This is a genomic window from Corynebacterium timonense (assembly GCF_900105305.1).
GTDB classification, from domain to species: domain Bacteria; phylum Actinomycetota; class Actinomycetes; order Mycobacteriales; family Mycobacteriaceae; genus Corynebacterium; species Corynebacterium timonense.
The window spans coordinates 1934748-1990978 of the sequence record NZ_LT629765.1; the positions used below are offsets into that span (position 1 = coordinate 1934748).

General features: G+C 69.2%; 53 protein-coding genes and 3 pseudogenes (2 of these 56 cut by a window edge). 14 read left to right on the forward strand and 42 right to left on the reverse strand.

The window, feature by feature from the left end; genetic code table 11:
• Positions 1 to 549, forward strand: a pseudogene (locus BLT81_RS09170) (methionine ABC transporter permease) (it extends 124 nt beyond the left edge of the window).
• Between the two features lie 354 nt (positions 550 to 903).
• On the opposite strand, the gene BLT81_RS09175 reads toward BLT81_RS09170, so the two are convergent.
• Positions 904 to 2325: a PepSY-associated TM helix domain-containing protein gene (locus tag BLT81_RS09175; protein WP_019193877.1), complete on the reverse strand. Its 1422-nt coding sequence runs from the start codon at positions 2323 to 2325 to the stop codon at positions 904 to 906.
• Positions 2326 to 2470: 145 nt separating this feature from the next.
• On the opposite strand from BLT81_RS09175, the gene menE reads away from it, so the two are divergent.
• Entirely contained in the window at positions 2471 to 3601 is a 1131-nt protein-coding gene (menE, locus tag BLT81_RS09180; RefSeq protein ID WP_040421195.1) for an o-succinylbenzoate--CoA ligase, read from the forward strand.
• Here menE and BLT81_RS09185 read toward each other — a convergent pair.
• Complete coding sequence (locus BLT81_RS09185) at positions 3525 to 4832, reverse strand: phytoene desaturase family protein (protein ID WP_019193875.1); 1308 nt, start codon at positions 4830 to 4832, stop codon at positions 3525 to 3527. The two genes, menE and BLT81_RS09185, sit on opposite strands and share 77 nt — an antisense overlap.
• A complete protein-coding gene (locus BLT81_RS09190; protein ID WP_019193874.1) occupies positions 4825 to 5673 on the reverse strand; it encodes a hypothetical protein in 849 nt (282 codons plus the stop codon). The genes BLT81_RS09185 and BLT81_RS09190 overlap by 8 nt, the downstream gene beginning before the upstream one ends.
• 36 nt (positions 5674 to 5709) lie before the next feature.
• Between BLT81_RS09190 and BLT81_RS09195 the strand changes: the two genes are divergently transcribed.
• Positions 5710 to 6621, forward strand: a complete 912-nt coding sequence (locus BLT81_RS09195) for a 1,4-dihydroxy-2-naphthoate polyprenyltransferase (protein WP_019193873.1) — start codon at positions 5710 to 5712, stop codon at positions 6619 to 6621.
• On the opposite strand, the gene BLT81_RS09200 is transcribed toward BLT81_RS09195, so the two are convergent.
• Positions 6598 to 7725 carry a glutathione S-transferase family protein gene (locus BLT81_RS09200; protein WP_019193872.1) on the reverse strand — a complete coding sequence of 376 codons (1128 nt, stop codon included), beginning with the start codon at positions 7723 to 7725 and terminating at the stop codon, positions 6598 to 6600. The two genes, BLT81_RS09195 and BLT81_RS09200, sit on opposite strands and share 24 nt — an antisense overlap.
• A 35-nt stretch (positions 7726 to 7760) precedes the next feature.
• The gene (locus tag BLT81_RS09205; protein WP_019193871.1) at positions 7761 to 8108 is read right to left on the reverse strand and encodes a DUF4229 domain-containing protein; all 348 of its coding nucleotides are present in this window, start codon (positions 8106 to 8108) and stop codon (positions 7761 to 7763) included.
• A gap of 55 nt (positions 8109 to 8163) precedes the next feature.
• Here BLT81_RS09205 and BLT81_RS09210 point away from each other — a divergent pair, with 55 nt between their 5' ends.
• On the forward strand, positions 8164 to 8454 hold the full coding sequence (locus tag BLT81_RS09210) for a hypothetical protein (protein WP_019193870.1): 291 nt from the start codon (positions 8164 to 8166) through the stop codon (positions 8452 to 8454).
• Positions 8455 to 8457: 3 nt separating this feature from the next.
• On the opposite strand, the gene BLT81_RS09215 is transcribed toward BLT81_RS09210, so the two are convergent.
• The 8 genes and pseudogenes from BLT81_RS09215 to hemL form a co-directional block, all read right to left on the reverse strand.
• Positions 8458 to 8697, reverse strand: coding sequence for a helix-turn-helix domain-containing protein (locus BLT81_RS09215; protein WP_019193869.1), 240 nt, complete (start codon positions 8695 to 8697; stop codon positions 8458 to 8460).
• 89 nt (positions 8698 to 8786) lie between these two features.
• Positions 8787 to 9785 (reverse strand): UDP-glucose 4-epimerase GalE, encoded by a 999-nt coding sequence (galE, locus tag BLT81_RS09220; RefSeq protein WP_019193868.1) that lies wholly within the window; start codon positions 9783 to 9785, stop codon positions 8787 to 8789.
• Positions 9786 to 10826: a c-type cytochrome biogenesis protein CcsB gene (gene ccsB, locus BLT81_RS09225; RefSeq protein ID WP_019193867.1), complete on the reverse strand. Its 1041-nt coding sequence runs from the start codon at positions 10824 to 10826 to the stop codon at positions 9786 to 9788.
• A gap of 78 nt (positions 10827 to 10904) precedes the next feature.
• The gene (locus BLT81_RS09230) at positions 10905 to 12542 is read right to left on the reverse strand and encodes a cytochrome c biogenesis protein ResB (RefSeq protein ID WP_019193866.1); all 1638 of its coding nucleotides are present in this window, start codon (positions 12540 to 12542) and stop codon (positions 10905 to 10907) included.
• A 19-nt stretch (positions 12543 to 12561) separates the two neighbouring features.
• On the reverse strand, positions 12562 to 13344 hold the full coding sequence (locus BLT81_RS09235) for a cytochrome c biogenesis CcdA family protein (protein ID WP_019193865.1): 783 nt from the start codon (positions 13342 to 13344) through the stop codon (positions 12562 to 12564).
• Positions 13345 to 13919 (reverse strand): annotated as a pseudogene (locus tag BLT81_RS09240) (TlpA disulfide reductase family protein).
• Positions 13920 to 14522 (reverse strand): histidine phosphatase family protein, encoded by a 603-nt coding sequence (locus BLT81_RS09245; protein ID WP_040421188.1) that lies wholly within the window; start codon positions 14520 to 14522, stop codon positions 13920 to 13922. It lies immediately after the preceding pseudogene.
• 2 nt (positions 14523 to 14524) lie between these two features.
• Positions 14525 to 15841 (reverse strand): glutamate-1-semialdehyde 2,1-aminomutase, encoded by a 1317-nt coding sequence (hemL, locus tag BLT81_RS09250; RefSeq protein ID WP_019193862.1) that lies wholly within the window; start codon positions 15839 to 15841, stop codon positions 14525 to 14527.
• Positions 15842 to 16003: 162 nt separating this feature from the next.
• Here hemL and galT point away from each other — a divergent pair, with 162 nt between their 5' ends.
• Positions 16004 to 17038 carry a galactose-1-phosphate uridylyltransferase gene (galT, locus tag BLT81_RS09255; RefSeq protein WP_081582901.1) on the forward strand — a complete coding sequence of 345 codons (1035 nt, stop codon included), beginning with the start codon at positions 16004 to 16006 and terminating at the stop codon, positions 17036 to 17038.
• Positions 17039 to 17129: 91 nt separating this feature from the next.
• A complete protein-coding gene (galK, locus tag BLT81_RS09260) occupies positions 17130 to 18248 on the forward strand; it encodes a galactokinase (RefSeq protein ID WP_051011437.1) in 1119 nt (372 codons plus the stop codon).
• A gap of 16 nt (positions 18249 to 18264) precedes the next feature.
• On the opposite strand, the gene BLT81_RS09265 is transcribed toward galK, so the two are convergent.
• From BLT81_RS09265 to BLT81_RS09320, 12 genes are all read right to left on the reverse strand, one after another.
• Positions 18265 to 19371: an HNH endonuclease signature motif containing protein gene (locus tag BLT81_RS09265; RefSeq protein ID WP_019193860.1), complete on the reverse strand. Its 1107-nt coding sequence runs from the start codon at positions 19369 to 19371 to the stop codon at positions 18265 to 18267.
• Between the two features lie 122 nt (positions 19372 to 19493).
• Positions 19494 to 20258: a DedA family protein gene (locus BLT81_RS09270; protein WP_019193859.1), complete on the reverse strand. Its 765-nt coding sequence runs from the start codon at positions 20256 to 20258 to the stop codon at positions 19494 to 19496.
• Positions 20259 to 20264: 6 nt separating this feature from the next.
• The gene (locus tag BLT81_RS09275) at positions 20265 to 21641 is read right to left on the reverse strand and encodes a protoporphyrinogen oxidase (protein ID WP_019193858.1); all 1377 of its coding nucleotides are present in this window, start codon (positions 21639 to 21641) and stop codon (positions 20265 to 20267) included.
• 1 nt (position 21642) lies between these two features.
• On the reverse strand, positions 21643 to 22692 hold the full coding sequence (gene hemE / locus BLT81_RS09280) for a uroporphyrinogen decarboxylase (RefSeq protein ID WP_040421032.1): 1050 nt from the start codon (positions 22690 to 22692) through the stop codon (positions 21643 to 21645).
• A gap of 45 nt (positions 22693 to 22737) precedes the next feature.
• Positions 22738 to 25326 carry a heavy metal translocating P-type ATPase gene (locus BLT81_RS09285; protein ID WP_019193856.1) on the reverse strand — a complete coding sequence of 863 codons (2589 nt, stop codon included), beginning with the start codon at positions 25324 to 25326 and terminating at the stop codon, positions 22738 to 22740.
• The gene (locus tag BLT81_RS09290) at positions 25327 to 25818 is read right to left on the reverse strand and encodes a hypothetical protein (protein ID WP_019193855.1); all 492 of its coding nucleotides are present in this window, start codon (positions 25816 to 25818) and stop codon (positions 25327 to 25329) included.
• Between the two features lie 9 nt (positions 25819 to 25827).
• Positions 25828 to 26427: a hypothetical protein gene (locus BLT81_RS09295; RefSeq protein ID WP_019193854.1), complete on the reverse strand. Its 600-nt coding sequence runs from the start codon at positions 26425 to 26427 to the stop codon at positions 25828 to 25830.
• On the reverse strand, positions 26420 to 27421 hold the full coding sequence (hemB, locus tag BLT81_RS09300; RefSeq protein ID WP_051011436.1) for a porphobilinogen synthase: 1002 nt from the start codon (positions 27419 to 27421) through the stop codon (positions 26420 to 26422). The genes BLT81_RS09295 and hemB overlap by 8 nt, the downstream gene beginning before the upstream one ends.
• A 52-nt stretch (positions 27422 to 27473) precedes the next feature.
• Positions 27474 to 29192, reverse strand: coding sequence for a bifunctional uroporphyrinogen-III C-methyltransferase/uroporphyrinogen-III synthase (locus tag BLT81_RS09305; RefSeq protein WP_040421031.1), 1719 nt, complete (start codon positions 29190 to 29192; stop codon positions 27474 to 27476).
• 209 nt (positions 29193 to 29401) lie between these two features.
• Entirely contained in the window at positions 29402 to 30283 is an 882-nt protein-coding gene (gene hemC, locus BLT81_RS09310; protein ID WP_019193851.1) for a hydroxymethylbilane synthase, read from the reverse strand.
• Entirely contained in the window at positions 30283 to 31608 is a 1326-nt protein-coding gene (locus BLT81_RS09315; protein WP_081582879.1) for a glutamyl-tRNA reductase, read from the reverse strand. The genes hemC and BLT81_RS09315 overlap by 1 nt, the downstream gene beginning before the upstream one ends.
• A gap of 49 nt (positions 31609 to 31657) precedes the next feature.
• The gene (locus BLT81_RS09320) at positions 31658 to 31897 is read right to left on the reverse strand and encodes a glutaredoxin family protein (protein ID WP_019193849.1); all 240 of its coding nucleotides are present in this window, start codon (positions 31895 to 31897) and stop codon (positions 31658 to 31660) included.
• An 86-nt stretch (positions 31898 to 31983) separates the two neighbouring features.
• Here BLT81_RS09320 and BLT81_RS09325 point away from each other — a divergent pair, with 86 nt between their 5' ends.
• The gene (locus BLT81_RS09325; RefSeq protein WP_019193848.1) at positions 31984 to 33027 is read left to right on the forward strand and encodes an HAD-IB family hydrolase; all 1044 of its coding nucleotides are present in this window, start codon (positions 31984 to 31986) and stop codon (positions 33025 to 33027) included.
• A 494-nt stretch (positions 33028 to 33521) separates the two neighbouring features.
• On the opposite strand, the gene BLT81_RS09335 is transcribed toward BLT81_RS09325, so the two are convergent.
• The 5 genes from BLT81_RS09335 to BLT81_RS09355 form a co-directional block, all read right to left on the reverse strand.
• On the reverse strand, positions 33522 to 33623 hold the full coding sequence (locus BLT81_RS09335; protein WP_003855542.1) for a 30S ribosomal protein bS22: 102 nt from the start codon (positions 33621 to 33623) through the stop codon (positions 33522 to 33524).
• Positions 33624 to 33880: 257 nt separating this feature from the next.
• Positions 33881 to 34072, reverse strand: a complete 192-nt coding sequence (locus BLT81_RS09340; RefSeq protein WP_019193846.1) for a helix-turn-helix domain-containing protein — start codon at positions 34070 to 34072, stop codon at positions 33881 to 33883.
• Positions 34073 to 34250: 178 nt separating this feature from the next.
• Positions 34251 to 35057 (reverse strand): pyrroline-5-carboxylate reductase, encoded by an 807-nt coding sequence (gene proC, locus BLT81_RS09345; RefSeq protein ID WP_172812425.1) that lies wholly within the window; start codon positions 35055 to 35057, stop codon positions 34251 to 34253.
• Positions 35058 to 35105: 48 nt separating this feature from the next.
• Positions 35106 to 35906 (reverse strand): hypothetical protein, encoded by an 801-nt coding sequence (locus BLT81_RS09350; RefSeq protein WP_019193844.1) that lies wholly within the window; start codon positions 35904 to 35906, stop codon positions 35106 to 35108.
• Positions 35906 to 36850 (reverse strand): Ppx/GppA family phosphatase, encoded by a 945-nt coding sequence (locus BLT81_RS09355; RefSeq protein ID WP_040421183.1) that lies wholly within the window; start codon positions 36848 to 36850, stop codon positions 35906 to 35908. The genes BLT81_RS09350 and BLT81_RS09355 overlap by 1 nt, the downstream gene beginning before the upstream one ends.
• A 60-nt stretch (positions 36851 to 36910) precedes the next feature.
• Here BLT81_RS09355 and BLT81_RS09360 point away from each other — a divergent pair, with 60 nt between their 5' ends.
• Positions 36911 to 37795: a hypothetical protein gene (locus BLT81_RS09360; RefSeq protein ID WP_019193842.1), complete on the forward strand. Its 885-nt coding sequence runs from the start codon at positions 36911 to 36913 to the stop codon at positions 37793 to 37795.
• Positions 37796 to 37813: 18 nt separating this feature from the next.
• Here BLT81_RS09360 and BLT81_RS09365 read toward each other — a convergent pair whose 3' ends face one another.
• From BLT81_RS09365 to BLT81_RS09385, 5 genes and pseudogenes are all read right to left on the reverse strand, one after another.
• A complete protein-coding gene (locus BLT81_RS09365; RefSeq protein WP_019193841.1) occupies positions 37814 to 38503 on the reverse strand; it encodes a response regulator transcription factor in 690 nt (229 codons plus the stop codon).
• The gene (locus BLT81_RS09370) at positions 38500 to 39753 is read right to left on the reverse strand and encodes a sensor histidine kinase (protein WP_019193840.1); all 1254 of its coding nucleotides are present in this window, start codon (positions 39751 to 39753) and stop codon (positions 38500 to 38502) included. Before BLT81_RS09370 ends, BLT81_RS09365 begins: the two co-directional genes overlap by 4 nt.
• Positions 39754 to 39802: 49 nt before the next feature.
• A complete protein-coding gene (locus tag BLT81_RS09375; RefSeq protein WP_019193839.1) occupies positions 39803 to 40582 on the reverse strand; it encodes a phosphoglyceromutase in 780 nt (259 codons plus the stop codon).
• 69 nt (positions 40583 to 40651) lie between these two features.
• Positions 40652 to 41911 (reverse strand): annotated as a pseudogene (mshA, locus tag BLT81_RS09380) (D-inositol-3-phosphate glycosyltransferase); the annotation flags it as partial.
• Between the two features lie 21 nt (positions 41912 to 41932).
• Complete coding sequence (locus tag BLT81_RS09385) at positions 41933 to 42853, reverse strand: MinD/ParA family ATP-binding protein (RefSeq protein ID WP_331271097.1); 921 nt, start codon at positions 42851 to 42853, stop codon at positions 41933 to 41935.
• A gap of 206 nt (positions 42854 to 43059) precedes the next feature.
• Here BLT81_RS09385 and BLT81_RS09390 point away from each other — a divergent pair, with 206 nt between their 5' ends.
• The 3 genes from BLT81_RS09390 (at position 43060) to BLT81_RS09400 (ending at position 48528) form a co-directional block, all read left to right on the forward strand.
• Complete coding sequence (locus BLT81_RS09390) at positions 43060 to 44826, forward strand: long-chain-fatty-acid--CoA ligase (protein WP_269208316.1); 1767 nt, start codon at positions 43060 to 43062, stop codon at positions 44824 to 44826.
• Between the two features lie 191 nt (positions 44827 to 45017).
• A complete protein-coding gene (locus BLT81_RS09395) occupies positions 45018 to 46724 on the forward strand; it encodes a long-chain-fatty-acid--CoA ligase (RefSeq protein WP_019193835.1) in 1707 nt (568 codons plus the stop codon).
• A 67-nt stretch (positions 46725 to 46791) separates the two neighbouring features.
• The gene (locus BLT81_RS09400; RefSeq protein ID WP_019193834.1) at positions 46792 to 48528 is read left to right on the forward strand and encodes a long-chain-fatty-acid--CoA ligase; all 1737 of its coding nucleotides are present in this window, start codon (positions 46792 to 46794) and stop codon (positions 48526 to 48528) included.
• Between the two features lie 31 nt (positions 48529 to 48559).
• On the opposite strand, the gene BLT81_RS09405 is transcribed toward BLT81_RS09400, so the two are convergent.
• The gene (locus BLT81_RS09405; RefSeq protein WP_040421028.1) at positions 48560 to 49084 is read right to left on the reverse strand and encodes an O-acetyl-ADP-ribose deacetylase; all 525 of its coding nucleotides are present in this window, start codon (positions 49082 to 49084) and stop codon (positions 48560 to 48562) included.
• A 540-nt stretch (positions 49085 to 49624) separates the two neighbouring features.
• The gene (locus BLT81_RS09410) at positions 49625 to 50668 is read right to left on the reverse strand and encodes a UDP-N-acetylmuramate dehydrogenase (RefSeq protein WP_040421027.1); all 1044 of its coding nucleotides are present in this window, start codon (positions 50666 to 50668) and stop codon (positions 49625 to 49627) included.
• On the opposite strand from BLT81_RS09410, the gene BLT81_RS09415 reads away from it, so the two are divergent.
• Genes BLT81_RS09415 through BLT81_RS09425 form a run of 3 tightly spaced genes read left to right on the forward strand, consistent with a single transcriptional unit; the run spans position 50657 to position 52818 of the window.
• Positions 50657 to 51148 carry a DUF2505 domain-containing protein gene (locus BLT81_RS09415; protein ID WP_040421026.1) on the forward strand — a complete coding sequence of 164 codons (492 nt, stop codon included), beginning with the start codon at positions 50657 to 50659 and terminating at the stop codon, positions 51146 to 51148. The genes BLT81_RS09410 and BLT81_RS09415 overlap by 12 nt on opposite strands.
• 15 nt (positions 51149 to 51163) lie before the next feature.
• Positions 51164 to 51979, forward strand: a complete 816-nt coding sequence (locus BLT81_RS09420) for a methyltransferase domain-containing protein (protein WP_019193829.1) — start codon at positions 51164 to 51166, stop codon at positions 51977 to 51979.
• Between the two features lie 5 nt (positions 51980 to 51984).
• Positions 51985 to 52818 carry an LmeA family phospholipid-binding protein gene (locus tag BLT81_RS09425; RefSeq protein ID WP_019193828.1) on the forward strand — a complete coding sequence of 278 codons (834 nt, stop codon included), beginning with the start codon at positions 51985 to 51987 and terminating at the stop codon, positions 52816 to 52818.
• Here BLT81_RS09425 and BLT81_RS09430 read toward each other — a convergent pair.
• The 5 genes from BLT81_RS09430 to BLT81_RS09450 form a co-directional block, all read right to left on the reverse strand.
• Entirely contained in the window at positions 52815 to 53324 is a 510-nt protein-coding gene (locus tag BLT81_RS09430) for a hypothetical protein (RefSeq protein ID WP_083337266.1), read from the reverse strand. The two genes, BLT81_RS09425 and BLT81_RS09430, sit on opposite strands and share 4 nt — an antisense overlap.
• A 73-nt stretch (positions 53325 to 53397) precedes the next feature.
• Positions 53398 to 53715 carry a DUF2516 family protein gene (locus BLT81_RS09435; protein ID WP_019193826.1) on the reverse strand — a complete coding sequence of 106 codons (318 nt, stop codon included), beginning with the start codon at positions 53713 to 53715 and terminating at the stop codon, positions 53398 to 53400.
• 33 nt (positions 53716 to 53748) lie between these two features.
• Complete coding sequence (locus tag BLT81_RS09440) at positions 53749 to 54570, reverse strand: CGLAU_01105 family protein (protein ID WP_019193825.1); 822 nt, start codon at positions 54568 to 54570, stop codon at positions 53749 to 53751.
• Positions 54571 to 54609: 39 nt separating this feature from the next.
• The gene (locus BLT81_RS09445) at positions 54610 to 55893 is read right to left on the reverse strand and encodes a DUF445 domain-containing protein (protein WP_019193824.1); all 1284 of its coding nucleotides are present in this window, start codon (positions 55891 to 55893) and stop codon (positions 54610 to 54612) included.
• An 80-nt stretch (positions 55894 to 55973) separates the two neighbouring features.
• Positions 55974 to 56231 carry the 3' portion of a hypothetical protein gene (locus BLT81_RS09450; RefSeq protein WP_019193823.1) on the reverse strand. 114 nt of this gene lie beyond the right edge of the window, so 258 of the gene's 372 nt are visible here — the last part of the coding sequence; its start codon lies beyond the right edge, outside the window; its stop codon occupies positions 55974 to 55976.

The window sequence follows — 56231 nt, forward strand, 5'->3', positions numbered from 1 at the left end:
GCCCTCGCGCTCGTCATCACCCGCCCCGGCGGGGTGCGCCCCAACAAACCCGTCTTCTCGGTGCTCAACGTGCTGATCAACATCGTCCGCTCCCTGCCCTTCGTCATCCTCCTCGTGGCCATAACGCCGCTGACCAGGATTATCGCGGGAACCGCGATCGGCACCACCGCGGCTCTCGTGCCCCTGACCATCTACATCGCCCCCTTCATCGCCCGGCTGCTGGAGCAGTCGCTCCTCGAAGTCGGCGCCGGCATCACCGAAGCCGCAGAAGCCATGGGCGCAAATACCTGGCAGACGGTGCGCTACTTCCTGCTCCCCGAGGCGAAGCCCTCCCTCATCCTCGCCCTGACCACCGCGACGGTTGGCCTCATTTCCGCCACGGCGATGGCCGGAACCATCGGCGGCGGCGGCGTCGGCGACCTCGCGATCTCCTACGGCTACCAGCAGTTCGACTCCGTCGCGATGCTCACCACGGTGGTCATCCTCATCATCGTCGTCCAGGCGCTGCAGTCCCTGGGCAACTGGCTCGCCCGTCGCTCCCGGGAGTAACCCGCAGCGTCGCGGGGGCCTCGGCGGCCCCTCACCCCAAAAACAGAACCCTAAAAAACCACGCCCAAGCGCCCACCACGCGGTTTTTTAGGGTTCCGTTTTTAGAGTTTGGCCCGGCACCCCCTCCACGGGCCAGTCGGCGCGCAGGCGTGAGACGACAGCCCCCCTTACCCAAAAACACAACCCTAAAAAACCACCCCCAAGCGCCGATGAACTGCTCCCCACTAGTTGTTAGCAACTGATTTCTCAGTCCAACTAATGGGGAGCAGTTCAAACACAACCCCAAAAAACCACCCCCGAGCGCCCACCACGCGGTTCTTTAGGGTTCCGTTTTTAGAGTTTGGCCCCGCACACCTACACCGGCTGCAGCTCTTTCTCTGCGGCGGGCTCGACAACGGGGGTGCGCCGGCGCGCGAGCAGCCGATCTGCGACGAGCATGGCGGCGAAGCTCAGGCCGAGAAGCGGCAGGAACGCCCCGACTGGGATGCCCACGGCGGCGATGATGACCCAGTCGGTGCGGGTGAGTTCGGCGCGCCCGGGCACGCCGGCGATCGCGTTCTTGGTGGGGCGGCGGCGCCACCACATCATGTAGCCCATGACCGCCATCGCGCAGATGCCGAGCGCGAGCGCGGCGAGTGCGATCTGCAGCGGCAGGCCGAACATGATGCCCATGTGCAGGTAGATCCCCCACGAGGTGAGCTTAGAAAACAGCGGCAGCTCGGAGAACGGCAGCCGGTCCACCACGGCGCCGGTTTCGCCATTGATGCTCACCGCGTCCGAGGCCAGCCGCCACGGCACCCAGCGCTCGCTGGCCTGCCACGCGTGGTGGGTGTCCTCGGGGACGAAGAGGCGCAGCTGGCCGGTGAGGCCCTCGGCGCGGGCGGTGTCCAGTACTGTCGCCGCTTGGTCGGCCACCTCGTCGGCGGTGAGAGAGTCGGCCCCGCTTGCGCTGGCGCTCCCCGAAGCGCCGTGGGAGCCGTGGCCGGCATGGGGGTCGGCGGCGTCCTCGCTGGAATCTGCCGTCAGGGAGGTCTCGATCGGGTCGGCTTTGCCGCCGAGCGCCGCGACGGTGCGGTCCACGTTGCCGCCGCCGTAGGTGGACCAGGTGATGCCCGTGACGGACAGGCCCAGCATGCCCACGAGCAGCCAGGTGCCCGCGACGCCGTGGAGGTTGAGAAGTTTGCGGCGGCGTCCGGTCGTGGTAGCTAGGCCGGTCAGTGCCCGGGTGCGGGCCATGCGCCACCACAGATAGACACCGCCGAGGGCAACGACCCATAGCCAGCTGGCCGCTAGCTCGGAGTAGAGCTCGCCGACGGGGCCGAGGTGCATGCTCTCGTGCAGCGAGGAGATCCAGCGCCGCAGCGGGAGCTCTCCGAGGCCGGAGTAGGTCGGTTCGTCGCCGATGACGGCGCCGGTGTGGGGGTTGACGAAGATGCTGCGGAGTTGCTTGTTCTCGGCGAGGGATTCGTCGATCAGCAAGACGCGGGTCGGCTCTGTCGGCTCCGAGGACGGCCACACTTGGGCGACATCCATGTCGGGGTGGGTGGCCTGGGCCGCGCTGACCTGGCTGGACAGCGCGACGTCCTGTGCCGGGTCGGCGGCGGGGACGGTGAGGATGTCCCGGTAGACGACGTTCTCCAGCGTCGGCGCGAGGGCGTAGAGGGCGCCGCTGAGCGCGGCGACGATGATGAACGGGGCGATGAACAGCCCGGCGTAGAAGTGGATTCTGCGGGTCAGGGCGGGCAGTCCGCTGCTGTGCGGTGCGGCGTCGGTCATGTGCGGAAAACCTCCGGTCACGGAATACGGAATGCGTACAGGTCGCGCGGAGCGCGTCCGTGGTTCCCGCGGGGGTAGCCTGCTCGGCGCGAGGCCCACGTCAGATGTGCCGCGCCCACCCCCATGCCGACTAGTGTTGTCCCCCGTGGCCCATGTCCTTGAGATCCTCCCCGTCGACCCCGCCGATCCGCTCGCGATCATGCCTACCCTCGAGGAGGCGCTGACCGGCCAGCGCAGCCTGCTGCCGGTGCCCACCGACGACCCGACGCGCGCGAACCTGCTGCGCAACACGCAGCGCGTCGGCGAGGAGATCGACCCGGAGTTCGCGCTGGTGGTGGCCACGTCGGGCTCGACGGGGGCGCCGAAGGGTGCCCAGCTGACCACGGCGAACCTCGTCTCCAGCGCGGACGCCACCCACCAGCATCTCGGGGGCGAGGGGCAGTGGCTGTTGTCCATGCCGGCGGCGTTCATCGCGGGTCTCCAGGTGCTGGTGCGCAGCATGGTGGCGGGCGTCGAGCCGGAGTTTCTCGACCTCTCCCGCGGCTTCAACGTCTCCGAGTTCGCTGCCAAGTCCCGCACGCTCGCGGCGACCGGGGAGCGCTGCTACACGGCGTTGACCCCGCTGCAGCTGGCGAAGGCGACCGCGACGCTCGACGGCATCGAGGCGCTGCGCCGCTTCACGGCGGTGCTCGTCGGAGGCGCAGCGCCGAACCCGCGGCTGCTGGAGTCCGCGCGCAGGCTGCGGGTGAATGTGGTGACCACCTACGGCTCCTCCGAGACCTCCGGCGGCTGCGTGTACGACGGCCGCCCGATCGCCGGGGCGAAGGTGAAAATCCGCAACGGCCGCATCCACCTGGGCGGGCCGATGGTCGCGCACGGCTACCGCAACCTGCCCGGCCACGAGACTTTCGCGGAGCCCGGGTGGTTCGCAACGTCGGATGCGGGCTCGCTTGTCGACGCCACCTTGAGCGTCCATGGCCGCATCGACAACGTCATCGACTCCGGCGGCCTGAAGCTCCACCCCGAGGTCCTGGAAAACGTCTTACTAAGCGTCGAGGGCGTCACCGCCGCCTGCGTGGTGGGGGTGCCGGACGAGCGTTTCGGCCAGCGCATCTGTGCCGCCTACACGGGCTCCGCCTCGATGGCCCAGGTCATGGAGGCGCTGGACGACCTCCCCCGCTGGCAAGTGCCGAAGGAGCTCACGCCCGTCCCGGCCCTTCCCCTGCTCGGCCCCGGGAAGGTCGACCGGGCCGCCGTGAGCGAATTATTTCTCTAGCCGCCCACACCCCGGCAGCCCCGTGCACCCCGGCGCCGGGGGCGTTCGCGCCGCTGGCCAGCCACACGGTGGGCCCGACCCGGCGCGGGTGGCGCAGCACGAGCTGGCGCAGGTTCATCTCGCCGGCGGCGATGTCGGGGATATAGCCGGTGACGTGCGGGCGGACCACCGTGTCGCGAAAGCCCGGCGCGAAGCGCTCGATCTGGCGGGCGATGTGTCCCGTCGCGTCGCCAGAGAAGCCGCGCGGGACGTGCGCGTAGGTCCACAGCACCGGCCCGCGCGACGGGTCCGCCGCGTACTGTTGGCACACCATGACGAAGGGCCGGTTGGGCATGCGACCGCGCGCGACCTGCCGCTCGGCGTGGGCGATCTCAGCGACGGTGCCGCCGACGTGGACGGTGCCGGCCTCGCCGACGCGCGGGTCGCGCCACGGCACGGGCCCGCTGAGCAGCCAGTCCACCTTGAACACGCCCGGGCCCTGCCGCCAGGGCCGCACCGTGGCACCGAGCCGGGCGGCGTCCCACGGCGCCATGGTGAGCACGACGGCGTCCGCGCGCGGCATCTCGCGCACCTCCACGCCGGTCTCGATGACGGCGCCGGCGGCTTCGGCTCGCCGCGCTAGCTTCTCGACGACCCCCTGCGCGCCCCCGGCCGACACCGGCCAGCCCTTCGACATCGCCAGCGCCCCGAAGAGCACGCCGAACGCCGCGGTGAGCACCCCGTCCGGCGGGCGCAGCGAATGGACCGCGTTGCCCACGAGCAGCGCGCGGGCTTCCTCCGTGCGAAACAGCGCCGCCCCCAGCGTCGTGGCGGGCGGCGCGGCGCGCAGCCCGAAGCGCGCCATGGCCAGCGGGTGCGGCGGCCAGCGCCACAGCGTCGGGCCGAGGATGTTGTCTAGGTGGTCGTCGATGTGGCGCGCGATGGGGCCGTGGAGGCGGTTCCAGGTGTTTTGGTCGGGCCCGAGGGCGTCGAGAAGCGCCGTGCTCTTCTCCAAGGGATGGGCGACCGGGCGGGGGGCGTGGAGCCAGTCGCCGTCGAGGGTGGCCACGCCGAAGGGGAACGCGGCGGCGCCGAGGTCGCTGCGCGTGCCCGGGAACAGGGATGCCGTGCGGCAGTGGCCGCCGATGGTCGCCCGGCGCTCCACGACGCGTACTGCCCACCCCGCCTCGGCGAGCTCCACCGCGGCGGCCAGCCCGTTGGGTCCCGCCCCGACCACGACTGCCTCAGGCATGGGCGAGCCTAGCCACGTCGTCGGGGGTGTAGGTGCGCGCGATCTGCTCGTCGTTGCCCCCGCGCAAGTTCGCGCGCACAAGCGCCCCCGACTGCGAGCCGGGGACCAGCGAGAACGCCCGCGGGTGCGGGAAGACCTGGCGCACGCGGTGGCCCGAGCGCAGCGCGCAGACGTTGAGCCAGACGTCGTCGGCGAGCGGGGAGTGCTGCAGGAAGCGCAGGCCCTGGCCCGCCACGTAGTCCACCATCGTGGGCGGGTACGCCACCCCGGACACGCCGGTGGCGAAGTGCCGCGCGGCCGGTGCCGTGTCGCAGACGGCGCGCCAGCTGCGGTAGGGCCCGATCGTCCCGCTCGCGAGGGCCACCACGTGCGCCCGGTAGGCCACCACGCACCCCGGTTCGGCGGCCGCGGCGGCGAGCAGCCTGTCGAGGAACCAGCGGGGGTACATGATGTCGTCGTCGACCGTGACCACGCGCGTGCCGGTGCCCGCGAAGAGCCGGAAGGCGCCGTAGTACTTCGTGTGCGGGCCGTAGGCGCCGCCAGAGCGGTGCACGATCAGCCCGCGCTCCACCAACGCGTGCAGCCCCTCGGGCCACGGCCCGTCAAAGTCGGCGGCGTCCAGCCACAGGTGCACGGGGGCGCGCCGCGTGCCCTCCAGCAGCGAGGCGATGGCCACCACCGCCGAGCCGAGGCGCCGCCCGTGCGTGGTCAGCGACACCACCACCGGCCCGTGTGCAGGGAACGTGGCGGCGCTGCATCGGGCGGCGCGGCGCAACGCGCGTGCGCGCACGAGCGCACCCACGGAGTACAGCGCCTGCCGAGCCGCGTAGTCGAGCCACATGCCCGCCCACTCTAGCGGGCGGGCATGATGGAACACATGACCGACGCTTTCACCGCCTCCCCCCGCGACTGGTGGGAGGCCGCCCGCCCGCACACCTGGCCCAACGCTTTCGCCCCCGTCATCGCGGGCACCGGCGCGGCCGCGTTTGCGGGTGGCGCGCACCTCGGGCGTGGTGTCCTCGCTCTCCTCGTCGCATGGGCGCTCATCATCGGCGTGAACTACGCCAACGACTACTCCGACGGCATCCGCGGCACCGACGACGACCGCACCGGGCCCACCCGGCTCACCGCGTCGCGCCTGGCCCGCCCGGAGCACGTCAAGGCCGCCGCGTTCGGCGCCTTCGCCGTCGCCGCGCTGTGCGGGGTGGTCCTGAGCTACGAGGCGGGGGCACTGTGGCTCGTCGCCGTCGGCGCCGCCTGTATCGCCGCCGCCTGGTTCTACACCGGCGGCACGACACCCTACGGCTACTCCGGCTTCGGCGAGGCCGCCGTCTTCGTCTTCTTCGGCCTCGTCGCCGTGCTCGGCACCGAGTACACGCAGTCCGGCGCCGTCAGCGTCGTGGGCGCGCTGTGCGCCGTCGCCGTGGGCGCGATTTCCGCCTCGGTGAACCTGGCCAACAACATCCGCGACATCCCCACCGACGCCGTCGCGGGCAAGCGCACCCTCGCGGTGCGGCTTGGCGACGCCCCCTCCCGCACCCTCTTCACCCTGCTCACGCTCGTTCCCTTCGCGGCGTCGGTGCTCCTGGCGTTTGCCTTCCTTCCCACCCTGCTCGGGGTGGCGGCGCTGCCGCTGGCCGTGGCGTCCATCCTGCGGGTCCGGCGCGGCGGGCGCGGGCCCGCGCTCATCCCAGTGCTCGGCCTCAACGGCAAGGCGATGCTCATCTGGTCGCTCGTCACCGCCCTCACGCTGGCGTGGGGCGCGCTAGTGGCGGGCCGGCCGTTCTAGACGTCCGTTCTTACCGGCCTGAGCGGCGATGAGCTCCCCCACCGAGTGCCCGGGCTCGAGCGGGTCGATCACCTCGGCGGCGGGGGCGGTGCCCGCCCCGAAGGGCGAGCCGCCGAGTTCCTCGCGGCCGTGCGGTTCGAGCAGGCCGGAAAGGTCCGGGCCCTGCGGCACGATGCCCAGCGGGTTCAGGTCGCGGTGCACCTCGTAGTAGTGGCGCTTGATGTCCACGAAGTCGGTGGTGTCGCCGAACCCTGGCGTCTGGAACAGGTCGCGCAGGTACGCCCAGAGCACGGGCATCTGCCTGATCGTGGTGCGGTTGCATTTGAAGTGGCCGTGGTAGACGGCGTCGAAACGCACGAGCGTGGTGTAGAGGCGCACGTCGGCCTCGGTGATGTGGTCGCCCATGAGGTAGCGCCGCGTGGCCAGGCGCTCCGAGATCCTGTCGAGCGCCGCGAACAGGCGCACGTAGGCGGCGTCGTAGCTTTCCTGCGTGCCGGCGAAGCCGCAACGGTAGACGCCGTTGTTGATCTCTGTGTAGACATAGCGCATGAGCTCGTCCATCTCGTCGCGCAGCGCCTCTGGGTAGAGGTCGGGAGCCCCATCGCGGTGGAACGGCGCCCACTCGGTGCTGAAGTCGAGGGTAATCCACGGGAAATCGTTGGTGACCACGGCGCCGGACTCAACCTCCACGATCGCCGGCACCGTGATACCGCGCGGGTACTCGGGGTCGCGGGCGAGGTACGCCTGCTGCAACCGCTCGTAGCCCAGCACCGGGTCGATTCCTCCTGGGCCTTTATCAAAGGTCCAGGAGCGCTCGTCGTGCACCGGCCCACACACTGCCATCGAAATCGCGTCCTCCACACCCACAAGGCGCCGCACGATGATGGCGCGGTGCGCCCACGGGCAGGCGCGCGCAACGACGAGGCGGTAGCGCCCTGCCTCCACGGGCCATGTGCGGATGCCCTCGCCGACCGGCCGAGCGTCTCGGGTGATGCGGTCGCCGATGTAGCGGGTGTCGCGCTCGTAGCTCTTTCCGGCGCTCGAATACACCCCGCCGCGTGCGTGCTCGGGCGGGTCCTGTTGCTGTGTGTCCTGCTCCGTCATGACGGCGATCCTACTGGCGCGCCCGCACGCCCCGGCTACCGTTCCGCGAGCTCCCCCTGGATCCATTCCTTGCGGGCCTTGCGCTCCTGCTGCCAGTGGGCGATGGCGTGGTTCGCCTCGAGGCGCTGGCGGGTAAAAATCAGCATGGAGAGCGGGAACGCCACGATGAGCGCCAACAGGGCGGACATGATGAGGGGCACCGGCGCGCCGATGAGCAGGGAGACCGCCTGGATCACCACGGTGAGCGCGAGGAACAGCCCCAGCCGGCACAGGCCGTAGATGGCGGCGGCCTTGTTCGCGCGCGAGCGCGCGCCCGGATCCGTGCCCGGTTCCGGACGGGCCGCGGCGGGGGTGCTGGTGGCGGGTCCTGTCTGCTCCTTCACACTCCATCACCCTACCCACTATTCATCGTCTTACCTAACCAGTATCGTGAGAAGTATGGGAAGAATTCTGCTGGTCCTTCTGGTCATTTTAGCCATTTACCTGTTGTGGCGTGCCTTTGGACCGGGCAGCCGCGAACGCTACGGCTCATTGCGGGGCGGAGCCGCCCAGGCTCCGCCCGCGATCAAGGGGCCGGACGACGACGCAGAGTTCCTCTGGAACATCGAGAAGAACCGCTTTAAGGAACGCCGCGCCCGCGAGGAGGCCGAGCGCCGCAAGCGCGAGGAAGAAAAGCGCCGCAAACGCACCGACAAGGGCCCAGACAACGGCGACGAACCCGCCGCCTAGCAGCTACTCAAACTTCATCCGCAAGCCGAGCGCCCCCGCGACGGCCGCGACTTTTTCCCATCGCACTCCGGCCCCGCCGTGCTCGATGGTGTGCAACGTCGAGCGCGAGACGCCGGCGGCGTCGGCGACTTCCTGCTGCAGCCTCCCGGCGTCGCGGCGCGCCTTGGCGATGTGCTCGCCGAGAGCAATGAGCTCGGGAACTTCACTGGCCGGTTTGCCGGCCTTGTTGCGGGGTCCGGACATCTCGCCTCACCTGCCTTTCTTGGGCGCCTAGGACGCGCCCAACGGAGTCGGCTTATCCTAACCCGCACGTACGCCCGGGCGGGGGCTTTTCAGGCTCCGCTCAGCCGTTGCTCCTCCCGCAGCACACCGGGCAGCCGCTCGGACCATTCGAGGGAGTGGCGCACGCCGTCCGCGATGCTCAGCTCGGGCGACCAGCCAAGCAGGGCGTTCGCCCTGTCAATGCGCGCCGCCGCGCCCACCGCGTCGCCCTCGCGGCGCGGGGCGCTGCCCACCTGCAACGGGGTACCGGTGGCCTCCCCCACCGCCTCGGCGAGTTCGAACACCGTCGTTCCGGTGCCCGTGCCCAGGTTGATCACCGCGTAGTCGCCCAGGCTCGCCTGCAGCGCCAGCACGTGGGCGCGCGCCAAGTCCCACACGTGGATGTAGTCGCGCAGCCCCGAGCCGTCTCGGGTGGGCAAATCCGTGCCGGTGACGTAGAAGGTCTCGCCCGCGGCGTGCGCCGTGAGCATCTTGCCCAGCGCGTGGCTCGGCGCCGGGTTTTGCAGGCCGGTGCGCAGCTGCGGGTCCGCGCCGATCGGGTTGAAGTAGCGCAGCGTCGTCGCGGTGATGCGCCCGGCGGCGGCCGCGTCCGCGAGGACGCGCTCGAACATCCACTTCGAGGCCGCGTATGGGCTGCCCGGGTTGAGCGCGCTGGATTCGCTCACCATGAAGTCCGGGTCGGGCTCGTACATGGCGGCCGTGGAGCTAAACAGCACCTTCGTGATGCCGCGGGCAGAGAGGGCGTCGACAAGCGCGATGGCCTTGCCCACGTTGGTGCCGTAGTACGACAGCGGCTCGGCGACGGACTCCGGCACGACGATCTTCGCGGCGCAGTGAATGAGCGCCTCGATGTCCGGGTGCTCGGTGACGATGCGCTCGATGAGCGCCTCGTCCGCGATGTCGCCCTCGTAGTGGGCGTAGCGGGAGGCGAAGACGCGCAGGCCCGTGGAGTAGTCGTCGAGGATGACCGGGGTGATGCCGGCGTCCTCGCAGCAGGAGGCGATGGTCGATCCGATGTAGCCGGCCCCGCCGGCGATGAGCACCTTCATCTAGTTCAACCCCGCGTACGAGTGCAGGCCAGCGATAACAGTGTTGACATACGTCATGTTGAAGATGGTGACGCCAAGCGCGAAGACGTTGATCCACGCGGCCTTCGTGTTCTTCCAGCCCGCCGTGGCGCGCGCGTGGAGGTAGGCGGCGTAGAGCACCCAGGTGATCAGCGAGACCGTCTCCTTCGCGTCCCAGCCCCACGGGCGGCTCCACGCCACCTCGGCCCAGATCGCGCCGAAGAGGATGCCGATGCCGAACAGCGGCAGCGTGATAATCGCCGTCTTGTAGGCCAGCTGATCCAGCGTCTTCGCCGCCGGCAGCGGCTTGGCCAGGGCGCCGAAGAAGCCCTTCTCCTCCCCGCGCGGCTGCCACATGCGGAACAGGTACAGCGCGGAGAAGATGCCCGAGACGATGCCGATGGAGGCGCCAATGGACACCGAGGACACGTGCACCGGCAACCAGTAGGACTGCAGCGCCGGGACCACCGGGGCGGCCTGGATGTGGAAGACGGTGGAGTTGAGGTACATCGCCACGATCATCGGGGCGAGCAGCCACGGGTACACCGAGTGCCACTTCTTACGCTGGACCACGATCGCCGCGGCGATCATGATCACGGCCGTCATCACCAGGATGTACTCGTAGAGGTTGCCCAGCGGGAAACGCCGCGCGCCGAGGCCGCGGGTGATCACGGCGACGACGTGCAGCGCGACGCCGACCCAGATCAGCCCCTGGGTCATGCCCGCCCATTTGCGGGCGCCGCGCACGCGTCTGGCGTACTCCTCGTTGTCAAAACCCGTGCCGGAACCGGTCTCGGCACCGGCGCTGTCGACCACGGTGGAGCCCCCACCCGCGCCAACGGCAACCTTCGTCGTCTTCTTCTCGGCGCGCTTCTTCTCTGCCTCGTGGGCGCGGCGCATGTCGATGACCCCGAACATGCGCCCGTAGTAGATGCACGACATGATGAGCGCGACGATGTAGATGACGAACGCCGTCCGGAACGTCAGGTCCGACAGGTCCGCCATGGTGGAGTTGACCAGCATGGGCCTAAACCTACCCCACCGAACCGCATATTCCAAGGTCACCGGGCGACGAGAACGCCGTCGCGCCCTCACCCGGGGCTAGCCGAGGTCGTCGATCTCCCTGTCGTGGTCCTCGTCGTCCTCCTGCGGGGCGCGCCCGAGCAGCCGGTCAGCGAACTCCTCGAACTCCGCGCCCCACCCGGCGCGGTCCGTGCGCGCCAGCCCCGCGAGCTCGACGGAGGTGCCCGCGCCGGAGGGCGCCAGGCGCACCCAGATGCGGCGGCGCTTGATGGTCAGCGAGCCGATGAGCGCGCCGAGCATGAGCACCGTCGTGGCCAGCTGCCAGATCTGCGTGGTGTCGCGCGCGACCTGGTAGTTGGCAAACTCCGCGGCCCCGTCGAAGCGGATTGTCACCCCGCCCTCGATGGTGACCTCCTCGCCGTAGCCCAGGTTGACGCGGTCCACCTTGCTCAGCTGCCCCGAGGCCACGAGCGACTGGTCGAGCACGAAGATGTTCTGGGGGCGGCCGGTGTCCAGCCCAGCGTCGCCGACGTAGATATCCACGGCCATCGCCGGGTCCGTCATCGCGGGGAAGCTCGACTGCAGCATGTCGCCGTTGGGGCCGGTCCACTGCGCGGTCGGGGAGAACACGCCCTCGATGGCGATCTGGTTCTGGCGGCGCTCGACAAGGTCGGGGAACATGCCGGCGGGCGGGTCGAAGCGCATCACGCCGGAGGAGAGGAAGTTCTGCATGTCGGTCGGGCGGAACTGCAGAAGCTGCGTGCGCGTCTCGCCGTTCGGCCAGGTCACGGTGATCTGCGGGGCGAAGCCGTGGCCCTGTAGGTAGAGGCGGTCGCCCTTGATGCGCAGTGGGTGGTTGACCTGGAGGGTCGTCTCCTCCCACTCGGCGCGGTCGGCGGTGACGTCGCCCGTGTAGGCGATGTCGGAGGAGAAGCCGACGGCCTGGCCGGTGTTGAGGTAGTCGGCGTTGAAGTTGAGCGCCTCGAAGCAGAAGGGGGTGAGCCCTGTGCCGTCGAAAAGCGGCCCGGCGCGGAAGGAGTCGAAGTTGGACGGGGAGGTGTTGCAGAACTCGCGGGACTGCTCGACGGGCACGGCGTAGGGCGAGGCGGAGTTGGTGACCACGATGACCTGGCCCTCGTAGTAGCTCAGCCGACCCGCCGCGAACGTGATGATCATGCCCACCAGCCCCACGTGGAACAGCAAGTTCATCAGCTCACGCGTGTAGCCCTTCTCGGCGGCCAGAGAGAAGCGGCCCGCGCGGTCGCGTTCCGGGGAGTAGGAGGCCACGTGCCAGCCCTTCAGCGCCTCGCGCGCCTGCTTCTCGACGTCCTCGAGGCGCGCCTCGACCTCCCCCTGCGCGTGCAGCGGCATGCGGTGCAGGAACTTCGGCGCGCGCGTCGGCGCCGCCCGGTAGGCGCGCCAGTGGTCGATCGAGCGCGGGATGATGCAGCCGACGAGGGAGATCATGAGCAGCACGACGATGGCGACGAACCACGTGGAGCCGAAGACGTCGAAAAGCTGGAGCCGGTCGTAGATCGGGCCCGTGGTGGGGTTGGCCTCGAGGAAGTCCTCGACCAGCGCGGGGCTCACGCGGCGCTGCGGCAGAAGCGCGCCCGGGATGCACGCGATGGCGAGGAGGAACAGCAGCACGAGCGCCGTGCGCATGCTGGTCAGCCAGTGCCACGCGCTGCGCAGCCACGTCGTTAGCGTCCTCATGACGAGCTCCTTAGGTGTTCTAGATCAGCGTCGCGCCGAAGCCGACGGTGAGCTGGCGCGCCCACCCGATGAAGACGTTCCAGATGCCGGTGACCAGAAGCAGGCCCACGACAATCATGGCGACACCGCCGATGAGCTGGATCGTCCGCGAGTGGCGGCGCAAAAAGTCGATTCCCGCCGCCGCCCGCGCCGAGCCGAGGGCGACAAGCACGAAGGGCAGGCCGAGCCCGAGGCAGTAGGCGACGACGAGCACGACGCCGCGCGCGGCCGTCGCGCCCTCCGAGCCGACGGCGACCGAGATGATCGCCGCGAGCGTCGGGCCCAAACACGGCGTCCACCCCAAGGCGAAGACCCCGCCGAGCAGCGGCGCGCCGACCCAGGTGGTCCACTGCTTCGGCTGCATGCGCGTGTCACGCTGCAGGGCGGGCACCCAGCCGAGGAAAACGACACCCATGAGGATGGTCACCACACCGCCCGCGCGCATGAGCGTGTCCGCGTTGAGGGTGATGAGGCTGATCGCCCCGAACACCGACACCGTGGCCAACAAGAACACCGCGGTGAAGCCGAGAACGAACAACCCGGACACCGCGACGACGGCCCACTGGCGCCGGCGGCCCACGCGCGGGCCCGTCGCCCCGTACTCGAGCTCCCCACCGACGATGCCGGTCAGATACGACATGTAGCCGGGCACGAGCGGGATGACGCAGGGGGAGGCAAAGGAGACGAGGCCCGCCAGCGCGGCGGCGAGCATCCCGAGCAGCAGCGGGCCGGACAGCACCGCGGCGGAAAAAGCCTCCCCCATCTACGCGGCCGCCTCCTCGTCGAGGCGGCGCGCGACCTCGAGGATGTCCTCGTCCGTGACCTCGCGCAGGAACACTGCCGCCGGGCGGTGCTGCGTGTCCAGCACGATTGTCGTCGGGATGACCGAGCTGGGCACCCCGCCGAGGTGGGCGGCCGTTTTGAAGGGCGGGTCGTAGATGGAGGGGTACGTCACGCCGTTGTCGGCGACGAAGTCGCGGGCGATCTGGGGTTGTAGTCGCGCACGTTGATGCCCAGGACGGTGCCGATACCCTCCTGCTGCATCGTTTCGTGCGCCCTCTCGAGGTCGTCGACCTCCGCGCGGCACGGCGCGCACCACTGGCCCCAGGCGTTGAGCACGACGACCTGGCCGTCGAAGTCCGACAGGCCGACCTGCGTGCCCGGCTCGGTGAGGGACTCACCGCTGACGTCCCCCACCGGCCGGCGCTCGGCCTCGTCGTAGAAAATCTCCACCTGCCCGCCCGGCGAGTGGAAGGCGAACGTTTCCTCGTCGCCGCTCGCGCTGCAGCCGGTGAGCAGGAGGACGCACGCCACGGGGGCGGCGAATCTCGTGAGCATTTAGATGTCCTTCGCGGGTCGGTTGTACGACCAGTCAACAACATCGTCGCCCTCGAACTCAAGCGAGGTGACGCTGGCGAGCTCGCACTCGCGGCGCACGTGCGCCAGGGGCTTGCCCTGCACGAAGCGCTGCACCATGACGATGGGCAGCTGGTGGCTCACCAGCACCGCCTCGTGGCCGTCCGCGCGGGCCCGGGCGTCGCGCACCGCGCCCATCATGCGCTCGAGGATCTCCTCGTAGGGTTCACCCCAGCTCGGGCGCGTCGGGTTGGTCATGTGCCGCCACCGCACGGGGTTCCACAGCTGCGAGCGCCACCCCTTCGTGCGCAGCCCTTCGAAGCGGTTGCCCGCCTCAATAATGTCCTCGCGCGTGTCGACGCCCAGCCCCACCGCCCCGGCAATCGGCTCCGCCGTCTCCTGCGCCCTCTCCAGCGGGCTCGCGGCCAGGTAGGTGACGTCGCGCCCCGCAAAGAAGCGCGCGGTCACCGCCGCCATCGACTGCCCGCGGGACGACAGGTGGTAGCCGGGCATCCGCCCGTACAGAATCTTCGTGGGGTTGAACACCTCGCCGTGGCGCACGAGGTGGACCGTCGTCCGTGTCACGGTCACGCGCTGGCCTCCTGCGCTCCGGCCGCGGCGAGCGCCGCGGGCGCGAGCGCCTTCTCGATGCGCTCGAAGTCGTCGTCGGAAAGCGCGGTGGAGACGAACCACGTTTCGAAGGCGCTCGGCGGCGCGAAGACCCCGTTGTCCAGCAGCGCGTGGAAGAAGGGCGCGTAGCGGAAGGTGTCCGCCGCCTTCATGTCCGCGAAGTTGTGGCCCTCGCCCTCGGCGAAGCGCACGGAGAGCATCGTCGCGGCACGCTGAATGTGGTGCGCGACCCCGCGGGCGCTCAAGGCCTCGCTGATCAGGCCCGCCAGCCGGTCCGCGTTCGCTGCGAGCACCGGGTAGATCTCCTCGCTGGCCAGGCGTAGCGACGCCATACCCGCCGCCATCGCGACCGGGTTCCCCGACAGGGTGCCCGCCTGGTACACCGGCCCCGTCGGCGCGAGGCGCTCCATGATCTCGCGCCGCCCCCCGAACGCCGCCGCGGGCAAGCCACCGGAGACAACCTTGCCAAAGGTGGTCAGGTCGCCCGCGACGTCATCGACCCCGTACCAGCCGGAATAGGAGGTGCGGAAGCCCGTCATCACCTCGTCAAGGATGAGCAGCGCCCCGTTCGCGTGGGCCAGCTCCTTGAGCGCGCTGTTGAAGCCCGCCTGCGGGGCGACGGTGCCCATGTTTCCGGCGGCGGCCTCGGCGATGACGCAGGCGATCTGGCCTTCGTTGTCCGCGAAGGCCTTTTCGACGGCCTCGATGTCGTTGTAGGGCACCACGATCGTGTCCGCCGCCTGCGCGCCGGTCACGCCCGGCGAATCCGGCAGCGAAAACGTGGCCAGCCCCGACCCCGCCGCAGCGAGCAACGCGTCCACGTGGCCGTGGTAGCAGCCCTCGAACTTGATCACCTTCGACCGGCCCGTGTAGCCGCGCGCCAGGCGCACCGCGCTCATCGTCGCCTCGGTGCCCGAGTTGACCATGCGCACCTGCTCGACGGAGGTGCGCTCAACGATCAGCTCCGCGAGCTCGACCTCCGCCTCGGTGGGGGCGCCGAACGACAACCCGTTGACCAGGGCTTTCTGAACAGCCTCCGCGATTTCGGGGCGCGCGTTGCCGTGGATCATCGGCCCCCAGGAGTTCACGAGGTCGACGTAGGCGTTGCCGTCGACGTCGTAAAGCGTGCTGCCCACGGCCCTGTCGATGAAGCGGGTCTGGCCCCCGACCGAGCCGAAGGCGCGCACCGGCGAGTTCACCCCGCCCGGGATCAGCTGCTGTGCGCGGGCGAAGAGCTCGGCGGAACGTGCTGTGCGAGAGGACGTTTCAATCATGGGGCAAGTCTATCCGTCGCCCGCGCCCGGCCCAACGCGCCCAGCACGGGCGATACCCTTAAGGGCGGGCACCGCCACCTTGACCCACACCACTGGAAGCAGCTGACTGACGTGAACGACCTCAAGATCACCCGCACCACACTGTTCGACGGGCGCGAGCTGATGTACTTCGACGAACCCGGCACCGCCTACCGCACCTCCACCGACGAGCGCGGCCTGCCCCGGGTCCACACCGAGTCCTCCATGCGCCGGGACCCCCTCACCGGCGAATGGGCCGTCTACGCGGCGCACCGCCAAAACCGCACCTTCCTCCCGCCGGCCAACGAGGACCCCCTCGCCCCCACCCGGCCCGGCCAGAAACCGAGCGAAATCCCGGAGGGGGACTACCAGGTGGTGGTGTTTGAGAACCGTTTTCCGTCGTTAAGCATGGCCTCGCGCGGCGCCTCCCTTGACGGGCTCGTCGAGGCCGCGCCCGCGACCGCCCGCTGCGAAGTCGTCTGCTTCACGCCCGACGCCAGCGGCTCCTTCGCGGACCTCACGCTCGCCCGCAAACGCATGCTTATCGACGTCTGGGCCCACCGCACCGCCGAGCTGTCCGCCCTCGACACGGTCAAGGCCGTCTTCCCCTTCGAAAACCGCGGCGAAGAGATCGGTGTGACCCTGCACCACCCGCACGGGCAGATCTACTCCTACCCCTTCGTCCCGCCGCGCATGGCGGCCATCGCCGCGCGGGCGCGGGCCCACGCCGCAACGGGGACCAGCCTGTTCGACACCATCCTCGCCGAGGAGCTGCGCTGCGGCGAACGCGTCATCGAGGCCACGGAGCACTTCGTCGTCTTCACCCCGGCCGCCGCGAAGTGGCCGCTCGAGGCGATGGTGATGCCGCGGCGCCACGTCCCCTCCTTCGTCGAGCTCACCGGCGCGGAGCGCGACGACCTGGCCGGGGTCCTCGACCGGTTGTACCGGGCCGTCGACCGGTTCTTCGAGGGCATTTCGCGCACCCCCTACATCGCCGCCTGGAACCAGGCACCCGTCGGTAACCCCGAGGACGGCCGTCTCCACCTCCAGCTGTTCTCCCTCATGCGCTCGCCCGGGCGCATGAAGTACCTCGCCGGCAGCGAATCCGGCATGGGCGTGTGGATCAGCGACACCACGCCCGAAACCATCGCCGCCGCGCTCAAGGGGGCCTACACGTGATCGCCCGTACAACGCGCAGCCCGGAGCAGCTGGCCACCGACGCCCGCGCGCTTTTCGCCGTCCACTTCGACTCCCGCGCCGCCGAGGGAGTGTGGCTGGCCCCCGGCCGCGTCAACCCATCGGCGACCACGTCGACTACGCCCACGGCCTCTGCCTGCCCTTCGCCACCTCGATGGCCACCGCCGTCGCCGCGCACCGCCGAAGCGACGGCCTGGTGCGCATGGCCTCCCTCGCCCCGGGCGGGGACCTCCTCGCCGCTTCCCTCTCCCTCTCCGATCTCGCCCCCGCACCCGCCCGCGGCTGCCTGCCGGACTGGCGCGGCTACATCGCGGGCACGCTCCGCGCGCTTCTCGACGGCACGGGCACGGGCGCCGCGGCGAAGGGCATGGACCTCGCCGTCGTCTCCGACGTGCCCCTCGGGTCCGGGCTGTCCAGCTCGGCGGCGCTCGAGTGCGCGGTGGGGGTGGCCGGGCGGGAGCTATGGGGCCTTAACGCCAGCGCCGACGACCTCATCGCGGCCGCGATGCGCGCGGAGAACCACTACGTGGGCGCGAACACCGGCGGTCTGGACCAGAACGCGGTCGTGCGCGGGCGCGCCGGCCACGCTCTGGCGCTCGACTTTTTGGCCGGCACCCACGAGCAGGTGCCCTGCGATTTCCGCGGCCACACACTCCTTGTCGCCGACAGCCACGTCGAGCACTCCCATGCCACCGGGGGTTACGGCTCCCGCCGCGGACTGATCGACGAGCTTGCGTCCTCCCTCGCCTGCACCTTCCGCGAAGCCGACGTCGTCCAGCGCGCGGTCGCGTGGGCCGCCGGGCGCGCGGGCGCCGACCCAGAGGTGGTGCGCCGCCGCGTCCGGCACGTGCACTCCGAGACCGCTCGCACCGCGGCCGCCATCGCGGCACTCAAGGCCGGCGACATCGGCCGCCTCGGCGAGCTCATGAACGCCAGCCACGCCTCGCTGCGCGACGACTACGAGGTCGTCCCGGACGAGCTCGACACCGCCTGCCGGGCCGCCCGCGCGGCGGGTGCTGTCGGCGCCCGGATCACGGGCGGCGGCTTCGGCGGTTCCACCATCGCGCTGTGCCCGGACGCGGACGCCGACTCTGTGGCCACCGCCATCGAGGTCGCCACCGCCGCCAAGGGCTACCCCGTGCCAACGATCTACGCCACGGCACCGCAGGACGGGGCCCGGCGCGTCTGGTAGCCGCGGGCGGCGGAGCCTACGGGCGCGGGACCGGAGCGGGTGGGTCCGGGGGATCCCCAAACAGCATCTGCATGGCCGAATGCGCGGTGGTGTTCGCCACCGCGTAACCGCGCGGCGAGATCCACGTTGGCCGCCCGGCCACGTTTTCGATGCGCCCCCACCGGCGCCGGGCGGGGTCGTCGTCGTTGACGCTGTTGTGGAACGAGCACAGCGGCGCAAGGTTTTCCACGTTCGTTGTACCGCCCTTGCTCCACGCGGTGATGTGGTGCATGTCGCAGGACTCCGCGGGCCTATGGCACGCGACCCAGGAGCACTCGGGCTGCGCCATTTTCAGAAGATCGCGCTGGTGGGCGTTCGCGTGGCGGTGCGCCCGGAACAACGCCAGTGGCCCCTCCACCGGGTGGAACGCCGCGACTTCGAGCTCCTCACCGAAATTGTGCTTCAGGAGCTCAGCGAGGCTCACGCTGGTGCCGTCGGTGGCGATGAGGCAGATGTCGCTGCCGGTGACGCCGCGCCGGACGGAGTAAAGGGCGCTGACCGGCACCGCGACGATGGGCCGGTAGACACCTTCGGGGGCGCCGCCTCCGCCGCGCACGAGCGTGGTGAACGCGTCGAGCATCTGTTTCGCTGCGGGCCGGGCACGGTCGATGCGGCTGCGCAGCGCGTAATCGAGGCCCGCGACGAAGCGTTCCGGTGCGGTGATGCGGATTTCGCGCATGCCCTCGCGCGAGGTGGGCGCGCACCACAACCCCGCGGGGCGCGGGGGGCGCTGCCTCGCGGGCACGATACTTTTTGCGTGACGCCGCAGCGTTTCGCACCTGCCGCTCAGGTTGAGAAGGCGGCGGCGTAGTTTCCACCGCTGATCCGCCGCGTCGATGTGGCGTATAAGGCGCTCGATGAGAACGAGTTTGGCCAGGGAGGTGCGCCGTTGCCGCGCCTGCTCCCGCGCGCTGCGCTGCTGCTTGCGGTAGCGCGTCGGACCGAAGTAGGCCGCGTGGACGGTTTTCCACGCCCGCACCGTGGCCGCGTCTACGCCCGCATCAAGCGCAACGTGGGCATCGAAGTGCTCTAGTACATCGACGCCGCCCCTGGCGCGGCCGAGGAATTCGGTGAAGGAGTCCATGCCCGCGACGCTAGGACAGGCGCTTGCCCTGCACAACGCACCCCTTCCGAATCTGTGGATAACGCTGGCGGTATCCACAGATAAAGGCGCAGCGGGCCCGTCCCCGCGCCGGTTCAGGTACCCTAGTTGTCCGCCGGCAACGTCCGCGCCGTGCGGGACTTGCCGCGAAACACCCCCACGAGCACGAGTACGAGCAGGCCGATAGCGACCCAGTTGGCCACCTTGGCGTACTGCTCGAGGACGAACACGACGGGCTCGCCGATCACCCAGCCGAGTCCGAAGTAGAGGAACGACCACACCGTTTTCGCGACGAAGTTCAGCAGCATAAATTTCTTCACGCTCATGCCGGTGGCGCCGCACATGACGAAGACGACGAATGCGATCGGCAGCGGGATCGGCACGTACGCCAGGAAGATGCCGACCCAGCCGACGCGGTGGAACCAGCCCTCCACCCGCTCGATGTTGCGCGCCATCCGCGTGGAGTTCTGGGCCTGCACGTCGAGCAGGCCGCGGCCCCACAGCTTGCCCGCCCACCAGTAGACCCAGTCGAACTTGATGGCTACGAGCGAGCCAATGAGCAGGAAGGCGAGCCAGTACGGCGCCTGGCCCACGGATGCAAGGGCGCCTGTCGACGCCGCGCCGATGCGCGAGCCGGTCAGCGCCAGCATGACCGGCGGGTCGAGCCCGAGCAGCCACGCCCGCAGGGGGATCATCGCCAGGCCGAACAGCCCGAGGAAGCCGAACCAGCCGAGGCACCAGTAGTCCGCCTTGGTCGGTTTGGTGTTCCACGGCAGCCCGGGCTCTTCCCACCACTCGGGCGCCTCGGACTCGGGGCGCTGCTGGCTGGCGACGACCTCGCGGGAATGGTTATTCGCTTCTTCCGGCATGCTCACTTAACCTACCCGACCGTGTGCGGCGCGGCGCGCGTGCGCGATGACGGCCGGGACGCCGACGCCGCCGACCCACGCGCCGGTCACATCGATGCCGGGGACGTTTGCCAGGGCCTTTTCGACGGCGGCGACGGTGGCTAGGTGGTGTTCGTCGTAGCGGGGCAGGCCGCCGAACCAACGCTGGACGTAGATCTCTTCTAGGCCGGCGGCGCGGCCGTCGAACCCGGTGATGGTCTGGAGGTCGTCGAGTGCCCAGTCGACGAGGTCGTCCTCGTCGGCGCGGATCGCGAGCGTGTCGCCGAAGCGGCCGAAACTGGCGCGGACGAGGGCGCCGCCGCGTTCAGCGAGGTGGGGCCACTTGCGGGAGGAGAACGTGAAGGCCTTGGCGCGCACGTCCTCGGCGCCGGTGGCGACGAGGACGCCGGAGTTGTCGGGAAGCCCTTCGTCGGTGGCGAAGCGCATGCCGACGACAACAGAGTCAGCGAGCTTGACGGGCGCGAGCGCCGCGGCGGCGTCCGGGGCGACCTTCTTCAGCAGCAGCGCCGCGGTGGGCGCGGGGACTGCAAGGATGACGCGGTCGTAGGCGGTGTCCTCCCCGCCTTTCAGGCGGTACCCGTCGGGGGTGCGCTCGATCCCGGAGATGAAGGCGTCGACGTAGATGTTCGCACCGGACTTTTCCGCGAGGGCTTCGTAGGCCTCGTGGTAGCCGTCGCGGAAGGTGGCAAAGACGGGGCCCTGGCCGGTGGGCAGCTCCGCGCGGGCGTTCTCGAGGTTGCGCACCGCGGTGGACAGGTGGACGGGGCCGTCGGCGGCGAGGCGGTCGAGCTCCTCGGCGAGCTGGGGGATCGTGGCGCGCAGGCCAAGGTCGTCGGCGGTACACGAGTAGACGCCGCCGAGGAGCGCGGAGACGATGGTGTCGGCAACGTCGTCGCCGTAGCGGTCGCGGACGATAGCGCCGACGTTGACGTCGCCGCCGGGGGTCCAGTCAAAGCCGGGGCGCTCGCCTTCGGCGTCGATACGCGCGGCGGTGCCGGGCGAGACGAGGTGGGCGACCCCCGCCGAGGAGGAGGGGATGCCCATGACCCCGCCGCGGGGCAGCGGGCGGGTCTCGCCGTCGACGTAGACGAGGGAGCCGAGGCCGGAGGGTTCGACGAGCGAGTCGGCGAGGCCGAGCTCGGTGAAGAACTCGACGGCGTCGCGGCGGCGCGCGAGGAAGGCCTCGGCGCCCATGTCGGTCGGGCCTGCGGAAAAGGCCACGGTGTAGAGCTTGCCGCCGATGCGCTCGGTGGCTTCGTAGACGTCGACGGCGTGGCCGGAGCCGCGCAGCTCGTAGGCTGCGGTCAGCCCCGCCAGGCCGGCGCCGATGATCGCGATGTTCATGCTACGCCTCCTCGTGGATAATACGGACGGCCTCGGTGATGGCGTCGGGGTCCGTGGTGGGCAGCACGCCGTGCCCGAGGTTGAAGATGTGGCCGGTGGCGGTTCCCGCGGCGATCGCGGCGGCCGCCTCGGCCTTGATCCGCGCGACTTCCGAACGCACGACGTCGGCGCCGGCGAACAGCAGCGCCGGGTCGAGGTTGCCCTGCAGCACGCGGGGGCTGGCGAGGCGGGCGGCGGCGACGTCGAGGGGCACGCGCCAGTCCACGCCCATGACCTCGGGGCCGGCCTCGCTCATCGCGCCGAGCAGCTCGCCGGTGGCCACGCCGAAATGGATGCGCGGGATCTCGCCCGCGACCGACTCGAGGATCTCGGTGGAGTACGGCAGGACGTGCGCGCGGTAGTCGGCCTCGGTGAGGAATCCCGCCCACGAGTCGAACAGTTGCATCGCGTCGATCCCGGCCTCGACCTGCGTGCGCAGGAACGCGATGATGGTGGGCACGAGCCGGCGCATGAGCCGGTGCCACGTGTCCGGGTCGGAGTGCATCATGGCCTTGGTCTTTTCGTGGTTCTTGCTCGGCCCGCCCTCGACGAGGTAGCTCGCCAGCGTGAACGGCGCGCCCACGAAGCCGATGAGGGCCTGGGTCTCGCTCAGCTCGTTGAGGATCAGCCCGATGCCCCGCGCCACCTCCTCCACCTCGTGTTCAAGCACGGGGAGCTTATCGACGTCCCCTGCCCCCCGCACCGGCTCCGCCACGACGGGGCCCCGCCCCGGCACGATCTCGACGTCCACGCCGGCCGCCTTGAGCGGCACGACGATGTCGGAGAAGAGGATTGCGGCGTCGACGTCGTGGCGGCGCACCGGCTGCAGCGTGATCTCCGCCAGGAGCTCCGGCATGAAGCAGGAGTCGAGCATGGCTATGCCCTCGCGCACCCGCCGGTACTCCGGCAGGGAGCGGCCGGCCTGGCGCATGAACCACACTGGCGTGCGCGAGGGGGTGCGGCCGGAGGCAGCCTCTACGAGGGGGGCGTTCGTCAACGCTCGTTTAGTCATAGTGCCCCAGCCTACCGGCGCCCCCGCTAAACCAGAATCCGCCTCCTAGGTGGGGAAACGCCGGGCGCGCACGGAGCGCAGCTCGATAACGGTGGAGCTGCCCAGCATGAGCAGCGTCGCCCCCACCGGGGGCAACAGCCCCGCCACGGCGAGCACGATAGCCACCGCGTTGTACGACCACGCGAAGAACATGTTCGAGTCGATGATCCGGCTCACCCGCCGCGCCAGCTCGATCAGCTGCGGCATCGCCGTCACGTCGTGGCGCAGCAGGACCGCGTGCGCCGCGCCCTCCACGCGGCCGAGCCGCGCGGCCACCGACTCCTCCGTGACGTACATCACGCCAACGTCAGCACCCCGCAGCGTGTCCATGACCGTGTGGTCGCCCACCATGGTCACCGTCGCGCCCTGGTTGCGCAGCGCGCGCACCGCCAGCGGCTTGCTCGGCCCGGGAATGCCGGCAAGCACGTTGGACACACCGAGAAAGTCCGCGAAGCGGCGCGCCACCGGGTAGGTGTCGCGGGTGAGCATCACGGTTTCGATCCCCATGTCCTCGAGCCTTTGCACCGCCTCGATCGCGTCGGGCTTTGCGGGGTCGTAGAGCGTGATCACCCCCCGGTCGCGGCCCTTCCACCGCACGACGACGGGGGTGCCGCCGGAGGTGGCCGCGATGGCGAGGCGCCCGTGCAGACTCGACAGGTTGGTCGGGCGCCACAGCGTCGCCTCAAGGTGCTCGACGCGCTCCTCCCCGGCGTCGGCGTCGGTACCTATCCCCTCGTCGTAGGTCAGGGTCAGCCGGCCCTTCACGTCGCCCTCGGCGGTGATCTCGGTGGAGTTCAGTTCGATCCACGACGGCAGCGAGCTGTCCTTCGAGCGCATGTCGCGCGACTCGCGCGCCGCCTTGACCAGGGCCTTCCCCATCGGGTGCTGCGACTCCGTCGACAGCGCGGCCGCGATGCGCAGCACCAGGTCCGAGTCCTCGCCGCGTTCGGCCGTCACCGTCTCCACGTACATCGTCGGGGTGACCAGCGTGCCCACCCGGTTGAACACCACCGTGTCGGTGTTTTCCAGGCCGCGGAAGCTCTCGCCGTCGCGAAGCAGAATGCCGTTGCGCGCCGCCGCCTCGATGCCCAGGCGGATCGCCACCGACGGCGAGATCGCCAGCGCCACCGGCGCCACCACCGCCAAGATCGCCACCGCCGTGGAAAACGCCACGTTGGGGTTGCCGGTGATGAGGAACCACAGGCAGAAGTCCGCAAAAGCGATGAAGTAGGCCGCCGGGATGAGCATGCCCGCGGTGCGGGTGGACAGCAGCGCCGCCGCGTTCTCCCGGCGCGAGGCCTCCTCGACCCAGCCGTGCACCACCGCCCAGCGCGTCGAGTGGCCCGTGCGCACCGCGCGGACCTTGATGCTGCCGCTGTCGACCACGGAGCCGGCGTAGACGCGCGTGCCCACTTTCGCCTGGGCGGGCTCTCGGGCGTCGATAAGCGGCGGGCGCAGCTCACACGAACCGCCGACCACGTCGCCGTCGACGGGGACGACCTCGCCCGCGGTGACTTTCACGTCGTGGCCGCGGTTGATCTCCGAGATGGGCAGCCGCTCCTCGACCACCGTGTCCGTGGCCCGGTTGCGACGAAAAACGGTGTACTCGCGGTCGGGGTCCGGGCTGTGCAGCGCCATGTCCCGCAGCAGGTAGGAGCGCACCCGCACGGAGTTGGCGCGCCCGACGAGGAGCATGGCGGTCACCCCGCACGCGACGTCCAGGAAGATCTCCATCCCCTCCGACGGGCGGACGGACAGCCAGCCGCTCGGCGAGCTCCAGCCGATCTCGCCGGCGGGGGTGAACACGAGCGCGCACAGCGACCACACGTAGGAGGCGAGGATCGCGATCGAGCTCGCGCCGTCCAGCGCCGACAGCCCGCGGCGCACGCCGCCGGCCATCGCGCGGTGGAAGGGGAAGGCGCACCACAGTGCCACCGGGGTGGACAGCGCCAGGCACACCCACTGCCACCCCGCGAACTGCAGCTCCGGGATGTAGCTCAGCGCGCAGACGGGGATGGTGATGAGGATGGCCAGCCACATCCTCAGCGGCGTGACCAGGTCGCGGGCGGTAAACAGCACGTCGGACTGGCTCGTGCGCACCCGGCGCGGCTCTCCGCGCATGAATCCCTCGGCGCGCTCGCGGACGAGGTTGGCCTCCTCGTCGCGGCGCTGGCGGCGCATTTTCCCCGTCATCCCGCGGGTGCCCCGGCGCGGCAGGGGATGTTCGGCAGCGCGACGGCCCACCGCGCGGCGCCGCAGCGTCGAGTCCGTCATGTCCGCGCGGACGCCGAAAGACTCGATGACCTCGACGATGCGGGCCGGGTCCATGTCCTCCGCGGCGGTCACCCACGCCGTCGAGGAGGGGTAGACGAGCCGGGCCGTGACGCCCTCAAGCTTGTCCAGGGCCTCCTCGATGTCGCGCATCTGCGGGGCGTCCTCGATTCCCTCGAGCACGAAGGCGTAGGAGGCGTTGGGGCGCATCGGCGTCCCGTCGCGCTCGTGCGGCGCGTCGAGGTCGAAGCCGGCGTTACGTGCCGCAACGCGGGCGGCGACAATGGACGCGTCGAGCCCGTCGCCGACGTGGTTGGCGGCCACCTAACCCTGCCCCTGCAGGCCGGAGGTGGTGGCGCGCACCCACGCGTTCGCCGGGGGACGAAACATCATCCACACGGCGACGGCGAGGAGCACGACGATGATGAAGGAGGCCCAGGCGCTCACCCGCAGCGCGAACGCGGCGATGTTGAGAAAGATCGCGGCCGCCGAGAAGCCGGCGGCGAAGCGCCGCGCGGGCGCCGAGCCGCGGTCAACGTACGCCGCCGTGGCACCCAGCGCCAGGGCGAGGATGATGTTGCCCCAGGCGGTGAACCGCATGTTGCGCATGAACGGCTCGCGGAAGGCCTCGTCGGCGCCCTCGGGGAAGCCCCCGGCCAGAAGCATCATGCCGGTGAGAAGCATGAGCACGCACGCGACGACAAAGAGCCGGAAGGCCCGGGTCAGGGCCTTCGGCTTCTCAGTGCCTGCGGGCTGGTTATAGCGCCGATTCGGGTCGTTGGGGTCGCTCACCATCGTGGGAAACATGCCGGCCATGGGGTGCCCCTACTTCTTCTTCTCGTTCGTCGGGCCGCCGCCCGGCGTCTGTGCGCGCACGTACTCGTGCACCTTGCCCTGCATAGCGTAGGCCACGGCGCACGCCCCGGCTGTGCCGATGACAATTTGCACGATGCCGTCGACGGCGTAGAGGGCGATGGGGACGGTGGTGGAATCCGGGCTCACGAAGAACAGAAAGACCGCGCGGATGGCGAAGAACACGCCGAAAAACTGCAGCAGGCGCAGCGCGCTAGGCGCCCACGTCGCCCGCGTAGCCACTGCGCGCGCCGCAACGGCCAGGAGGATGAGGACGATGAGCTGGAACACCGCCATCAGCGCGACGGACGAGTAGACGGTGGCGTTCAGTAGCTCCTCGGTGAGCGCCTCGTTCGAGGATCGTGCGGCCTGGCGGGCGCTTTCGCGCAGCCGGCTCGGGTCCACAACGATGGCGATTACCGAGAGGATCTGGTGCACCAGCTCGCCGCCCAGCATGACGCCGAGGCAGCCGAGGAGGTAGCGCACGGGCTCCGGGAGTTTCTTCGAGCCCGCACCGCCGCCGCTCACGGCCTCGGCGCTGACGTGGCTCGGGGACTCGGGCGCGTTAACCATGGAGAGCCCTTGCGGCGTCGATGGCGAAGTAGGTGAAGATCTGGTCCGCCCCGGCGCGCTTGATGGACAGCAGCGACTCCATCATCACCGCGTCGAGGTCCAGCCAGCCGTTGTTCGCGGCGGCCTTGAGCATTGCGTACTCGCCCGAGACCTGGTACGCGGCCACCGGCACCGGGGAGAGCTCGGCCACCTGGGAGAGCACGTCCAGGTACGGAAGGGCGGGCTTGACCATGACAAAGTCGGCGCCCTCCTCGATGTCGAGCTGGGCCTCGAGGAGCGATTCGCGGGCGTTCGCCGGGTCCTGCTGGTAGGTGCGCCGGTCGCCGGTGAGCGAGGAACCGACGGCGTCGCGGAAGGGGCCGAAGAAGGCGGAAGCGTACTTCGCGGAGTACGCCATGATGGCCACGTCCTGCCACCCGGCGGCGTCGAGGGCGGCGCGGATGGCGGCGATCTGCCCGTCCATCATGCCCGAGGGGCTAACGATGTGCGCCCCGGCCTCCGCCTGCGCCACCGCCATCGAGGTGTAACAGTCCAGCGTCTCGTCGTTGAGCACGACCTCGTTGCCGAAGTGGTCGGTGCCCACCACGCCGCAGTGGCCGTGGTCGGTGAACTCGTCGAGGCACGTGTCCGCCATGATGAGCAGGTCGTTGCCGAATTCCTCGCGCATCGCGCGCACGGCGCGGTTGAGGATGCCCTCCTCGGCCCACGCCTGCGAACCTGTGGCGTCTTTGTCCTCCGGGCGCGGCACCCCGAACAGGTCGACGCAGCGCACACCCGCCTCGAGCGCGTCGTGCCCGATGGCCTTGAGCGAGTCGATCGTGTGCTGGTACTGGCCCGGCATGGAGGCGATCTCGCGTGCGGCGTCGATCCCGTCCGCCACGAACAGCGGCAGGATCAGGTCGGAGGGGTGAAGGCGCGTCTCGGCCACCAGCTCCCGCATCGCGGGGTGCTGCCGCAGGCGCCTAGGACGGCGGGTGATTTCGTAGGAAGACACGCCCACTATCCTAAGACCTCCCCCCGACACGGCGAAACAGCCCGGGCGTCGGCTATTCGTCCTCGGCGGGCTTGCGCCGCGCCCGGCGCTTCTTGCGCGGCGGCGGCAGCTGGCCCGCAGTGCGCAGGGAGGCCACGTGCGCCGCGAGGGCGTCGACAAGCGAGGGCACATCCGCGACCTCGGGGACGACGTCGACGCGCAGCCCCTGCTCGCGCGCTTCGGCCGCGGTCATCGGGCCGATGCAGGCGATGATCGTGCGCGCGTGCGGCTTGCCCGCGATGCCCACCAGGTTTTTCACCGTCGACGCCGAGGTAAAGCAGACCGCGTCGAAGCCGCCGGTCTTGATCATCTCACGCACCTCCGGCGCCGGCGGTGCCGCGCGGACGGTGCGGTAGGCCACAACGTCATCGACCTCCCAGCCTTTCTCCTTCAGCCCGTCGACGAGCACGTCGGTGCCCAGGTCGGCGCGCGGCAGCAAAACGCGGGAGACGGGGTCGATGTCCTCGACGTACTCCGGGAATACCTCGACCAAGCCCGCGGCGTTCTGCTTCGTGCGGTGCGGCAAAAGCTCCGGGACCATGCCGCGCGCACGCAGCGCCTCGGCGGTCTTGCCGCCCACGGCGGCGAGGTGGACGCCCGCGAAGGCGCGCGCGTCGAGGCCGAGCTCCTCGAACTTGTCCCACACCGTGCGCACCGCGTTGACGGAGGTAAACACGATCCACTGGAAGCGGCCCTCGACGATGCCCTTGATGGCGCGGTCGAGCTGCGCCGGGTTGCGGGGCGGCTCCAGGGAGATCGTGGGCACGGACTGCGGGATGGCGCCGCAGGCGCTGAGGCGGGCGTTCATCACACCTGCCTGCTCTTTTGCCCGGGGCACGAGGACGCGCCAGCCGTACAGGGGACGGTTTTCCCACCAGGAGTACTTGCTGCGGTCGTCGACGGCCGCGCCGATGGTGACCACGAGGTTGCCGGACAGGTCCGCGTCGATCTTGCTCACCGTCTCCAGCGTGGCGTCGAAGGTGCGCTGCAGGCGGGTGGTGCCGTTGGTGGTCACGGTCAGCGGGGTCGTGCCCGCGTAACCGCGCGCGCTGAGCTCGGCGGCGATGGTCTCCAGCTGCTCAGCCACAGCTTGGAACACGAGCGGCTGCGGGGCGGCCGCCAGCTGGTCCCAGTCGATCTCGGTGTCCACGTCGTTGGTCAGGTCGGTCTCGGTGTAGGTCGAGCCCAGGGCAATGCCTGCGAAGGAGGGCACCGTCGACGGCAAAGACATCCCCGGCACCACCTGGAACTCCAGGCCCGCGTTGGCCACCGCGGAGATCTCCTCCATCACGGCGTCGCGGGTCAGGGGGTTGCCGGCAACGAGGCGGACGACATCGCCGTCGCCGTCCTCGCCGCGCTCGATGGCGGCCGCGGCCTCGTCGAGGGCGGCACGCAGCTTCTCGACGATCCCCTCAGCGCCCAGGTCACTCTCAGCGAGCTCCGCCGCCGTCGGCGGAGCCGGGCGCGGGGGGCGACGCCGTGCGCCCGCCGCCTTGGCCTCTTCGCACATGCGCTCGTAGCGCTCCTCCGCCTCCTTCAGTTTCTGCGCGGGGACGGCGAGCTTGGAGGCCACAACGTTTCGCACCCCCTGAAGCACCGTGGGTTCAACGAGGGCGATAGAGTTGGTTTCCATCACCTCGCGTGCGCGGACGGTCAGCAGCTCCGGGTTGCCGGGGCCAGCGCCGACGAAGATGACCTTCCCCGGCTGGGGGGTAATCGAGGGCATAGTCATTCACGGTTCTTTTCTAAGGCATAAAGAGACGTGACAAGCCACAGCCCACCGACTTGGCCCGCAAAGGGCCACGCTCCGCCCGCACAAGGGGGTCTGGCTCGCCCCGCGTCAGGGGGCCGGGTGCGCCGCGGCACATCACTGTGTGCTAAGTGCTAGATACACCTTAAAGTGAATACCCCCCGAAACAAAAACCGCCGAGCGCGTGGGCCTTACCCGATGAGCTCGGCCGCGCCGCGTTCGAGCAGGCGTTCGGCGATCGTGCGCCCCAGGGCCGCCGCGTCCGCGCCCCGGGCCTCCTCGACCAGACTGGCGGAGCCGTCGAGCGCGAACACCCCGCCGCGCGCGACAACCTGCTCCCCCTCCGAGCGCGCGTAGGCCGCGACGGGGGCGGTGCAGCCCGCCTCGAGGGTGGCCAGCACCTGGCGCTCGGCTGCGGCGCAGCGCGTGGCCGCCGGGTCCACGAGGGAGTCGATGGCGTTGCGCGCCTCCTGGTCGTCCACGCGGCACTCCACCGCCAGCGCCCCCTGCGCGGGCGCGGGCATGATTACCTCGGGCGCGAAAACCTCGGTGGCGCGCTCGGCGTGGCCGCCGCGGCACAGGCCCGCGTAGGCGAGGATGACGGCATCGAGCTCGCCGCTGGTGACGCGGCCCATGCGCGTTTCGATGTTCCCGCGCAGCGGTCGAATGTCCAGGTCGGGGCGCAGCGCCTTCAGCTGGGACACCCGGCGCGGCGCAGAGGTACCCACGCGCGCGCCCTCGGGCAGCTCGGCCAGCGTCAGCCCGTCGCGGGCGATGAGCGCCTCGCGGTTGTCCTCGCGCTCCGGGACGATGAGGTGGGTGCGGGGCTCAGGCGCGGTGGGCAGGTCCTTGAAGGAGTGGACGGCGACGTCGACGTCGCCGGTGAACAGCGCCTCGCGCAGCGCCGAAGTGAACACCCCCACCCCGATGCGTTCGACGGGGTCCTGCGACAGGTCGCCGGCGGTGGTGACGACCTTAAGCTCCGCCTCGTAGCCGGCCGCCGCGAGCGCGTCGCGCACGTGCCCGGCCTGGGTGGTGGCTAGCGCCGAGCCGCGCGTACCAATTTTGAGCATTACTTCTCCTTCGTGTGCATCTCCTCGAGCCGCGGCAGCTGCGCCGCGTTCACGGCGACGGCGGCGGTCTCGATCCCGAACAGCTCTTCGAGCGCCGTCTCCACGCTCACGGTCTCCGCGGTCGCCGCGAGCTCCTTGATCTTCACCGTCGGGGTGTGCAGAAGCTTATCGACGACCCGGCGCACCGTCCTCGACACCTGCTCGAACTCCTCGTCGCCGAGGCTGGGCACCCGCGAGCGCAGCCGCTCGAGTTCCGCCTCGGTCACCGCGTTGGCGGCCCGGCGCAGCTGCGCCACCGCGGGCCCCACCTCGCGCACCCGCTGCTGGGTGCTGAAGGCCTCGACCTCCTGGGCGAGGATCGCCTCGGCGGCGCGGTGCGCCTTGCTGTCTTCCGTGTCGCCCTCGAGCATCGTCTTGTGCAGGTATTCGATGTTGACGAGGTGTACACCGTCGCGCGCGGCCACGGCGTCGTCGATGTCGCGCGGCAGGGACAGGTCCGCGAGCATGACCGGCCCCGAGATGTCCTCGGGCGTGATTGTGAACTCGCCGCTCGCCGTCGCGGAGACGCCGATGTCCACCCGGGCGAGCGCGCCGGCGCGCGCATTGAAGTCAACGACCTCGGCCGGCACCCCCGCCTCCCGGGAGTGCTCAGCGAGGCGCTCGGCGCGCGAGCGCGTCCGGTTGGCGATGATGAGCTTGTCCACCCCCAACCGGCCCAGGTGCGTGGCCGACAGGGAGGCCATCGCCCCGGCCCCGAGGATGAGCGCGGTCTTGCCGCGGAAGTCGTCGACGCCCATGATCCGCCGGGCCTCGTCGAAGGCGAGGGTGACCATGGAGGCGCCGGCGTCGTCGATGTCCGTCTCCGCGTGGACGCGCTTACCGGCGTGCAGCGCCGACTGCGCCAGCGCATGCAGCCCCGGCCCGGCCGTGCCGCGCCGCGCCGCGTCCTGGTAGCTGGAGCGGACCTGGCCGATGATCTGCTGCTCACCCACCACCATCGAGTCGAGGCCCGCCGCCACCGTCATCATGTGCTCCGCGGCGGCGTCGGCGTAGCGCACGTACAGGTAAGTACGCAGCTCGGGTTCCCCCACCTTGGAGGTGGCGGACAGGACGCGGAGGATGTCTTCGACGCCACTGTGGAAGGAGTTGGTCACCGCGTACACCTCGAGCCGGTTGCACGTGGAAATGATCATGGCCTCCGACAGGGAGGGCTGCTCCACAAGCGTCGTCGCCGTCTCTTCCTGCACGGCGGCGTCCATGCTGAGCCGCTCGAGAAGCGCCACGGGTGCCGAGCGGTGCGACATCCCAACGACGAGAACACTCACGAAATCCCTCCGAAACGTCTGAAAATCAAACTAAAGTATAGCCGCAGGGTCACCGGAGTTCGGCCGCAAGGTCCTCATTGTCGACTTCCCAGCAGGCAAACTCCTCCCCGTCGATCACCACGACGGGCAGCCGGTCGCCGTATTCCATCGCCAGCTCGGGGTCCGCAGCCTTGTCGACGTCGACAAGCGAAAGGCTCGCCCCATGCTTCGCGACGACCGGAGCGATCTGCTCCGCCACACGCGCGCACGATCCGCAGCTCTCTCGCACCATGAGCTCGACTCTCCTCATCACCACTCCCTGGCAAGCGTTCAGGCCCCCGACGATTTACCATTGTTCACGCTACTCCCCCACCCATCGAAAGGCTGATCACCTCCATGAGCGCGGACTTTGCGAATTTGCCCGGCAGCGAATTCCTCGCCCAATGGTCCGTCTCCCACGGCAACCTCCGGCGCTTCCTCGAGGACACGGCCATGCCGCCTCTCGACGACGACGCCCAGCGCGCCGCCGGCCAAGCCGCCGCCGAGGCCGCCGTCCAGGACACCTTCGGCATCGACCTAGCGGACTTCTCCCTCGGCGTCGACTCCGTCAGCGGCGCCTTCGCCACCGCCGGCACCTCCACCGTGACCCCGCCCGACCCCGATATCCCGCAGGACACCGAGGCCGCCGCCTTCTTCGACGTCGACAACACCCTTATCCAGGGCTCCTCCCTCGTCCTGCTTGCCGCCGGGCTCGCGCGCCACCGGTTCATCACCCTGCGCGAACTCCTGCCCGCCCTGGTCAAGCAGCTGCGTTTCCGGCTCAGCGGCAGCGAAAACCACGACGACATCGCCTCCGGCCGCGAACACGCGCTCAGCCTGGTCAAAGGCAAAAGCGTCGACGAGCTGCGCGACCTGTGCGCCGAGATCGTGGACCAGCAGGTGCTCACCAAGGCCTACCAACCCACCATCGAGCTCGCCTCGATGCACATCGCCGCAGGCCAACAGGTGTGGCTCGTCTCCGCCACCCCCGTCCAGATCGGCCAGGCACTCGCCGAACGCCTCGGCTTCACCGGCGCGCTCGGCACCGTCGCCGAAGAGAAAGACGGCTACTTTACCGGCCGCCTCGTCGGCGACATCCTTCACGGCCCCGGCAAGAAGCACGCGGTCGCCGCCCTCGCCGCCATCCAGCAGCTCGACCTGCAGCAGTGCACCGCCTACTCCGACAGCATCAACGACATTCCCATGCTGTCCATGGTGGGCACGCCCGTAGCCATCAACCCCGACCGGGCCCTGCGCGCTCACGCCCAGTCCGCCGGGTGGGCCGTGCGCGAGTACCGCCGCGTGCGGCGCGTCGCGGGGAACCGGGCGGCGCTGCTCGCGGCGGCCGGTGTCGCCCTCGGCGCCGCCGCCGCTGCGTGGGCGTGGCGACGGCGCAGCTAGGGTGTGGTCGGGTTCTCCTGGCGCGTCGCAGTCGCCCTCAACGAAAACCCCAGGTCGCGCCGGGCTGAAACACGCTGAGGTCGACTACGCTCCACGCCCTGGTCGACCTCAGCAAAAACCTGCGTGTAAAACCCCAGGTCGCGTGACCCCGGAAAGCGTTGAGGTCGACTAGGACCGGTGTGCCGGTCGACCTCAGCAAAAACCTGCGTGTAAAACCCCTGGTCGCGCAACCCCGGAAAGCGTTGAGGTCGACTAGGACCGGTGTGCCGGTCGACCTCAACGAAAACCCGGGCACAAAACCCCAGGTCGCGTAACCCCACAACACGCTGAGGTCGACTACGCCCCACGCCCTGGTCGACCTCAGCGAAAACCCGGGCACAAAACCCCAGGTCGCGCCGGGGCGAAACACGCTGAGGTCGACTAGGCCCAGAGAAGGCATCCGCACACAAAGAGGCCCACACCGCGACGGGGCGGTGTGGGCCTTGCGCTCTGGCTTACTTGCCGAGCTTACGACGCTGCACGCGGGTGCGGCGGAGCATCTTGCGGTGCTTCTTCTTGGACATGCGCTTGCGGCGCTTCTTGATCACTGAACCCATAAGGCTTCCTCGTTTCGTGTGGTTGTACGTACAGACCTGCCGGCGGACCTAGCGCAATTTGTCGGGCGGGGGAGGTGCACTCTCCGAGTCGCCCGCGCCGTCACCGGCCTGAATGTTCCAAGCATAGCGCCCGCAGCCCAGCAGACCAAAAGCCCCAGCAAACCAAAAGCGCCGACGGGCCGAAAACCACACGAGTCCAAAACCTCAGCCCGCCCCCGCGGTGAGCGGGGGCGGGCTGAGGCCTAGCGGTAACGGGTTTAGCCGACGTCGTAGACAGACGAGTCGAGGTAGTCGCTGACCGCCTTCTCGCTGACTCGGAAGGAGCGGCCCACGCGCACGGCGGGGAGCTCTCCGGAGTGAACGAGCCTGTACACCGTCATCTTGGAAACGCGCATGATCTCGGCGACCTCGGCGACGGTGAGGAACTTGCCCTTTTCTTCATTAGCCATAAACTCATTAACCCTTCAAGCACGGCCGCGCTGCAGGCTTCCCCTCCCGCAGGACGAACGCGCACGTGCTGCAACCAGCCTAGCGTGAACCGTGGGCGGGGTGCGACTCAAGTGTCGAAAAATTTGCAGAGTTTTGCCAGTCAACCTACCGGCACTGGTGTGACTCGACGGGGCACGTCTATTTGCCCAGTTCGCGGGCGCGGCGCGCGCAGGCCTCCGTCGCACGGTAGACGCTGCCGCGCAGCCCGGACTCCTCGAACTCCCGGATCGCGGCGGCCGTCGTACCGGCCGGGGAGCTCACCGCGTGCCGCAGCTCCGCCGGGGAACGTCCCGAGGCGAGCATTTCGCCGGCGCCGGCGGCGGTGGCGCGGGCGAGGCGTTCGGCGGTGTCGCGGGGGAGGCCGAGGGCGACGCCGGCGTCGATAAGAGCTTCGGTGAACAAGAAGTAGTACGCGGGGCCGGACCCGGAGACGGCGGTGGCGACGTCGATAAGCTGCTCGTCTATGCTCACGACCTCCCCCGTCGCGGCGAGGATGCCGGTGATGCCCTCGCGCTGGGTGTCTTCGACGAAGCGGCCGAAGGAGGCGAGGTGGACGCCGCGGCCGACGAGCATCGGCGTATTGGGCATGACGCGCGCGACGGGCGTGCCGGCGGAGGAGGCGGTTTCCATCGCGGAGATGGTGATGCCGGCGGCCATGGAAACGAGGGCTGTGGACGCCTCGTTGTGGGCCACGACGTCGCTGATCTCCTCGATGATGTCGAGGATCTGGTAGGGCTTGACGCACAGGAAGCACAGGTCGGCGTCGGCTGCGGCCTCCGTGTTGTCGCCGGTGGTGACGATGCCGTAGCGCTCGGCGAGGTCGTCTCGGCGCCGCTTTGTGCGGTTTGTGGCAGTGATCCTCTGGGGGTCACATCCGGCGTCGACAAGCCCGGCGATCAGGGCCTCGCCGATGCTGCCGGCCCCAATGACGGCTATTTTGTCCACCGCAATGTCAGATATGGCGTTCATGCACCCCAGAGTGCCACAGGCGCGCTAGACAATCAGCGCCGGGCCGAACGCCATGACCGCGCCCGCGATGCCCGCCAAGGCCATGGTCACGCCGTCGCGGCCGGTGCGCAGCGCGCGCACGCCGAAGACGATGGCCACCACGACGACGAGAGCGACGAGCGCCGCAACGAGCGTCTGCGTGTTCGCCCACAGCCATTGGAAACCGAGGAAGCCGCCGACACCCACCGCAAGGCCGAGGAGCACCAGCAGCACGAGGATGAACGGGTTGATCGAGGAATCGTCGCCCGCCTCAGCCTCAGCCGCTGTCGCGGACTCCGCCGCGGGCTCGTCGCCGGTCTCCCTCACAGCCGGGATCACGCCCGTATCCTCCGTATCAGGGACCACGGCGATCACGGAGGTATCGTCCTCAGCCACGGCAGCACGCTTGTCGACGTCCACCCGCCCGCTGGCCCCAGCCACCGGCCGCTTCTCCGCCTCGGCAGTCCGGGCCTCGACGGTCCGGGTCTCGACGGGCTGCGCCTCGGCGGGCTGCGCAGGCTCAGATTGCGCAGGATCGGGCTTCTCGGCGGCCTGGTCCTTCTCCGCCTCAGGCGCCGGTTTTTCGGGTGCCGGTTCCTCCGCGGGCGCGTCGATGGGCACGCTGGAGTGCTTGGACTCCACCGGCTGCGCCTCGACCTTCTTCAGCGAGCCGGTGAGCTCAGCGACGGACACGCCGCCGTCTTCAAGGCTGCGGCGACGGCGCGGGCGCGAGGCGCCACCGTCACGGTTATCGCTTCCCGCCCGGGCAAGAAGCTCGGCGACGGTGAGCTGCTTGTCCTCAGACATTAGACGTCATCTCCTTGGTCGTGTCCTTGATCCATCCGCCTGAGAATCACGCCTTCGCGCAACGCCCACGGGCAGATATCCAACTTATCAAGATTAAGCGCGCGCATGGCGGCTTCCGCAACGAGGGCACCCGCGACGATCTGGTGGGAGCGATCCGCGTTAATGCCCTCCAATTCGGCGCGGTCGGCCGCCGTCATGCGCGAAATAAACGCGATGAGCTGGCGCAAACCTGGGGCTGTGAGGGTGCGGCGGACGAAGGGGCCGGCGGAGGAGGGCGCGGCGCCGGTCAGGCGCGCGAGGGAGCGGAACGTCTTGGATGTGCCCACCGCCAGGCCCGGCTCGCCGAGGGCCCGGAACTGCTCGGCGGGGCCGGCGAGTTCGGCGTCGATGTAGTCGCGGAGCATGTTGATCTTCTTGCGCTCCGGCGGGTCCGTATCAAACCACTGGTGGGTCAGACGGCCGGCTCCGAGCTCGAGGGAGACAGCGAGGTCGGGAGTCTCCTCCATACCGCTGGAGATCTCGAGGGAGCCGCCGCCGATATCCAGGTTGGTGATCCGCCCGGCGGACCAGCCGTGCCAGCGCCGAGCGGCGAGGAAGGTCAGGCGCGCCTCCTCCTCGCCGGAGAGGATCCGCAGCTCCACGCCGGTGCCCTTTTCTACCCTTTTCAACACGTCGGCGGCGTTTGTGGCGGAGCGCACTGCGGACGTCGCAAAGGCGAGCAGCTGCTCGCACTTGAGCTTCTCCGCGAGGTCCTTGGCCTCGTGGACGGTGTCGATGAGCTTGGCAACACCCTTGTCTTCGATGTTGCCGTGCTTGTCCAGCATCTCCACAAGCCTGAGTGGCTGCTTCCAGTCGCTCATCGGGGTCGGGCGCCCACCGGCGTGGGCATCCACCGCCACGAGGTGAACGGTGTTGCTTCCAACGTCTAATACACCTAGTCGCACACCCACAGAGTAATGGGTCTACCGTACTCAAGTGTGAATCAACCATCCTCTACGCCCGTGATGCTCGGATTTCCTGCCTCCTCCCCCGCTGGAAAATCGATCCTCGCAGGGCGGGAAATCACCCCGGATTTCCCCCGCGACTGGTTTGAATTCGTCCACCCGGACGACCCCTCCCACTACTTTTCCATCGACCTGACCTGGGCCGAGTCAACGTGGTCGTGCCGGTTTGGCACGCCGGAGTGCCTGGGCATCGACGCATCCTTCCCCGTGGTGGGCTGCTGCATCCACGGCGCCTACCTGGCGGACGAGTCCGACCGCGACGACCTTTATAACGCCGTCGCCGAGATGCCCGCCAGGTACTGGCAGCTGCGCCCCGACGACGTCGATTCCTACCTCGCGGCCGCGGACCCCGTCGTGCTCGAGCCCTGGCTCGTGTTCGACGACGAGGAAGGAACAGGGGAAAACGACGAGGACGGCCCCCACCTAAAAACGAAAGTGGTCGACGGCGCCTGCATCTTCGCCAACCGCGCCGACGCTGAGACCGGCCCGGGCTGCGCCCTGCACCAGTGGGCCATCGCCGAGGGGCGCAACATCGTGGGCTCCAAGCCCGAGGTGTGCTGGCAGGTCCCGTTTTCCCGCGAGGACTCCTGGGAGGAGCGTTCCGACGGCGAAGAAATCCTGCGCACCACCATCGGCGAGTACGACCGCCGCCAATGGGGAGGCGGCGGCGAGGACTTCGACTGGTGGTGCACGTCCTCGCCTACCTGCCACTCCCCCGGCGCCGGGGCGGGCACCCCGGTGTGGAAGTCGATGAAAGACGAACTCATCGCACTCATCGGGGAGAAACCCTACGCGGTCCTGGCGCGGCACTGCGAGGCCCGCGCCTGCGTGACCGCCGCGGCCCGCTCGGTGCACCCGGCCACGGCGCAGGCCAACGGCGAGTAGGCCGATGAGGGCGCCTCTTTAGGCCTCGAACTTGTAGCCCAGCCCGCGCACCGTCACCAGCTGCGTCGGCCGGGAGGGCTCGACCTCGATCTTCGTGCGCAGGCGCTTGACGTGCACGTCGAGGGTCTTGGTGTCGCCGACGTAGTTCGCGCCCCAGATCCGGTCGATGAGCTGGCCGCGGGTGAGCACGCGCCCGGCGTTGCGCATGAGGTACTCCAGCAGGTCGAACTCCTTCAGGGGCATGGGCACCGGTTGGCCGTCGACAAGCACTGTGTGCCTTTCGACGTCCATCTTGACCCGCCCCACCTCGACGATCTGCGAGTCCTCATAGTCGCCGCTGTCGGTGTCCGCGCCGCGGCGCAGCACAGCGCGGATGCGCGCGACGAGCTCGCGGGTGGAGTAGGGCTTGGTCACGTAGTCGTCCGCACCGAGCTCAAGGCCGACAACCTTGTCAATCTCGGTGTCGCGGGCGGTGACCATGATGATCGGAACAGAGGAGGTGGCGCGCAGGCGCCGGCAGACCTCGGTGCCGCTCATGCCGGGGAGCATGAGGTCCAGCAGGACAAGGTCGACGCTCGTCTTCTCAAACTCGTCAAGCGCCGTCGGTCCGTCGCCCGCCACCGTCGTCTCAAAGCCCTCCTTGCGCAGCAAGTAGGCCAGCGGGTCGGCCAGGGATTCTTCGTCCTCGACGATAAGGATGTTCGTCACTGCTCTTCCTTTTCCTTTCGACGGCTCGCAACCCGGTTCACTGTCTTGCGGATCCCGGAGGCCGACTCTTCTTCCTCCCGTTCGGGCCGTTCGGCTTCTGCCACGAATTCTTCGGGGGCGTAGACGGGAAGCTCGATCGTGAACGTCGAGCCCGTCCGAGGCCGGGACCACACCTTGATATTACCCCCGTGGTTGATCACCACATGCTTCACGATGGCCAACCCAAGCCCCGTGCCTCCCGTCGAACGCGAGCGGGCCTTGTCCACCCGGTAGAAGCGTTCAAATACGCGCTTCTGATCCTCCGGCGCAATGCCTATGCCCCGGTCCGTGACCCGGATGAGCACGACGTTGTCGCGCACTACCTTCTGCGTGATGCTCACCGGCTGCCCGTTCGGCGAGTAATTGATGGCGTTGGAGACCAGGTTGGAGACCGCGGCGGTCAGCAACGCCTTGTCGCCGACGACCCGCAGACCCGTGGGGGCGCTGCGCGTCAGCTCGATCTCCCGGTTCTCCGCGGTGACCTTGTTGCGCTGGATGGCGGCGTCGATGATCTCGTCAACCCGCACGAGCGTCATGTCGGGCAGCGCCTCGGCACCCTGCAGCTTCGACAGGGAGATGAGGTCCGTGATCATCTCGCCCATGCGCTGGGACTCTTTGAGCAGCTTCGTGCCAAAATAGTCCACCATCTCGGGGTCCGCCGGGTCCTCCAGGAGGGCCTCGGCGAGGAGCGAAATGCCGCCCACCGGGGTTTTCAGCTCGTGCGAGACGTTGGCCACGAAATCGCGGCGCGCCGACTCCATGCGCACGTTTTCGGACTCGTCGGAGCCGTACGCCACAACGAAGGTGTTCTCGCTCAGGGTCAGCGGCTTCACCAAGGCGCGCACGTTGCGGATCCGGTTTGCCGTGGGGCGCTGCGGCAACACCAGCTCGAGCTCGCGGTCCTCCTGGTCCCCGAAGACCTTCACGGCCTCCTTCCACACCACGGGGTTGACGGTGCGGTCGTGCACGAGCGTCATGTCGTGGGCGCGCGAGTTGGACAGGATCACGCGCCCCGCCCGGTTCATCACCGCCACGCCCGTCGGGGAGCCCTGCATGGACAGGTGCAACACCTCGCTGAGGGTGGACACTGCGGATTCTGCAGGCTCCGCGTCCCTGGCGGCGCCCCCGCGCCAACGGCGCGCAGCGCCAACGGCACACACCACCAGGGCGCACAGCGCTACGCCAAGGACGAACGCAAGGACGGGGGACACGTGTTACCTTTCCACAGATGCGCGGCCGCCTGCCGCGCCGATACGATCTCTACCCCTGCTGGGCACCCTGGTTGGCCACGGCTGCCGCGCCGGCCGCGGCGGCCTCCGGGTCGAGGTAGGTCCCGCCGGGGTTGAGCACGGAGCCGGCCGCGTCGAACTCATAGATCAGCGGCATGCCGGTGGGGATGTTCAGGCTGGCGATGTCTTCGTCGGAAATCCCGTCGAGGTACTTCACCAGGGCGCGCAAGGAGTTGCCGTGCGCAGCGACCATGACGTTCTTGCCCTCGAGCACCTCAGGCAGGATCACGTCGACGTAGTAGGGCAAGAAGCGCTCCACCACGTCCTTCAGGCACTCGGTGCGCGGCACCTCGGGGAGGAAGGCGTAGCGGGCGTCGTCCGTCTGGGCGTACTCGTTGTCCGTGTCGATCTCCGGCGGCGGGGTGTCGTAGGAGCGCCGCCACGTCATGAACTGCTCTTCGCCGAACTCTTCGCGAATCTCGGCCTTGTTCAGGCCCTGCAGCTTGCCGTAGTGGCGCTCGTTGAGGCGCCAGCTGCGCTGCACGGGGATCCAGTGCCGGTCCGCCACGTTGAGCGTGATGTTCGCCGTGCGGATGGCGCGGCGCAGAAGGGACGTAAACAGGACGTCGGGCAGGACGCCCTCCTTGACCAGCAGGCGGCCGGCGTTGACGGCCTCCTGCTCGCCCTGCTCGGTCAAATCAACGTCGACCCAGCCGGTGAATTGGTTGGACTTGTTCCACTCGCTCTGCCCGTGTCGGACCAAGATCAGGGTGCCGTGCCGTGACTGCAGCTGTGACTGTTGGTGTGCCATGCGTCTAGCATGCCACGACAACGCAGCGGGCGCCGCCTGCCTACCGGGGACCTGGCGGGCGCTACTACCCCCGAAGGCGGCGCGCTCGTGCGCTCCCGGCGCGAAGGAGTTGAGGGTGTCGCGGTAGACCTCCTCCAGCTTCTCCGCGGCCGCGGCCCAGCTGAACCCGGCCGCGTGTGCCACGGCGTTACGGCCCATCGCGATGCGGCGCGGGTCGTCGCGCAGGATGTCGCCCAGCACGGCCGCCCATTCCTCCGGGTCGTGGCTGCCGACGAGGACGCCCGTGCGGCCGTCGGCAACCGCGAGCGGCAGCCCGCCGACCCGCGCCGCGACGACGGGGGTGCCGGCGGCCTGCGCCTCCACGGCGACGAGGCCAAAGGACTCGTTGTAGCTGGGCACCGCCACGACGTCGGCCGCCTGGTACACGCTTACCAGTTCCTCTGGCGGGCGCGGCCCGAGGAAGCGCACCTGCGCCCCGATACCCTCCTTGCAGGCCAGGTCGCGGTAGCGCGCAACGCTCGCCTCGCTTCCCGACGCCCCACCGCACAGCACCACCCGCACCTCGAGCTCCTGCTCGCGCCGCCGCAGCTCGCCGACCGCACGAATGAGCACCTGGGGCCCCTTAAACTCCTGCAGGCGCCCCACGAAGGCGATGACCTTCGCGTGCAACGGCAGGCCTAAGTCGCGCCGCGCCACCTCGGTGTTGCGGTTGGTTCCGGGCGTAAACAGGGCGGTGTCCGCCCCGGGCGTGACCACCCGGATCACGGCGGAGGTGACGTCGTAGTGGCTGGCCAGCTCTCGGCGCTCATTGTCGGTGTTGACCACGAGCGTCTCGGCGTTGTCCACCAGCTGTTGCTCGCAGATGCGGCGGGCCTCCCCCTCGGCGGCGGTGTCCGGGGAGCCGGCGGCGTTTTTCACCGCCGCCCACGTGTGCCCGGTGTGGACGAGGGGCACGCGCGCGAGGTCCGCGAGCAGCCACCCGACCTGGCCGGACAGCCAGTAGTGGGAGTGGATCAGGTCGTAGCCTAGCTCGCGGGTGCGCGCGAACTGTACGATCCCGCCGGCGAAAGCGGCGAGCTGGGTGGGCAGCTCCTCCTTGCTCAACCCCTCGTAGGGCCCGGCGATGACGTTGACCACCCGCAGGTTGCGTTCCACCTCGACGACCTCGCCCTGGCTGGGCCGCGAGGCGCGGGTGAACACGTCGACAATGACGCCTTGGCGCGCGAGCTCGCGCGCCACGTTGAGCACGTAGACGTTCATGCCTCCGGCGTCGCCGGTGCCCGGCTGTTCCAGCGGGGACGTGTGCATGGAGATCATGGCAACGCGCATGGGGTCCACCTTACGGCGCTGCTACCACGCGGCGTGGCGGTGCCAGGAGGAAAAGTCGGCGGCGACGGTGGCCGCCAGCTCGCGGTAGGCCCGGCGCGTCGCCGGGGCCAGCCTGCCCAGGTCCACCACGGCCCCCTCGGCGAGGTGCCGGTCGTAGGGGATGGTGTGTACGGCCCGCGTGCGCGCCGCGAAGTGCCCGATCAGCCGGTCCATGTCGATGCTGGGAGCGCCCGGGGCGGAGGCGGAGACAACCACGACGGCGTTGGCCGCCAGCTGGTCGTAGCCGTGCAGGTTGAGCCAGTCGAGGGTCGCCGAGGCCGACTGCGCGCCGTCAAGCGCGGGCGAGGTGACCAGTACGAGGGTGTTCGCCAGGTCCAGCACGCCCGCCATCGCCGAGTGCATGAGTCCGGTGCCGCAGTCGGTGAGGATGATGTTGTAGTGGTGCTGCAGAATGTCCACCGCCCGGCGGTAGTCCGCCTCGCTGAACGCGACGCTAACGGCGGGGTCGCGTTCGGAGCCGACCACCTCAAGCCGCGAGCTCGCCTGGTGGGTGAAGGCGCGGACCTGCGGGTAACGCGAGGTGTCCGGCGCACTGAGCAGGTCCCGGATCGTTGCCGGCGCGGCCACGGCGGCGCGCTGCGCCAGGGTCCCGAGGTCCGGGTTGGCGTCGATCGCGATGACGCGGTCGCCGCGCTCGGCCGCGAAGACCCCGCCGAGGGCGACCGTGGTCGTGGTCTTGCCCACGCCGCCCTTCAGCGACATCACCGCGATGCGGTAGTCGCCCCGGAGCGGCGCGCGAATCGCCTCCTCGAGCTGCGCTTCTCGCACCTCGCTTATCGACGCCCCCGGGTTCAGCCGTCCCCCCGACACCGCGTGCACGACCCGGCGCCACCCCCGAGCCGGGGCCGCTTTGACTGGGTTGACGACGAGGCTGTTGTCCAACCCCCCAGCCGGCCCTTCACCCTGGTGTCCCTGTACTGGCGTGTGAATGCTCACCGTTTTTCTCCCCCCTTGTGTGCGCGCCGCCGCGGCGCGAATACCCACGTTCTTACACCATCCCGGCCCGCCCGCACGCGGAAACCGCCCAATGATGTATTCCCCCTCACGCTTTCCGTGGGATTGTGACACGCAGCACGATTCATTTATCTATACTAAGCACCAATCGAACGTCGGAAAGCGATAAGGAGAAACCCTCAATGGGCGCTTACGAAGAAAAAGCCTGGCTACAGCACTACGCAAAGTGGACGCCGCGCGAGATCGAGCTCGACTCGGACACCCTCGTGGATATCTACGAGCGCAACCTCGCGAAGCACTCGAACCGCGTAGCCACCTGGTTCTTCGGGCAGACGATGACCTACGCGGACCTCAACGAGCAGGTGCTCAAGCTCGCCGCCGGCCTGCAGGAGATGGGTGTGAAGAAGGGCGACCGCGTCGCCATCCTGCTGCCCAACTGCCCGCAGCACATCGTCGCCTTCGCCGCGGTCATGCGCCTCGGCGCCATCATCGTCGAGCACAACCCCCTCTACACCGCGGCCGAGCTGCTGCCGCAGTTCCAGGACCACGGCGCGAAGGTCGCCATCGTGTGGGACAAGGCCGCCGAAATGGTCTCCACAATCCGCTCGGACGCCCCGCTGTCCACCATCATCTCGGTCAACATGATCGAGGCAATGCCCCTGCCCTACCGCCTGGCGCTCAAGGTCCCGGTAGGCCCGCTGAAGGCGATGCGCGAGAAGCTCTCCGCCCCAGCCCCCGCCACGATGCCGTGGCAGGCGGCGCTCATCGACAAGCAGTTCCACCCCGCCGAAGACATCAAGCAGGACGACACCGTCCTCATCCTCTACACCTCCGGCACCACCGGCCCGCCCAAGGGCGCGCAGCTGACGCACGGCAACCTCAACGCCGTGCTCAAGGGCGGCCTGGACTGGGTCAAGGACCTCGGCAAAGACCGCGAGAAGATCATGACGATCCTCCCGCTGTTCCACGTCTACGGCCTCGCGCTGAACCTCGGGCTCGCCCTCGGCATCGGCGCCGAGATGATCCTCGTGCCCGCGCCGGAGCCAGCGCTCATCGCCATGGCGCTGAAGAAGAACCCGCCGACCTTCTTCCCCGGCGTGCCCACCCTCTACGAAAAGATCGCCGAGGGCGCTATCGCCAACGACAAGCGTTACCCGTCGATCCGCAACTCCTTCTCTGGCGCGTCGACGCTGCCCGCCTCCACCATCGAGAAGTGGGAGTCCATCACCGGCGGCGTGCTCGTCGAGGGCTACGGGCTGACCGAGACCTCCCCGATCGTCACCGCCAACCCGATGGACGGCAACCACCGCCCCGGCTACATCGGCATCCCCTTCCCCAACACCGAGGTCCGCATCGGCAACCCGGATAACCTGGACGAGACCATGCCCGACGGCGAGCCCGGCGAGCTTCTCGTGCGCGGCCCGCAGGTGTTCAAGGGCTACCTGAACAAGCCCGAGGCCACCGAGAAGGCCTTCCACGACGGCTGGTTCCGCACTGGCGACATGGGCATCATGGAGTCGGACGGCTACATCCGCCTCGTCTCCCGCATCAAGGAAATGATCATCACCGGCGGCTTTAACGTCTACCCCGACGAGGTCGAGCAGGTGATCAAGCAGCACGAGGACGTCGAGGACATCGCTGTCGTCGGCCGCCCCCGCGCAGACGGCTCCGAGGACGTCGTCGCCTGTGTGACCCTCCGAGAGGGCGCCGTGATCCAGTCCGACACACTGCGCGACTACGCCCGCGAGCGCCTCACCCCCTACAAGGTGCCGCGCACCTTCTACCACTTCGAGGAGCTCGCCCGCGACATGACGGGCAAGATCCGCCGCCGCGAGGTGCAGCAAACGCTCGTGGACATGCTCGACAGCGGAAACGACACCACCGTCGGCGAGAAGGACTAACCGCGCCCCGCCCCGATACGCCCCACACCCCGAACCGAAGGCCGGAACCCCCGCCTTCGGTTCGTTTGTTGGGGGCGGAATTTTGCGGGGCGAAAAGGTACGTAGCGGCACACGGCGAGCCCTATACTTCCTAGGTACTTAGCCCATCAAAGCTAACCGTTACGCCATTCACGGAGAAAGGGCCCACCGACATGGGAGCGTACGAAAACAAAGCCTGGCTGCGCCACTACGCCGACTGGACCAACCCCGAGCCGGACCTCGGCGAGCACACCTTGGTCTCGCGCTACAGGCAGTCGGTAGCCCAGAGCCCCGACGCCAAGGCCACGTGGTTCATGGGCGCCGAACTGACCTACGGCCAGCTCGACGAGCAGGTCCGGCGCGTCGCCGGCGCGCTGGCCGGGCTCGGCGTGAAAAGGGGCGACCGCGTCGTCATCGCGCTGCCGAACTGCCCGCAGCACGTCGTGTCCATCCTCGCCGTGCACTCGCTCGGCGCAGCCGTCGTCGAGCACAACCCGCTCTACACCGCCTACGAGCTGAAAAGCCAGGTCCTCGACCACGGCGCGACCGTCGCCATCGTGTGGGACAAGGCAGCCCCCGTCTACCGCGACCTCGCCGCCGCGACCCAGCTGAGCACCATCGTCAGCGTCAACATGATCGACGCGATGCCGTGGCACCTGCGCACCGCGCTGAAGCTGCCCCTGCCGTCCATCCGCGCGAAGCGCGAGGAGCTGAGTGCTGCCGCCCCCGGCACCATCGCCTTCCGCGACCTGCTCGCGGCCGACGCCGAGCCGCCGCACACGGAAGTCACCCAAGAGGACACCGCCTTTATCCTCTACACCTCCGGCACCACGGGCGAGCCCAAGGGCGCGCCCCTGACACACGGCAACCTCAACGCCAACCTCGTCACCGGGCTCGAGTGGCTCGAGGACTGGGGCTCCAAGGAAGAAAAAGTCCTGGCCATCCTGCCCCTCTTCCACGTCTACGGCCTGTTGCTCAACTTCTCTCTGGCCATCTCGAATGCCTCCCAAATCATCCTGGTGCCGGCGCCGAAGCCGGAGCTGATGTACCCCGCCATCGAGAAGACCAAGCCCACGATGCTGCCCGGGGTGCCCACGCTCTACGAGCGCATCGCCGCCTGGGCCACAGAGAACAACAAGGACCTCACGTCCATCCGCAACTCCTTCTCCGGGGCGGCAACGCTGCCCGCCGCGACCCTCGCGCAGTGGGAGAAGGTCACCGGCGGGCGCCTCGTCGAGGGCTACGGGCTCACCGAAACCTCGCCCATCCTGACGTCCAACCCGATGAACGGCAAGCACCGCCCCGGCTACGTCGGCGTGCCCTACCCGCTCACCGACATCCGCATCGCCAACCCCGACAACCCCGCCGAAACGATGCCGGACGGCGAGCCCGGCGAGCTGCTCGCCCGCGGCCCCCAAGTCTTCGGCGGTTACCTGAACAAGCCCGAGGCGAACGAACGGGCCTTTTACGACGGCTGGTTCCGCACCGGTGACATGGCCATCATGGAGGAAGACGGCTTCATCCGTCTCGTCGCGCGCATCAAGGAAATGATTATCACCGGCGGCTTCAACGTCTACCCCGACGAGGTCGAGCAGGTGTTCAAGCAGCACCCGGACATCGACGACATCGCGGTCGTCGGCCGCCCCCGCACGGACGGTTCCGAGGACGTGGTCGCCTGCGTGGCCCTGCACGAGGGGGCCGTGCTCGACCCCGACGGGCTCACGGAGTTCGCCCGGGAGCGCCTCACCCCCTACAAAGTGCCGCGCACCTTCTACTACTTCGATGCCCTCGAGCGCGACCAGACCGGCAAGATCCGCCGCAAGGCCGTGCAAAAGACGTTGCTCACCATGATCGAGGAAGGGACCGCGCGCAGCGAATAGGGGCAGGTAGAGCACGCCCCGAAAACAATAGCGCGCCAAAAGAAAGGCGCACCTATACTGGGGACACATGTCTTCTGTAGAGAATAAACCCTGGTTACAGTATTACCCCGAGTTCACGGCCCACACCCTCGAATACGGCACGACGACCCTGCCGCAGATGTACGAGGAAAACCTCGCCATGAACGCCCACCGGCCGGCGACGTGGTTTTTCGGCCGTTCGCTCACCTACGGCGAGCTCGACGAGGAAGTACGCCGCGCCGCCGCGGGCCTCCGGGCCTTCGGGGTCCGCCCGGGCGACCGGGTGGCCATCATGCTGCCGAACTGCCCCCAGCACGTCGCCGCTTTTATGGCTGTCCAGCTGCTGGGCGCCGTCGTCGTCGAGCACAACCCGCTCTACACCGCCTCGGAGCTGCGCCCGCAGTTCCAGGACCACGGCGCGCGCGTCGCCATCGTGTGGGACAAGGTGGCGGATACGGCGGAAAAGCTGCGCTCCGACACCAACCTCGAGATCGTCGTCAGCGTCGACATGACGAAGGCGATGCCCCGCCTGCAGCAGTTCGCTCTGCGCCTGCCGGTGAAGAAGGTGCGCGCCCTGCGCGAGCAGCTCACGGGTCCCGCGTCCAACGCCGTGCCCTGGGAGGACCTCACCGGCCTCGCGATCGGCGGCGACGGGCGCGACGTCACCTACCCGGATAGCCTGCGCCCCGAGGACCCCGCGCTCATCCTTTACACCTCGGGCACGACCGGAAAGCCGAAGGGCGCGCAGCTGACGCACTCCAACCTGCACGCGAACGCCTGGCAGGGCGTGGCGTGGGTGCGCCAGCTGCAGGAACCGGGCCAGCGGATGCTGGCCACCCTGCCCTTCTTCCACGCCTACGGCCTGACGTTCTCCCTCACGCTAACCTTCCTCATCGGCAGCGAGGTCGTTCTGCTTCCGGCCCCGAAGATGGAGCTGATCATGAGCGCGATCAAGAAGCGCACCCCCTCCTTCATCCCCGGTGTGCCGACACTTTTCGAGCGCATCATCAACGCGGCCAAGGACGAGGGCGTCGACATGTCCAGCGTCGAAATCGGCTTCTCCGGCGCGTCCTCCCTGCCCGAGTCCGCCATCGCCGAGTGGGAGTCCCTCACCGGCGGGCACCTCATCGAGGGCTACGGCCTGACGGAGACCTCCCCGATCCTTCTCGGTAACCCGCAGAGCCACGACCGCCGCCCCGGCTACGTCGGCATCCCCTTCCCCGACACCGAGATCCGCGTGGTCAACCCCGATAACCCGGACGAAGAGCGCCCGCTGGGCGAGGAGGGCGAGATCCTCGCCCGCGGCCCCCAGGTCTTCGGCGGCTACCTCAACAACCCGGAGGCCACGGAGAAGGCCTTCCACGACGGCTGGTTCCGCACCGGCGACATGGGATTCATGGACGCCGACGGCTTTGTCAAGCTCGTCTCCCGCATCAAGGAGCTCATCATCACCGGCGGCTTCAACGTCTACCCGCAGGAAGTCGAGGGCGTCCTGCGCACGCACCCGAACATAGTCGACGTCGCCGTCGTCGGCCGCCCCCGCCCGGACGGCTCCGAGGACGTCGTCGCCTGCGTCACCCTCGGCGAGGGCGCCCCATTGCAGCCAGAAGGGTTGAAGGAGTTCGCCCGGGAGCACCTCACCCGCTACAAGGTCCCGCGCACCTTCTATCACTTCGAGGAGCTGCCCCGCGACCAGCTGGGCAAGATCCGCCGCCGCGAGGTGCAGGCCGAGCTGCTGGAGATGCTCGATTCCGGCGACGAGACCACAGTCGGCGAGAAAGACTAGGGCCGGGAGAGCATTTTCGCTTCTCGACGCCCTACTCCCGCGCCGCCTCCTCGAGGGCGGCGCGGGTTTTCTCACTGAAGGCCACGAAGCGCACCTCCTCCACCGGACTGTCCGGGTGCTCCTCCGCGTACGCACGGGCCGTTTCCGCCGCGATGCGCGCGGCGTCCGGGAGGGCCCAGCCGTAGACCCCCGCCGAGACGAGCGGGAAGGCCACCGACCGCGCCCCGAGCTCCGCGGCCACCTCGAGGCTGCGCCTGTAGCAGGAGGCGAGCTGGCCCGACTTGTCCTTCGTCTTCGCCCACACCGGGCCGACGGTGTGGATCACCCAGCGCGCGGGCAGGTTGCCGGCGGTGGTGGGCGCGGCCTCGCCCGTCGGCAAGCCATCGGGCCACTCGTCTTCCCGGATCTTTCGGCACTCGCGCAGGATCTCGGGCCCACCGGCGCGGTGGATGGCGCCGTCGACGCCCCCGCCGCCCATGAGGGTGTGGTTGGCGGCGTTGACCACCGCATCCACCTGCTGCGTCGTGATGTCACCCGGCACTACGGAAATCCTCATGGCTCCACGCTACGCGAGTGGCGTGGCCCGCCCTTTCACGTCGGGCCATGGAACTACAGCTAGCAGTGCACATAGGCGCTATTGGCTGGTGATCCTTCTGCACCCAGAGCTGCCCGATCCGATCGTCAGCCACCTGGGGGGGGCTGCTGGCGAAGAGGACCATTTCGGGCTGGGATTTTGATTGTGCGTGAGCCCAGGGGCCATAGCAAAAACGAAAAGTAATAGAGCTGACGCAGCCAGGGAATAGATAGATCTCTCGGATGTTCGTGTTCTCTATTCGTAAATAGGAAAGCCCAAGTTAACGCTGGGCTTTCCTGGGTAGGGGGAGTGGACTACGTCCGATCCCTCAATTTTCTTGACAGGCGAAGATACATCAGGGTGATCGTCAGAGAGTAGATCAGCAGAAAGAGCACGATGATCATCAGCCAGGATTCTTGTGTCATGGTTTCCTACCTTCGGTGTTTCAGCCTGCTTATAGAGAAGGGCGCTGTGCGATCAACGATAGAACACCACCCCGCCAACCTGCTCGGGGAAGTTCATCTAAATCTCCACGCCCACCCACACGGGCTCGGGCACGAGGGTGACGCCGAAGCGCTTCTCGACGCCCCCTCGGACCTGCCGGGCCAACTCCACGATGTCGCCTGCGGTGGCGCCGCCCCGGTTCGTCAGCGCCAGGGTGTGCTTGGTGCTCAGCCGAGCGGGCGCGGTCTCGCCAGGGTAGCCGCGGGGGAACCCGGCGCGCTCGATCAGCCACGCCGCCGAGAGCTTCTCCCGCCCGTCCGACTGTGCGAAGCGCGGCATGCCCTCCTCGCCCACCTGCGCCTCGATGGCGTCGGCAAGCGCCGGGTCCACCACCGGGTTGGTGAAGAAGGACCCGGCGGACCAGGTGTCGTGGTCGGCGGCGTCGAGCACCATCCCCTTCGCCCGGCGCGTGGCCAGGACGTTCTCCCGCGCCTCGGCCAGCGGCAGGCGCTGCCCGCCGAGGTGGCGCAGCGGCCGCGACAGCTCCGTCGGCTCGAGCCGCAGCTCCAGCTCCAGCACGACGGCGCGGTGCGTGAACTTCAGGTTGGAGTAGCGGTACGCCAGGTCCAGCGACTGCGCCGACACCCACTCGTCGGTGTTCGTCTCGCGGTTCCACAGACGAACCCGGGTGAGCACCTCGGAGATCTCCGCCCCGTAAGCCCCCACGTTCTGCACCGGGGTCGCACCCGCCGAGCCCGGGATTCCGGACAACGCCTCGATGCCTCCGAGGCCGCGCTCGACGGCGAAGGCGACGACGTCGTCCCACACGGTGCCTGCTCCGACGCGGAGGGTGTGGGCGTCGACAAGCTCGATGCCCGCGTTCTCGACGAGGACGGCCGTGACGTCGAGCTCCCCCTCGGCCACGAGGAGGTTCGAGCCCCCGCCGACGACGATCAGCGGCGCCGTCTCGGCGTCGAGACGCGCGACGGCGGAGGCGAGCTCGTCGGCGCTCGTGCAGCGGATCAGCGCGCGGGGCGTGCCGCCGACGCGCAGGGTCGTAAGGGAGGCGAAAGATGAATCAGACACGGCATCAACGGTAGTCTGATGGGCATGACTGCACACAGCGAAATCAACGTCACCGTCAACCACTCGGCGCAGAAAGTCCACCAGGCGTTTACGACGAAGGAATACTGGGAGTTCATCGCCGAGACGCTCTCTCCCGAGCCGGGCCAACTGGCCGACTTCACCGGCGACACCGCCACCCTGTACGAGATCCTCCCGCAGTCCATCCTGCCCGAGGCCGCGCAGGCCATGATTTCGCAGGACCTCAAGCTCAAGCGCGTGGTCACCATCGGCGCCCTCGAGGGCGAGACCGCCGAGCTGTCGTACACCGGTGACGTCAAGGGCACCCCGGTTGATTTCTCCGGCACCATCGCCCTGTCCGGCGAGGGCGAGACCACCACCCTGGCCTACGACAATGAGGCGAAGGTGAGCATCCCCTTCATGGGCGCCGCGCTCGAACCGAAGGTCAGCGAGGCGCTCGAGGAGATCTTCGGCAACGAGGCGAAGCTCACCGAGCAGTGGATCACCGACAACCTCTAGGGCTTCCCTGACCCGATGGCCGACCACGCCCATAACCTGCGCGCGCAGTCCGGGCGCGGCCGGCCTTTTGGCGTGATCACCCGCGGTACGACCGGGGTGAACCGGCTGCGGCGCTCTGACCGGTGGACGCGCCACAACCCGGCGATCCAGTCGCTGCTGCGCTCCGTCGAGCGCCCGCTCGCGCTCGACGTCGGCTACGGGGCCTCGCACACCACCACCGTCGAGTGGGCCCGCTGGCTGCGTCAGATCAACCCGGGTGTCGAGGTCGTCGGCCTCGAGATCGACCCGGCCCGCGTGCTCGCCCCGCGCGAGGGAGTGCGCTTCCAGCTCGGCGGCTTCGAGCTCGCCGGCTACCGCCCCCACCTCGTGCGCGCCTTCAACGTGCTGCGCCAGTACGACGTCGCCGACGTCCCCGCCGTCTGGGAGTCCGTCGTTTCGCGGCTCGCCCCCGGCGGCTTCTTCGTCGAAGGCACCTGCGACGAGCTCGGCCGCCGCGCAGCGTGGGTGCTTCTCGACGCCACCGGCCCCCGCTCCCTCCACCTCTCCTGGGACCCCACCGACGTCGACGCCCCTTCCGACGTCGCCGAGCGCCTGCCCAAGGCGCTCATCCACCGCAACGTGCCCGGCGAGAAGATCCATGCCCTGCTCGCCGCCGCGGACGCTGCCTGGGCCCAGGCCGCCGGGTGGGCACCCCATGGCCCGCGCGTTCGGTGGGTCCACGCCCACGCCGCGCTCAAAGCCGCTGGGTGGCCCGTGCACCCGCTGCGCCGCAAGCTGCGCGACTGCACCTTGTCCATCGATTGGGCAGCCGTCGCGCCCGCCGTAAGATGAGACGCATGAAGACCGCCTGGAAAGTCGTCATCGGTGTCCTCGCCGCCATTCTCATCATCGTGCTCCTCAGCGAGCTCGGACTGCGCGCTTTCATCTCCAACCAGATCCGCTCTGGCATCGCGGAAGAAAGCCCCGGCGCCATCGCCGCTGAAGACACCGAGGTGTCCCTGGGCTCACGCCCAATCCTCTTCGGCCTCGTGCGCGGCGTGGTCCCCCACGTGAGCATCGCCACCCCATCCACGCTCACCGCCACCGGGGACACCTACGCCGGGCAGCCCGCCGCAACCATTTCCCTGGACAACCTGCGCATCACGGGAGACAGCCAGGTCGCCGACCGGTTCTCCGTGACCACCGAGCTACCCGACGACTACGTGCGCGCCCTCCTCCAGGAGCAGCTCGCCTCCAACCTCGAGGGGACCATCGGCGGCTCCTTCCTCCAGGAACTCATCACCGTCTCCGCGGTGCGATCCAACCCCTCCGAGGGCACGTTCACCATCGATGTCAGCGGCAGCGCGGCCTCCGTCGACCTGCGCCCCACCGTCGTCGACGGCGCCCTCCAGATCGAAGCCGCCTCCACCTCGCTCTTCGGCTTCGAGCTTCCCGACATTGTCGCCGAAGGGCTGACCAACGCACTGCAGGACAACACGGGCGAGATCAACGCGGGCGCGATACGCATCAGCGAGTTCACCGTCGTCGACGGCGGGCTGCGCGTCGTCGCCGAGGGCGAGGACGTCGACCTGTACAACCTGCCACACGCCGTGCCGACCCAGGACGGCCAGCATGAACCGGGGATGGAGACGAGCGTGGTGCCGACCCCGACCAGCGCCCGCGCAGCCTAAGCGCAGTCTCGTTGCTTTACACGCCCCGGGTACACCCGGGCTGCCCCCGCCTCGAGGGCGGCGATGATGGAGTCGAGGTCGTCGGGGCCCCCGTACACAGCCACGGGAACAGCCGCGTCGGGGATGTCCATGTCCGCGGAGACCGCAAGAGCGTCCGCGCCCACCTGGTGCGCGGCCTGCACCGCCGCGGCGCTGGCGCCGGGGATCACGCCGAACAGGGTTCCCGGGGGAAGTGCTTGGCGCACCGCGATGACGTCGGCAAGCACCGCGGAATCCTCGGCGAGCTCGGCGTCGACAGCGAGCCAGACCTCGCTCGCCCCTGTCTCGGCGGAAAGCCTCGCCTCTGCCGCCTTGATCACGCTGTGGTGCCGGCCGGTGGGCCAGCCTATAACAGCGACGACCGGCACCCCGAGCCGTGCCGCGGCGGCGACGTGCGTCGGCTCGACCACCACGCCCGCGGCGCGGGGGGCGGGATCCACGGTGCCCACGGAGTGGACGGTGTCCACGCTAAAAGGCGGCCGGCCCCCAGCAGGCTCGTGCCTACCCGGGTGGCCAGCCACTCGAGGTCGTCCACTGCTCCTACCAGCCGTAGTTGCCGCGGAGGATGTTGTTCAGCTGCGGCCTGACGTCGAAGAAGTAGACGCCGATGGCCACCGCCCCGAACCACGCGAGGAACGGGGCCTGCAGCAGGCACACCAAGCTCGACGCGGCGAGGATACCCACCCAGACCCATTTGCCCTTACGGTCGGCGGCATCGAAGGCGTCGTCGCGCGTCGCGGCGGCCGTGGCCGCGCCGACGACGCCGGCGATGCCCACGAGCAGGAAAAGTATCCCGCGCACAATCACGGGAAGCTGGAGGAGCCACTCAACGGGCCCGAACGCGCCAAATCCAAACAAGCTGCGGTCTTTCTTTCTGGCGCGGGGCGGTGCTTACTCTCCCGCGCGCTGGTTGGTGGTGTGGTCAGTGTCAGTGTCGGTGTCGGTAGACGGTGTGGTCTCGTCGACAACTTCGCCCTCAACAATATCGTCGTCGGCGGCGCCCGCGTCACCCTGGTCGCCCTCGCCCCTGTCGAACTGGTCGCTGACCTTAGCGATGAGCGCATCGAGGCGGCTGCGCATCTCGTTGACCGCGCCCTCCGCGTCGACGTCGGACTCGTCGGCGCGGTTGCGCACGTCCTTCACCGCCTGGTTAAAGGTCTCGCGCACCTCCGCGACCGCGTCCTTGAATGCGGCCTTGGCGTCCTCTGTCTGCGGCGACTTCACCGTGGCGTCGCCCGCGCGCGACGCCGACCCGGCGTAATCGCGGAAGATGTCCTCGGCGTCCGACGCGAAGGACGTCGCCGCTGCGCGGAAGTCACGGTCGTTCTCCGAGGAGTTGAACGCAGAGCGCGCGTTGTCCACAGCCGCCTTCAGCCGCTCACCGATGCCCTCGGAGCTGTCGACGCCATCGTCCTTGGCGTGCGCTCCCTGCGGGGCGTCAGACTCCCGATCCGCGCGGAACGTGTCCACAAAGTGGCTGGCCACGTTGCCCAGGGCAGAGCCCGCGAGCAGCCACGCCTCGCCGGCGCTCTTCAGGTTATCCATCAGCGAACCCGTGGTGTCCGAGCCGTTGTCTTCTGCGTTCGAATCCTTTACGGCGGCGTCGGGCGCGCTGTCCCCCGCCTCGCCGCGGACCTCTGCCTTGGGCGCGTTCGGGTCATCCTTGTCGAAGTTACCGGTGACATCGTTGTGCGGGGTGTAATCAGAGGCCATCGGAGGCTCCCTTCGTTGCGTGGGTGAGCATGGCGGTTGTTAGAAGAAAAGTATCTGGTAGCAAGTGTAGATAGCTAAACCCGCGAGCGCACCAACAACCGTGCCGTTGATGCGGATGAACTGCAGGTCCTTGCCCACCATGAGCTCAATCTTCTCGCTCGCTTCCTCCCCGTCCCAACGCTCGATCGTCTCCGAGATGATCCCTACGATCTCCCCGGCCCCGTTCTCGGCAACAAACCGGGTCACCCGCTCTAGGGCGCGCGCCGCCGACGCGCGCACCTCGGGGTCGGTGACGAGCTTGTCGCCCCACTCCCGACACAGGCCCGCGATTCTGCGCCGCAGCGCCGAGTCGGGGTCCGCCGCGGCGTCGACGAGCGAGGCGGACGCCTGCTCCCACACCCCGCCGGATATCGAGGCCAACGCGTCGGAGTTCAGGACGTCGCCCTTCAGCCCCTCTACGCGCGAGATCATCTCCGGGTCGTGCTGCAGGTCGTAGGCGAACTGCGAGATCTGCCGGCGGATGGCGCGCCGCGCCTCGTGGTGTGGGTCCTCGTCGACGTCCGCCATGAAGCTGACGAGCTCGCGGTAGACCTTCTCGCCCACAAGCTCCTTCGCAAAGCGGGGTGCCCACCGGGGCATGCGCTCGTCGATCATCGCCACGATGCTGTCTTCCATCTCGTGTACTTTTCGACGCCCCCACGCCACCATGTCGTCGACAAGCGGCTCGAGCTTGCCGTCCGCGATGAGGCCGTCGAGCGCGCGGCCGAGCGGCGGGCCCCACGCGGGGCGGCTGGCGCGCTCGATGACCTGGTTCTGAATGAGACGCTGCGCCTCGTCGGGGTCGATGCTCGTCACCGCCCGCTCGATGAAGCTGCCGACGCGCGCGGAGACAAACTCCGCATTGTCCGGCTCGCGCAACCATTGCCCAGCGCGGCGCGGCACGTCCGCGGCCGTCACCTTCGCCGTGATCGTCTGGGCGTTGAGGAAGTTCTCGCTGACGAAGGAGCTGAGCGCGCCCGCCACCTGGTCCTTCTTCCGCGGGATGAGCGCGGTGTGCGGAATCGGCAGGCCCATCGGGCGGCGGAACAGCGCGGTGACCGCGAACCAGTCCGCGAGCCCGCCGACCATGCCGGCCTCGGCGGCGGCGCGTACGTAGCCCACCCACGCGCCGGCGTCGCCGCGCGACTGCAGCCACGAGCAGGTGAGGAAGATGGCGGCCATGACGACCAGCAGCCCGGTGACGGAAAACTTGTAGCGCCGCAGGGTGGTACGACGCTGTTCTTCGTCCCCCGGGGTGGGCAGCGCGAAAGCGTGAGAAGACATGACCCGATTAAAGCAGGCCCCACCGACACAAGGACCCCCGCCACAAGGCGAGGGCCCTTCAGCGAGGCGGGCGCGGCGCGCTAGTTCACGCGGCCGGTGCGCTCGCGGTACTCCCTGTAGCCCTTGCGGCCAGCGAAGATGAGCCCGAAGCCGATCACGAGTGTGATGGCTACCTCGCCGAGGCCGAGGATGAGCAGTTTCGTGCCGTAGTCAGCTTGCGTGCCGGTACCGTACAGGTGGGCGCCGACGCCCCACACGGCCAAACCGATGCCGAACAGCGCGGCGAGAATGAAGCCCATGCCCACCCACAGCTTGCGGGTGTGCAGCGAGGAGTGCGG

What these genes read in the sequence shown, in the direction of transcription:
- BLT81_RS09175 (WP_019193877.1), bottom strand. Translation starts at nt 2,325, where the DNA reads ATGACCGACGCCGCACCGCACAGCAGCGGACTGCCCGCCCTGACCCGC.
- BLT81_RS09415 (WP_040421026.1), top strand. Translation starts at nt 50,657, where the DNA reads ATGACTGCACACAGCGAAATCAACGTCACCGTCAACCACTCGGCGCAG.
- BLT81_RS09375 (WP_019193839.1), bottom strand. Translation starts at nt 40,582, where the DNA reads ATGGCACACCAACAGTCACAGCTGCAGTCACGGCACGGCACCCTGATC.
- BLT81_RS09185 (WP_019193875.1), bottom strand. Translation starts at nt 4,832, where the DNA reads ATGCCTGAGGCAGTCGTGGTCGGGGCGGGACCCAACGGGCTGGCCGCC.
- BLT81_RS09200 (WP_019193872.1), bottom strand. Translation starts at nt 7,725, where the DNA reads ATGACGGAGCAGGACACACAGCAACAGGACCCGCCCGAGCACGCACGC.
- galT (WP_081582901.1), top strand. Translation starts at nt 16,004, where the DNA reads ATGTACTTCGACGAACCCGGCACCGCCTACCGCACCTCCACCGACGAG.
- BLT81_RS09235 (WP_019193865.1), bottom strand. Translation starts at nt 13,344, where the DNA reads ATGGGGGAGGCTTTTTCCGCCGCGGTGCTGTCCGGCCCGCTGCTGCTC.
- BLT81_RS09270 (WP_019193859.1), bottom strand. Translation starts at nt 20,258, where the DNA reads ATGCCGGAAGAAGCGAATAACCATTCCCGCGAGGTCGTCGCCAGCCAG.
- BLT81_RS09395 (WP_019193835.1), top strand. Translation starts at nt 45,018, where the DNA reads ATGGGAGCGTACGAAAACAAAGCCTGGCTGCGCCACTACGCCGACTGG.
- BLT81_RS09290 (WP_019193855.1), bottom strand. Translation starts at nt 25,818, where the DNA reads ATGGCCGGCATGTTTCCCACGATGGTGAGCGACCCCAACGACCCGAAT.
- BLT81_RS09425 (WP_019193828.1), top strand. Translation starts at nt 51,985, where the DNA reads ATGAAGACCGCCTGGAAAGTCGTCATCGGTGTCCTCGCCGCCATTCTC.
- BLT81_RS09445 (WP_019193824.1), bottom strand. Translation starts at nt 55,893, where the DNA reads ATGTCTTCTCACGCTTTCGCGCTGCCCACCCCGGGGGACGAAGAACAG.
- BLT81_RS09325 (WP_019193848.1), top strand. Translation starts at nt 31,984, where the DNA reads ATGAGCGCGGACTTTGCGAATTTGCCCGGCAGCGAATTCCTCGCCCAA.
- galE (WP_019193868.1), bottom strand. Translation starts at nt 9,785, where the DNA reads ATGAAGGTGCTCATCGCCGGCGGGGCCGGCTACATCGGATCGACCATC.
- BLT81_RS09265 (WP_019193860.1), bottom strand. Translation starts at nt 19,371, where the DNA reads ATGGACTCCTTCACCGAATTCCTCGGCCGCGCCAGGGGCGGCGTCGAT.
- BLT81_RS09230 (WP_019193866.1), bottom strand. Translation starts at nt 12,542, where the DNA reads ATGAGGACGCTAACGACGTGGCTGCGCAGCGCGTGGCACTGGCTGACC.
- BLT81_RS09405 (WP_040421028.1), bottom strand. Translation starts at nt 49,084, where the DNA reads ATGAGGATTTCCGTAGTGCCGGGTGACATCACGACGCAGCAGGTGGAT.
- hemL (WP_019193862.1), bottom strand. Translation starts at nt 15,841, where the DNA reads ATGATTGAAACGTCCTCTCGCACAGCACGTTCCGCCGAGCTCTTCGCC.
- BLT81_RS09360 (WP_019193842.1), top strand. Translation starts at nt 36,911, where the DNA reads ATGCTCGGATTTCCTGCCTCCTCCCCCGCTGGAAAATCGATCCTCGCA.
- BLT81_RS09340 (WP_019193846.1), bottom strand. Translation starts at nt 34,072, where the DNA reads ATGGCTAATGAAGAAAAGGGCAAGTTCCTCACCGTCGCCGAGGTCGCC.
- BLT81_RS09420 (WP_019193829.1), top strand. Translation starts at nt 51,164, where the DNA reads ATGGCCGACCACGCCCATAACCTGCGCGCGCAGTCCGGGCGCGGCCGG.
- BLT81_RS09320 (WP_019193849.1), bottom strand. Translation starts at nt 31,897, where the DNA reads ATGAGGAGAGTCGAGCTCATGGTGCGAGAGAGCTGCGGATCGTGCGCG.
- BLT81_RS09215 (WP_019193869.1), bottom strand. Translation starts at nt 8,697, where the DNA reads ATGTCCGGACCCCGCAACAAGGCCGGCAAACCGGCCAGTGAAGTTCCC.
- BLT81_RS09335 (WP_003855542.1), bottom strand. Translation starts at nt 33,623, where the DNA reads ATGGGTTCAGTGATCAAGAAGCGCCGCAAGCGCATGTCCAAGAAGAAG.
- BLT81_RS09400 (WP_019193834.1), top strand. Translation starts at nt 46,792, where the DNA reads ATGTCTTCTGTAGAGAATAAACCCTGGTTACAGTATTACCCCGAGTTC.
- hemE (WP_040421032.1), bottom strand. Translation starts at nt 22,692, where the DNA reads ATGACTAAACGAGCGTTGACGAACGCCCCCCTCGTAGAGGCTGCCTCC.
- ccsB (WP_019193867.1), bottom strand. Translation starts at nt 10,826, where the DNA reads ATGCTGGTCAACTCCACCATGGCGGACCTGTCGGACCTGACGTTCCGG.
- BLT81_RS09350 (WP_019193844.1), bottom strand. Translation starts at nt 35,906, where the DNA reads ATGTCTGAGGACAAGCAGCTCACCGTCGCCGAGCTTCTTGCCCGGGCG.
- BLT81_RS09195 (WP_019193873.1), top strand. Translation starts at nt 5,710, where the DNA reads ATGACCGACGCTTTCACCGCCTCCCCCCGCGACTGGTGGGAGGCCGCC.
- BLT81_RS09190 (WP_019193874.1), bottom strand. Translation starts at nt 5,673, where the DNA reads ATGTGGCTCGACTACGCGGCTCGGCAGGCGCTGTACTCCGTGGGTGCG.
- BLT81_RS09305 (WP_040421031.1), bottom strand. Translation starts at nt 29,192, where the DNA reads ATGACTATGCCCTCGATTACCCCCCAGCCGGGGAAGGTCATCTTCGTC.
- BLT81_RS09210 (WP_019193870.1), top strand. Translation starts at nt 8,164, where the DNA reads ATGGGAAGAATTCTGCTGGTCCTTCTGGTCATTTTAGCCATTTACCTG.
- hemC (WP_019193851.1), bottom strand. Translation starts at nt 30,283, where the DNA reads ATGCTCAAAATTGGTACGCGCGGCTCGGCGCTAGCCACCACCCAGGCC.
- BLT81_RS09275 (WP_019193858.1), bottom strand. Translation starts at nt 21,641, where the DNA reads ATGAACATCGCGATCATCGGCGCCGGCCTGGCGGGGCTGACCGCAGCC.
- BLT81_RS09295 (WP_019193854.1), bottom strand. Translation starts at nt 26,427, where the DNA reads ATGGTTAACGCGCCCGAGTCCCCGAGCCACGTCAGCGCCGAGGCCGTG.
- BLT81_RS09440 (WP_019193825.1), bottom strand. Translation starts at nt 54,570, where the DNA reads ATGGCCTCTGATTACACCCCGCACAACGATGTCACCGGTAACTTCGAC.